General features: G+C 54.9%; 55 protein-coding genes and 1 pseudogene (1 of these 56 running past the window's edge). 28 read left to right on the top strand and 28 right to left on the bottom strand.

Features of this window, described 5'->3' with window-relative positions; all coding sequences use genetic code 11:
- Positions 1–126: 126 nt before the first annotated feature.
- Together QN377_RS08575 and QN377_RS08580 are read right to left on the bottom strand one after the other, a co-directional pair.
- Positions 127–504, bottom strand: coding sequence for a hypothetical protein (locus QN377_RS08575; protein ID WP_203327756.1), 378 nt, complete (start codon positions 502–504; stop codon positions 127–129).
- Positions 505–643: 139 nt separating this feature from the next.
- Entirely contained in the window at positions 644–1,087 is a 444-nt protein-coding gene (locus QN377_RS08580) for a hypothetical protein (RefSeq protein ID WP_203327757.1), read from the bottom strand.
- A 184-nt stretch (positions 1,088–1,271) separates the two neighbouring features.
- Between QN377_RS08580 and QN377_RS08585 the strand changes: the two genes are divergently transcribed.
- A complete protein-coding gene (locus tag QN377_RS08585; protein ID WP_203327758.1) occupies positions 1,272–1,556 on the top strand; it encodes a hypothetical protein in 285 nt (94 codons plus the stop codon).
- A 161-nt stretch (positions 1,557–1,717) separates the two neighbouring features.
- On the opposite strand, the gene QN377_RS08590 is transcribed toward QN377_RS08585, so the two are convergent.
- The 11 genes and pseudogenes from QN377_RS08590 to traJ all read right to left on the bottom strand — a co-directional run bounded on the left by QN377_RS08590 (position 1,718) and on the right by traJ (position 17,247).
- Positions 1,718–2,344, bottom strand: a complete 627-nt coding sequence (locus QN377_RS08590) for a hypothetical protein (RefSeq protein ID WP_203327759.1) — start codon at positions 2,342–2,344, stop codon at positions 1,718–1,720.
- 168 nt (positions 2,345–2,512) lie between these two features.
- Positions 2,513–3,775 (bottom strand): reverse transcriptase domain-containing protein, encoded by a 1,263-nt coding sequence (locus QN377_RS08595; RefSeq protein WP_203327760.1) that lies wholly within the window; start codon positions 3,773–3,775, stop codon positions 2,513–2,515.
- An 848-nt stretch (positions 3,776–4,623) separates the two neighbouring features.
- Positions 4,624–5,108, bottom strand: a pseudogene (locus tag QN377_RS08600) (tyrosine-type recombinase/integrase); the annotation flags it as partial.
- 504 nt (positions 5,109–5,612) lie between these two features.
- Positions 5,613–5,756, bottom strand: a complete 144-nt coding sequence (locus QN377_RS08605) for a hypothetical protein (protein ID WP_162939418.1) — start codon at positions 5,754–5,756, stop codon at positions 5,613–5,615.
- Between the two features lie 53 nt (positions 5,757–5,809).
- On the bottom strand, positions 5,810–9,562 hold the full coding sequence (locus QN377_RS08610) for a zincin-like metallopeptidase domain-containing protein (protein ID WP_203327740.1): 3,753 nt from the start codon (positions 9,560–9,562) through the stop codon (positions 5,810–5,812).
- 15 nt (positions 9,563–9,577) lie between these two features.
- The gene (locus QN377_RS08615; protein WP_162939414.1) at positions 9,578–9,736 is read right to left on the bottom strand and encodes a hypothetical protein; all 159 of its coding nucleotides are present in this window, start codon (positions 9,734–9,736) and stop codon (positions 9,578–9,580) included.
- 2 nt (positions 9,737–9,738) lie between these two features.
- Positions 9,739–11,826 carry a DNA topoisomerase 3 gene (locus QN377_RS08620; protein ID WP_120266796.1) on the bottom strand — a complete coding sequence of 696 codons (2,088 nt, stop codon included), beginning with the start codon at positions 11,824–11,826 and terminating at the stop codon, positions 9,739–9,741.
- Between the two features lie 4 nt (positions 11,827–11,830).
- Positions 11,831–12,382 (bottom strand): conjugative transfer signal peptidase TraF, encoded by a 552-nt coding sequence (gene traF / locus QN377_RS08625; RefSeq protein ID WP_238939193.1) that lies wholly within the window; start codon positions 12,380–12,382, stop codon positions 11,831–11,833.
- Positions 12,379–14,322: a type IV secretory system conjugative DNA transfer family protein gene (locus QN377_RS08630; RefSeq protein ID WP_120266795.1), complete on the bottom strand. Its 1,944-nt coding sequence runs from the start codon at positions 14,320–14,322 to the stop codon at positions 12,379–12,381. The genes traF and QN377_RS08630 overlap by 4 nt, the downstream gene beginning before the upstream one ends.
- On the bottom strand, positions 14,319–16,820 hold the full coding sequence (traI, locus tag QN377_RS08635) for a TraI/MobA(P) family conjugative relaxase (protein WP_322214172.1): 2,502 nt from the start codon (positions 16,818–16,820) through the stop codon (positions 14,319–14,321). The genes QN377_RS08630 and traI overlap by 4 nt, the downstream gene beginning before the upstream one ends.
- 49 nt (positions 16,821–16,869) lie before the next feature.
- Positions 16,870–17,247 carry a conjugal transfer transcriptional regulator TraJ gene (gene traJ / locus QN377_RS08640; protein WP_120266793.1) on the bottom strand — a complete coding sequence of 126 codons (378 nt, stop codon included), beginning with the start codon at positions 17,245–17,247 and terminating at the stop codon, positions 16,870–16,872.
- A 340-nt stretch (positions 17,248–17,587) separates the two neighbouring features.
- Between traJ and QN377_RS08645 the strand changes: the two genes are divergently transcribed.
- The 3 genes from QN377_RS08645 to QN377_RS08655 are packed head-to-tail and all read left to right on the top strand — an operon-like array spanning position 17,588 to position 19,163.
- Positions 17,588–17,998: a TraK family protein gene (locus tag QN377_RS08645; protein WP_120266792.1), complete on the top strand. Its 411-nt coding sequence runs from the start codon at positions 17,588–17,590 to the stop codon at positions 17,996–17,998.
- On the top strand, positions 17,998–18,726 hold the full coding sequence (locus QN377_RS08650) for a conjugal transfer protein TraL (RefSeq protein WP_120266791.1): 729 nt from the start codon (positions 17,998–18,000) through the stop codon (positions 18,724–18,726). The genes QN377_RS08645 and QN377_RS08650 overlap by 1 nt, the downstream gene beginning before the upstream one ends.
- Positions 18,726–19,163 (top strand): conjugal transfer protein TraM, encoded by a 438-nt coding sequence (locus tag QN377_RS08655; RefSeq protein WP_203327742.1) that lies wholly within the window; start codon positions 18,726–18,728, stop codon positions 19,161–19,163. Before QN377_RS08650 ends, QN377_RS08655 begins: the two co-directional genes overlap by 1 nt.
- Before the next feature lie 61 nt (positions 19,164–19,224).
- Here the strand turns inward: QN377_RS08655 and QN377_RS08660 are convergent, their stop codons facing one another.
- The 12 genes from QN377_RS08660 to QN377_RS08715 form a co-directional block, all read right to left on the bottom strand.
- A complete protein-coding gene (locus QN377_RS08660; RefSeq protein ID WP_203327743.1) occupies positions 19,225–19,863 on the bottom strand; it encodes an IncP plasmid survival protein KfrC family protein in 639 nt (212 codons plus the stop codon).
- 27 nt (positions 19,864–19,890) lie between these two features.
- A complete protein-coding gene (locus QN377_RS08665) occupies positions 19,891–20,244 on the bottom strand; it encodes a KfrB domain-containing protein (RefSeq protein WP_120266789.1) in 354 nt (117 codons plus the stop codon).
- 214 nt (positions 20,245–20,458) lie between these two features.
- Positions 20,459–21,289, bottom strand: coding sequence for a DUF3800 domain-containing protein (locus QN377_RS08670; RefSeq protein WP_120266788.1), 831 nt, complete (start codon positions 21,287–21,289; stop codon positions 20,459–20,461).
- A gap of 262 nt (positions 21,290–21,551) precedes the next feature.
- The gene (locus QN377_RS08675) at positions 21,552–22,592 is read right to left on the bottom strand and encodes a ParB/RepB/Spo0J family partition protein (protein WP_120266787.1); all 1,041 of its coding nucleotides are present in this window, start codon (positions 22,590–22,592) and stop codon (positions 21,552–21,554) included.
- On the bottom strand, positions 22,589–23,359 hold the full coding sequence (locus QN377_RS08680; RefSeq protein ID WP_238939195.1) for a ParA family protein: 771 nt from the start codon (positions 23,357–23,359) through the stop codon (positions 22,589–22,591). The genes QN377_RS08675 and QN377_RS08680 overlap by 4 nt, the downstream gene beginning before the upstream one ends.
- Before the next feature lie 2 nt (positions 23,360–23,361).
- Positions 23,362–23,664, bottom strand: coding sequence for a TrfB-related DNA-binding protein (locus QN377_RS08685; protein ID WP_120266786.1), 303 nt, complete (start codon positions 23,662–23,664; stop codon positions 23,362–23,364).
- Between the two features lie 181 nt (positions 23,665–23,845).
- The gene (locus tag QN377_RS08690; protein ID WP_322214177.1) at positions 23,846–24,103 is read right to left on the bottom strand and encodes an antirestriction protein ArdR; all 258 of its coding nucleotides are present in this window, start codon (positions 24,101–24,103) and stop codon (positions 23,846–23,848) included.
- Between the two features lie 53 nt (positions 24,104–24,156).
- Complete coding sequence (gene kleE, locus QN377_RS08695) at positions 24,157–24,492, bottom strand: KleE stable inheritance protein (protein WP_120266803.1); 336 nt, start codon at positions 24,490–24,492, stop codon at positions 24,157–24,159.
- A 111-nt stretch (positions 24,493–24,603) separates the two neighbouring features.
- On the bottom strand, positions 24,604–24,921 hold the full coding sequence (gene kleA, locus QN377_RS08700) for a stable inheritance protein KleA (RefSeq protein WP_323567619.1): 318 nt from the start codon (positions 24,919–24,921) through the stop codon (positions 24,604–24,606).
- A 419-nt stretch (positions 24,922–25,340) separates the two neighbouring features.
- Entirely contained in the window at positions 25,341–25,829 is a 489-nt protein-coding gene (locus QN377_RS08705) for a hypothetical protein (RefSeq protein ID WP_162939417.1), read from the bottom strand.
- 51 nt (positions 25,830–25,880) lie between these two features.
- Positions 25,881–26,315 carry an antirestriction protein gene (locus tag QN377_RS08710; protein WP_120266783.1) on the bottom strand — a complete coding sequence of 145 codons (435 nt, stop codon included), beginning with the start codon at positions 26,313–26,315 and terminating at the stop codon, positions 25,881–25,883.
- An 85-nt stretch (positions 26,316–26,400) separates the two neighbouring features.
- On the bottom strand, positions 26,401–26,742 hold the full coding sequence (locus tag QN377_RS08715; protein ID WP_120266782.1) for a hypothetical protein: 342 nt from the start codon (positions 26,740–26,742) through the stop codon (positions 26,401–26,403).
- A 558-nt stretch (positions 26,743–27,300) separates the two neighbouring features.
- On the opposite strand from QN377_RS08715, the gene QN377_RS08720 reads away from it, so the two are divergent.
- On the top strand, positions 27,301–27,699 hold the full coding sequence (locus QN377_RS08720; protein WP_238939196.1) for a hypothetical protein: 399 nt from the start codon (positions 27,301–27,303) through the stop codon (positions 27,697–27,699).
- A 1,468-nt stretch (positions 27,700–29,167) separates the two neighbouring features.
- On the opposite strand, the gene trfA is transcribed toward QN377_RS08720, so the two are convergent.
- A complete protein-coding gene (trfA, locus tag QN377_RS08725) occupies positions 29,168–30,352 on the bottom strand; it encodes a plasmid replication initiator TrfA (RefSeq protein ID WP_086799771.1) in 1,185 nt (394 codons plus the stop codon).
- A 253-nt stretch (positions 30,353–30,605) separates the two neighbouring features.
- On the opposite strand from trfA, the gene QN377_RS08730 reads away from it, so the two are divergent.
- From QN377_RS08730 to QN377_RS08805, 16 genes are all read left to right on the top strand, one after another.
- Positions 30,606–30,980 carry a transcriptional regulator gene (locus QN377_RS08730; protein WP_120266781.1) on the top strand — a complete coding sequence of 125 codons (375 nt, stop codon included), beginning with the start codon at positions 30,606–30,608 and terminating at the stop codon, positions 30,978–30,980.
- Between the two features lie 266 nt (positions 30,981–31,246).
- A complete protein-coding gene (gene trbB, locus QN377_RS08735) occupies positions 31,247–32,209 on the top strand; it encodes a P-type conjugative transfer ATPase TrbB (protein WP_120266780.1) in 963 nt (320 codons plus the stop codon).
- 11 nt (positions 32,210–32,220) lie between these two features.
- Entirely contained in the window at positions 32,221–32,655 is a 435-nt protein-coding gene (locus QN377_RS08740; protein ID WP_120266779.1) for a TrbC/VirB2 family protein, read from the top strand.
- A gap of 5 nt (positions 32,656–32,660) precedes the next feature.
- Entirely contained in the window at positions 32,661–32,972 is a 312-nt protein-coding gene (locus QN377_RS08745; protein WP_086799782.1) for a conjugal transfer protein TrbD, read from the top strand.
- Positions 32,969–35,521, top strand: coding sequence for a conjugal transfer protein TrbE (locus QN377_RS08750; RefSeq protein ID WP_120266778.1), 2,553 nt, complete (start codon positions 32,969–32,971; stop codon positions 35,519–35,521). Before QN377_RS08745 ends, QN377_RS08750 begins: the two co-directional genes overlap by 4 nt.
- Positions 35,518–36,249, top strand: coding sequence for a VirB8/TrbF family protein (locus QN377_RS08755; RefSeq protein ID WP_120266777.1), 732 nt, complete (start codon positions 35,518–35,520; stop codon positions 36,247–36,249). The genes QN377_RS08750 and QN377_RS08755 overlap by 4 nt, the downstream gene beginning before the upstream one ends.
- 20 nt (positions 36,250–36,269) lie before the next feature.
- A complete protein-coding gene (gene trbG / locus QN377_RS08760) occupies positions 36,270–37,166 on the top strand; it encodes a P-type conjugative transfer protein TrbG (RefSeq protein WP_086799791.1) in 897 nt (298 codons plus the stop codon).
- A complete protein-coding gene (locus QN377_RS08765; RefSeq protein ID WP_203327745.1) occupies positions 37,166–37,627 on the top strand; it encodes a conjugal transfer protein TrbH in 462 nt (153 codons plus the stop codon). Before trbG ends, QN377_RS08765 begins: the two co-directional genes overlap by 1 nt.
- A gap of 5 nt (positions 37,628–37,632) precedes the next feature.
- Positions 37,633–39,042, top strand: coding sequence for a TrbI/VirB10 family protein (locus QN377_RS08770; protein WP_203327746.1), 1,410 nt, complete (start codon positions 37,633–37,635; stop codon positions 39,040–39,042).
- Between the two features lie 15 nt (positions 39,043–39,057).
- Positions 39,058–39,840 carry a P-type conjugative transfer protein TrbJ gene (gene trbJ, locus QN377_RS08775; RefSeq protein ID WP_120266773.1) on the top strand — a complete coding sequence of 261 codons (783 nt, stop codon included), beginning with the start codon at positions 39,058–39,060 and terminating at the stop codon, positions 39,838–39,840.
- 13 nt (positions 39,841–39,853) lie between these two features.
- Positions 39,854–40,057: a hypothetical protein gene (locus tag QN377_RS08780; RefSeq protein WP_162939416.1), complete on the top strand. Its 204-nt coding sequence runs from the start codon at positions 39,854–39,856 to the stop codon at positions 40,055–40,057.
- Positions 40,054–41,574 (top strand): P-type conjugative transfer protein TrbL, encoded by a 1,521-nt coding sequence (trbL, locus tag QN377_RS08785; RefSeq protein WP_322214168.1) that lies wholly within the window; start codon positions 40,054–40,056, stop codon positions 41,572–41,574. Before QN377_RS08780 ends, trbL begins: the two co-directional genes overlap by 4 nt.
- Positions 41,575–41,584: 10 nt before the next feature.
- A complete protein-coding gene (locus tag QN377_RS08790; protein WP_120266772.1) occupies positions 41,585–41,884 on the top strand; it encodes a TrbM/KikA/MpfK family conjugal transfer protein in 300 nt (99 codons plus the stop codon).
- Positions 41,885–41,894: 10 nt separating this feature from the next.
- Entirely contained in the window at positions 41,895–42,551 is a 657-nt protein-coding gene (locus QN377_RS08795) for a transglycosylase SLT domain-containing protein (protein ID WP_120266771.1), read from the top strand.
- Between the two features lie 10 nt (positions 42,552–42,561).
- The gene (locus tag QN377_RS08800; RefSeq protein ID WP_203327748.1) at positions 42,562–43,293 is read left to right on the top strand and encodes a TraX family protein; all 732 of its coding nucleotides are present in this window, start codon (positions 42,562–42,564) and stop codon (positions 43,291–43,293) included.
- A gap of 28 nt (positions 43,294–43,321) precedes the next feature.
- Positions 43,322–43,921, top strand: coding sequence for a hypothetical protein (locus tag QN377_RS08805; protein ID WP_203327749.1), 600 nt, complete (start codon positions 43,322–43,324; stop codon positions 43,919–43,921).
- Here the strand turns inward: QN377_RS08805 and QN377_RS08810 are convergent.
- Entirely contained in the window at positions 43,866–44,417 is a 552-nt protein-coding gene (locus QN377_RS08810; protein ID WP_203327750.1) for a recombinase family protein, read from the bottom strand. The genes QN377_RS08805 and QN377_RS08810 overlap by 56 nt on opposite strands.
- A gap of 168 nt (positions 44,418–44,585) precedes the next feature.
- On the opposite strand from QN377_RS08810, the gene QN377_RS08815 reads away from it, so the two are divergent.
- The 5 genes from QN377_RS08815 to QN377_RS08835 all read left to right on the top strand — a co-directional run bounded on the left by QN377_RS08815 (position 44,586) and on the right by QN377_RS08835 (position 53,148).
- A complete protein-coding gene (locus QN377_RS08815; protein ID WP_203327751.1) occupies positions 44,586–46,316 on the top strand; it encodes a type I restriction-modification system subunit M in 1,731 nt (576 codons plus the stop codon).
- On the top strand, positions 46,306–47,625 hold the full coding sequence (locus tag QN377_RS08820; protein ID WP_203327752.1) for a restriction endonuclease subunit S: 1,320 nt from the start codon (positions 46,306–46,308) through the stop codon (positions 47,623–47,625). Before QN377_RS08815 ends, QN377_RS08820 begins: the two co-directional genes overlap by 11 nt.
- Positions 47,622–48,674: a PDDEXK nuclease domain-containing protein gene (locus tag QN377_RS08825; RefSeq protein ID WP_203327753.1), complete on the top strand. Its 1,053-nt coding sequence runs from the start codon at positions 47,622–47,624 to the stop codon at positions 48,672–48,674. The genes QN377_RS08820 and QN377_RS08825 overlap by 4 nt, the downstream gene beginning before the upstream one ends.
- The gene (locus tag QN377_RS08830) at positions 48,671–51,793 is read left to right on the top strand and encodes a type I restriction endonuclease subunit R (RefSeq protein WP_120266768.1); all 3,123 of its coding nucleotides are present in this window, start codon (positions 48,671–48,673) and stop codon (positions 51,791–51,793) included. The genes QN377_RS08825 and QN377_RS08830 overlap by 4 nt, the downstream gene beginning before the upstream one ends.
- 437 nt (positions 51,794–52,230) lie before the next feature.
- Complete coding sequence (locus tag QN377_RS08835; RefSeq protein WP_203327754.1) at positions 52,231–53,148, top strand: hypothetical protein; 918 nt, start codon at positions 52,231–52,233, stop codon at positions 53,146–53,148.
- Positions 53,149–53,216: 68 nt separating this feature from the next.
- Here the strand turns inward: QN377_RS08835 and QN377_RS08840 are convergent, their stop codons facing one another.
- The gene (locus QN377_RS08840) at positions 53,217–53,831 is read right to left on the bottom strand and encodes a recombinase family protein (RefSeq protein WP_200661098.1); all 615 of its coding nucleotides are present in this window, start codon (positions 53,829–53,831) and stop codon (positions 53,217–53,219) included.
- Between the two features lie 401 nt (positions 53,832–54,232).
- Between QN377_RS08840 and ccmI the strand changes: the two genes are divergently transcribed.
- Together ccmI and QN377_RS08850 are read left to right on the top strand one after the other, a co-directional pair.
- Positions 54,233–55,444: a c-type cytochrome biogenesis protein CcmI gene (gene ccmI, locus QN377_RS08845; protein ID WP_012080656.1), complete on the top strand. Its 1,212-nt coding sequence runs from the start codon at positions 54,233–54,235 to the stop codon at positions 55,442–55,444.
- A 238-nt stretch (positions 55,445–55,682) separates the two neighbouring features.
- A protein-coding gene (locus tag QN377_RS08850) for an AraC family transcriptional regulator (RefSeq protein ID WP_003464995.1) crosses the window boundary here: on the top strand, positions 55,683–56,360 show its 5' portion. 168 nt of this gene lie beyond the right edge of the window; only the first 678 of its 846 coding nucleotides appear in the window; it begins with the start codon at positions 55,683–55,685; its stop codon lies off the right edge, out of view.

Consider the following 56,360-nt stretch of genomic DNA (forward strand, 5'->3'; position numbering starts at 1 on the left):
CACTTGCCTAAAGGCGTTCATAGATATTCCTGCTCGATCCCGTGGGCAAAAGTGCCCCTCTTATACGGGCTAAGACCGCTCGGCGGCGGGCTTGTGGGTGCAGCGACTTTTCCGATCTATTTGAGGTTAGCGGCTCGGTGCGGCCATTTCGCGAAGGTCACTGATGATCTTCGGAACGACCACAGATAATTTACCGTGCTTCAGTGCCGCATTTCTGATCGTGGTGGCTACATCTTCGACGCGCCAATATTCCTCAACAATCGGCGCAGACGCTTCGGCCTTTCCATAGATGTAACTGTTGAGCAGAACCCCTGGCACATGAGTCAACACAAAGCCCATTGCAACGCGCCCGTGCCGATCAACGCAGGCGACCAGCAGGGCAGTCATTTCATCAAAGCGCCCATCTTTCGCCAGCTCGCGTAAAACTCCAAGAGCAGGCTCGCTGACGTGTTTTTGGTCCCAACCTTGAAAGAACTCAGTAACGATTTCTTCAAACGCCCGCATCGTGCTACCTCACTGAAAATGATTAATAGGGAGTGAATGCTGCCCTCTTACGCCCTAGGCCCCGCAATCGGCGGGGCTCTGGCGTTCCTAGGGACTTTCCGTTAACTGGTTGGGTCGATCGAATGGCTTTCAGCAAACTTCAACTGGCCGACGCTCCCTCATTCGCAAGCAGGGCGTGTATGTGGGCGAGGTTGATCGCCCGACAGAGATCAACAGCACGACCTTCTACACTGGTCACATCACCAGCTCGCACGCCCGGAAGCTTTTCACCGTCGATCCACTCCTCCTCGTCCACAATCGTCGTGTAGCGTGCCATGTAGCCCGCAATATCGCTGACGTCCACCTGGTGAGCCCCCGCATGGGCCAGCGCATCGGAGTAGTGAATGAGGTTCCAGCCAAACCGTTCTTCAAAGCCGGCCACGCGCACGGCTAATGGGTCAGCAATGGTCAACTGCGGGGCGTGATCGAGGATGAGCTTGCGCATCCACTCAGCAGTTTTCATCCCTGCATTGATGGCGGCAAACTGGATACGCTGCGTTTCAAGTGCATTGAAACGTAGTGTTGGCTTGTACTCTGTTGACATGTTCCCGTACCTAAGAGGATTGCCGGCAAATGCCGGCTTTGGATACGCGAACATTGCCGGCATTTGCCGGCAATGTCAATGCTACTTGATTCCTAAGCCAATCATTGAAAATCATCACGCCATCCTTTATGTCTATAGATCAGGTCTCAATTCGGAGACCTGATCATCAAAGAGCTAAAAAACAATGAAAAATCCGCTTGAAACCCAACAGACACGTGCGAGAAAAGAGTTCAAAGCTCTTGGTCGCGCCGAGAGCAACGGCATTACCGAAAATGACATTGTGCAGGAAATGGTAAAGGATATGAGTAATCCAAACTCCGCCCAATCACTCCTGCAAGCAGCAGCTGCAGTTATGTACATGCAGTCTGTGAAAGACGGCGAAACTCCAATCAAGGACGCGGTTGACCGTTGCTTGGCCGAAAAGCGCGAAGCACAACCGAGCGCTGACTTGGTCCCTGATCCATCGTAAATCCGCTTGTGCTGACCCTTGCTTTGGAAAAAATAAGGGTTTTGACGCGTACAGCGTTTTCCGTGAAGTATGGGTCACTCAGTACAGGGTAATCCGTGTTTCACGGAACGTTCGTTACCGACCGATGTGATGCTGCAATGACCGATTCATGTCAGCTTCGTTCATGCTTCATCCTTCGCTTTGATCGGATTGGCTGCTATCTCTGCAGGTGCAACCCCACCTTCCATATCGCCAACTGCCGTTTCTTGAGGCAGCTGCGGCCGCGAGAAAAATTGGAACCCCATGCCCTTTAGTTCCGCCAGGAAGCCTTGCCCGTTACCTTTCAGATCCTTTTCTGACCATACTTGATAGATCAGCAGCCAGTGCCTGTCCTTTTCACGCGGATCAGCTTGCTCAAGCTCGTTTGCTCGAGCGGTGACAGCTTTTATCACTTTTTTTCGAGCATTCCGCTTTGCGTATTCGAGAAGGAGCACATTGGCTACACAATCATCCAGTGTCACGATCTCGATGAGTTGGTCGTCTTCCAGCCCCAAAGCGAAGTCATACTTAAGCGCGAGGAAAATGGCGTGCGCTATGGCGTCCGGGTATAGCTTCCGCAGGCCAAGGTGGATCAGAGATGTTGAAAAGATAACGATCTGGGCCTTCAGATCGGCATGCCAGTACGGAGTAAAAACATACTCGTCCAATATTGGAGCAAGGTACGGATAGGCCAGCGCAAGGTTAATGGTCTCTTGTGCGTACATCCGTTTAGCTCGCAGGCTGAGCATGCGGGGCTGTGGCTCGGCCATGTCATTTGATTGGCTCTGCACGTGCGACTTTGCCAACACTTTAATCGCACGCGTAGTTCAGCGGGGTCGATTTTCCTAGACCTGACGCTGCAAATCACGCTGCAAAGCCGCAAGCTCATGCCAAGGATGTTGTCACCGGTGAGATTTACGGCCCTGCATTAGGCAATTTCAAATGCCCTGCGCTGGCTCAGGGCGCTCCGAGTGGACCGCTGCAAGCAGCCTTACCCCCAACATCCTACGCTGAGCCGTGCCATTTGTTTTTTGAAAGAGATTCGCTTTCTCTATTTCATACTGCGCCAATGTACTTGTGATGTAGTCATCCAGGCTCTTTATCCACTGGCCATTGCTGCAGAAGGAAAAGGCCTTTCCCCAACCCAGGATTACTCGGTCGAGATTCTGTAGCGCGCCAGAGTAGGACCCCTTTGGGGATATATCTCCAGCTTCGACACTGAATTTCATCATGCGTATCGATGCGTCTAAATCAGATTTGATCCGTTTCTTGAATCGCTCCCTCGTAGCTGTAGATGGCTGGACCAATCCTGCCGAAACGAAGCAGCCCAAGAAATCGAATCCTTTAGCTGTAAGGCCCCTTGAAGCTTTGTCGCTTGTTGCTAAGGGCCGGTATGCTTCAAGTGAGAGCTTTTTGAGCTCAGTCTGTGCTTTGCTAAAAGCACGGTCCACACAGCCCATGTCCTTCCCGAGGATCAGGAAGTCATCGATGTACCGAAGGCAAGTGACCTCACCATCGTTGATGGTTTTGTCGAAGTCGTGGAGGTACAAATTGGCTATGAGTGGCGACAGGGGAGATCCCTGGGCTACACCCTCCACCCCAATGGGGAAAATCTCATCGAGACCCTGTCGCCGAAGCACGTCAATGTTCGCAAGCTCTGTGGTGATAGCTGCTTGAAATAAAGCAACTGTGTCTGGGCATTTGATGTGAGGGGCCACGAGTCTCATCACACGGGACTTGTCAATTCTAGTGAAGAACTCGGCGATATCTGACCTGATATGGTAGGCGGCTCCTTTGGCAATGGCTGCTTTGGCGTCGGCTATCGCCATCGAGACCCGTTTGTTTTTTATGCCCCCATAGCTCGTAGGGGTAGCCAGCGCTTCTTTCACGAACTTAATACGGGATAAGGCGTCGAGTAGAGCCCGCTGGACGATCCGGTTGGGTATAGGTGAAAGCACAATCGGGCGAGAATTTCCGTTGGCTTTGGTTTTTGCCACGCCGGTCTGCTTTTGGAAGGTAAAGGTCTTCTTGGATAGCGCGCGCTGGATGTCGGAAAGCGACTTGGGGAGTTGGCTCTCGAAATCCTTGGCTTCGTTTCGGATAGTTTCGGATGATGAAGAAAAGGCGCTTTCTTTGACCTTCCTCCAGGCCGAATACAACGAATCCCCGCTGTAGATCCTACGGTAAAGCGACGAGGCCACAAAAACTCCTTGTTTGTTGGGAGACACCAGTGAACTCTCACCCAACTGCTACAGGGGACCTTCAACCTTCGGGAGACCGCGAAGCCTTAACGGCGATCTTGGTCGCGACCCGGACAGCAACCTCCGAAGAGAGATGGCTGGCGTCTGTCAAACTTGGTTCAGTGCTGTGAGGCGGCTGCACCAGCAAGCAGGCGAGGCTGATCGCAGTCACGAAACTCCGTGATGCGGCGAGCGCCAAGCTGGCACGTTTTTGCATAAACGCATGATTACCCCCAAAGATTCCGTCAAAATACGATAAATCGTAGCTTTTTGGGCCTCGCGGTTAAGCTCGCGCCATGCGCCAGGTTGGCACGTTTTTGCACGACCGCATATTGTCCTCCGAAGGCCCCGCCAAGGTGCAAATCGTACCTTTTTGGGTTTCGCGGTCAAGCGCGCGCCGTGCGGCTGAACATCGAACACCGCGCTGAAAATAAAGCTGCTAACCGTCTGGTGACCCCAACGTACAGACAGAGTTACGGTTATTGACGCAGCAGTCGAGCGGTGCCCTTTACCTTCGGGAGACCGCGAAGCCTTAACGGCGATCTTGGTCGCGACCCGGACAGCAACCTCCGAAGAGAGATGGCTGGCGTCTGTCAAACTTGGTTCAGTGCTGTGAGGCGGCTGCACCAGCAAGCAGGCGAGGCATCCCGATGTTAATCAGCCATGCGGCCAAAAGCCATCTATTTGGCGGCTCGTTTATTGGAAAGCGATAGGATGAGGATTGGGTCCACAAGACTATTCGCTTAAAAAATATCGCGAAAGTGAATGCCCCCAATCAGGCGCCAGACTCTAACGCTAGCGATAGTCGTCTACAGCGCAAGCTCAAATGCCCTACGGATAACAAGCTGGTCAACGCTCAGATACGGCTTGCTGTGATCGAACTGGAATGGCCAAGAATGGTTTGTACGGTCTCAACGTCGCCTGTCGCGGCCAACACCTTTGCCGCGAGTGAGCGCCTGCCGCTGTGCGATGACCCCTGCTTAATACCGGCCTGCCGGTAGAGCCGGCTGATCGCCTGCTGGAGTGAATCACAGGCCCGGTACACCTCCGACCCACTGTCCAACTCGCGGTGCTTGAATGCCAGCTCAAAGGCTTGGTCCTTGTGTGTGGTAACCAGCTTTGAACCTGGGCGCAGGCCCCGGTATTCGTCAGCGCCGGAAAAGCCCCAGCGTCGTCGCAAGCGAACCGCGATCCAGCCATCCAGGGCCGCAAGGCATCGAGCATGTGTCAGGTACACATTGCGCGGACCACCCTTTGTGATGTCTGCTCGTAGATACACCTCCACCCTCAAAGCCCTTAAGAGGTAGCGAAGCGTCTTCGGCTCTTCGCTCGCCACTCCCCCTTGAGCACGTGCTGTCGGAATGCCCGTGACTGGAAAGCCGACGACTGCTCTTGGCCGAGGCTGTGTAAAAAGGTTTTCCGCGCGATTGGAGCCCAGTGTTGGACTGAAAATCGCGTTTCTACGCAAAATCCAGATCGGCTGAGCAGCCGATCATTTTCAGATTTCGCATAGACGCGCAAACTTCAATTTTGACGAAGCGTTTTTACACACTCTGGGCCGATTGCTGCCTGTCATCACCATCGGCATCGTGCGGTTCTCAGGCACACGGCAGGCCTACGTTGGTTTTTGGGTCTATTGCTCCAAAGCCGCGAATAGGGAGCACCGGAACAGGGGACACACTTAAGCCCAGTGGTTTAGCGTACGATTTTTTCCGAATTCTGCGGCCTCCCCTACATCAAATTTTGTTCACCTTCCTGTTCTGAAGTTTTGCGCCTTCCTCCTGCGACAGCTCCCCCTTCACCTTGCCAACACCGCGCGCATAAGACACTTCGTAGCACTGCCCTGCGGCTGCTGCTGGAAGCGCTCCAGGTTGATCGTGGCTGGTTCACCGTTATGGGTGAACGTCAACGGCTCGGGGCCGCCACTTTCTCCGTGCTTCATATGTATCTCCTTTTCGTCTTGTGACACTTGTGTTCCGTCGCTCACGACGCCTCCTAGCGGCTAATGACGCGACGGGTTTGCTGCTTTTCCTCGATGCCTTGGACGCGCTCCTGGATGGGCTGCTGTACCTTGACCTGGTGCTGCTCGATGACCTTGGCAACGGCGTTGTTCACTTGGCGTTCCAACCCCTCGCGCTCGAGTGAGCTTTTTGTTGCAAGGTCGTTGAAGTCAGTAAGCCGTTTCATTTTGTCCAGGGCTGCAAGCTGCGCATCACTGAGCATTTCTGCCTTCAACTCCGCAGCTCGCTCAGATTGCGCAGGATCGCCGGCCGAAGGGCCATCTTGGCTAATCAACGTCTTGAGTTCTCCAGCGGCTTGCGTGTGCTTGCGATAAGCCTGGGGGGTGATTGCAGGCAGCGTGTCGGGGTAAACAACCTCTCCAGGTGCGAAGGTAGGGAATATGGCTTTCCCTCCTACTGCCTTGGCCGCTTCTACCGCTTTCGTTCGACCAGCATTAGTACCGTGGGTCATGACCTGGTGCCGATCGTCGTCGCCGGCGATGACGATCGGCTTATCTGGGAATTTCGCGTGCAATGCTTTCGCCACGGCCGGCAGGTTGCCGGAGTCGAAAGCGGCCACGGTTGCATGGCCGAGGCTGGAAGCCAGTGTGCTTGCTGTTGCATAGCCTTCGGCAATGACGATAACCGGTGCCGCTGCAAGCGCATCGAGGCCACCCAACGGGTGAAAACACCCCTCCTTCCGACCATCCTTGGCAAAGCGCTTGGTGCCGTCCTTCTGGATGTATTGGGCTGTCCACTGCTTGCCGTTTTCGTCTATTGCCGGAATCACTGTTTCTTTGCCGGCTTTGTCGGTTAGGACGCCAGACAAGGGCTGGATTCCTTTTGCACTCATGTACGGGGTCAGCTCGACCACGGGCACCAGGCTTTCCATGCTGCGAGTTACTTTCGCTGCCACGGCTTCATGCGTTTTGAGTATTGAGGCTTCCCGGGCTTGTAGCTTGTTCGCAGCCTCGGCATGCAAGGCGGCCTTCTGCTCATCAGTGAGCGTGTAGCCTTTGCTTTTCCATTTGATTTCAATTTGCGTTTTGTTATTGATGATCGAGCCGGCTGGATGTCCATCGGTATGACCCACATAGAAACCATCTGTGGCCCCCGCCTTGCCGCCTTCAACTGGTACCCGATGTTTCTTACCGTCCATGATTGGATGATCGCCACTCACGATCAGGCCAACCGAACGCAGAGCGTCGGCAAATTCCTCGCGAAGATCCAGGGCCGGCCTGACGAATTCGGGCTTCCAACGAGCCAAGGCGGCAGTATCTCCATTAGGGCCTACATACCAGGACTTCGCAGCATTATCCCAAGCCGCTCCAGCTGCCTTTGCAGCAGCTCTTTCACCGTAGGGAACTGCCAGGTACTCACGAGTGGCTTTAGGCTTGGATGCAGTCTGCGGGGTTTCTGAGCGCTCTTGTGTGAACTCCGCTTTAGCCGATAAAGCCAGGCGGTCGATAGCATTTTCCTCAACCTGGGCATGGCTATTGATCGCTGCCAGTCGGTCGGCCTGATCTTGTGCTTCTTCCTGGGTTTCGTAATCAGCCAACCAAACGGCCTTGCCTTCCTGGTCGCGGGCATACAGGCCGTAAAACTCCGGCGATTCATCGCCTTCAACCATGTGAACGCCTTCCTTGTCAGGATCTGTAGCAATTCCCACGACCTGAGTTTCACCCGACCAATCACCCGGCAACTCGTAACCCAACGCTTGCCCACTGGTGACGCCAAGCAGGCGCCCAAAGCTTGCCTTTAATTCAGGTTCCGGCTCGCTGAGTACATTGCGCAGTGCGGTCGCAACCATCTGCTCGTTAGGGTTTAGCGGCATTGGCTCAGGCGCAACATTGACGCTTTCCTGCACCTGGTCACGCTTCGCTACATCAACACGGCGGCGCTGTTCATCGGCAATAATTTCTTGCGCACGCTGGATTTGTTCGGCAACGGTGTCCACGTCATTAAACATCGCCTCCATCGCTTCTTCGCGCCGCGCCCAAAAAGCATTGTCGTTGGCCAGCGGGTGCATGGCGGCCAGCACCTGGTCAAAGACTTGCAACTGATCGTCAGTCATTCGCCGTGCTACTTGGTCAAGGTCTGCGCGCTCGATGGCACGCAACGCCCAATCCTCAGCTTGAATGTTAGGGCGCTCTGGTTGTGTTGGGATCTGCATGCTTGCCCCCTGCTCGTCCGGCTCATCCTGGAGCCTGTGAGGTTGTTGCGTTTGGCCCTGCTCCTGGATCTGCTGCTGCTCCAGGCCGAGAACAAAGGTCTGGATTTTTTCTGCGTCAGAGGCCGCGCGGAAAATCTCCAGCGGATCGTTCTGCAGAGCCTTAATCCAGGACTGAACATAGGATACGTGCTGGCCTGGGTCATGCCCTATGCCCAGCTCGTCACCAAGGATCATGCTTGCGATTTCAGCGCGCAATTCTTCTTTGGCGTACCCTTCCGACCCGAACGGATGTGACAAGTCCCGATCAAGGCGCGAGCCGTGGCCCGTCCAGTGGCCCAGCTCATGAAGCGCCGTTGCGTAGTAGTTATCGGCGCTGGGGAATTGGGCCTTGTCTGGCAACTGAATGTTGTCAGTAGATGGCCTGTAATACGCCCTATCGCCACCGTGCCGAATATCAGCCCCGGAGGCTTGCAGGATCGTCTCTGCACGCTCCAGGGCATTCCATGTCTGGACTGGTTTTTGATAAAGAGGTAAGCCGTCGATCTGTTCTGCGTTGAAGACGTTCGCCATGAACATTTTCGGCCGCTCCAGGCGCACGCGAACCTTGACCGGATCGCCCTTACCGTCCAGCACTGGCTTGTTGTTCTCGTCGCGCTTGGTTTGTTCTTCTTCAAACTTCCAATACTGGATGGATGTGCTTTTTTCGCCCTTGCGTACTTGGGCGCCGGCTGCTTTGGCTTGGTTGAACGTCAACCAGCGCTGATCGTCGCGGCCCTGAGAAAGCAAATGAATGGCGTTGATACCCTTGTACCGTTTGCCGGTAGTAGGGTTGAAGGGCATCATGCCGCCTCCGTCTCCGGCCTTCCAGGGCATCTGCCAAGGGGCCGTGCCTTGCTTTAGCTGCTCGATCAGCTTTTCGGCCACGACTTCGTGGAAAGGTTTTTTAGCGTCCATGGTCTGTTCCCGCTTGAACTGGGCATGATCTGATTCGGGGAAATTTTGTTGCGACCGGCTGCGGTCGCGCATCCCTTCGGCAACCATCGTGGTGACGTTGATTAGGTCGCGGATCTGCATCGGGCGCGAGCGCTCGATGCAGGTTTCGCGAAAAGATCGGGTGCCCTCGATGACATTGCCGCGTGTCTGCGGCTCGATGGCTTCACACGCAAAGGCAAACACTTCCTCGGCTTTAAGCGAGTCGTCAGCCTCTGGATAGAGCTGAGCTACTTCGGCCCAAAGTTCGGACATGCCAGGTTCATTGCGGGACTCGATAATCCCGTCTAGGACTGCTCGCTTTTCGGCGGGGTTGAAGGTGTTGATCCCAAAGTGTCCAAGGACTTCGTGCCTAAGAGTTTCTTTAAACTCGTCTTCGTTACGAAAATTGGAAGTGGCGAAGTCTGCTTGTCGGCTTCCGGGACGAAATGAACCGAGGATTCCTCCAACGGCTTCTCCTGCGGCTTGCGGTCCATAAAGTTCCTCCTGGGTTGCTCTGAGCTTGTAGCTAATTGTGGACGCTACCGGGTAGGTAGCGCAGAACTCAATTACTAACGCCTTGGCATCATCGACGGATAACGTCATTGAATGTCGCCTCCGTTATTGGTCGCCGCTGCTGTCCGCGGCGTCCTCGACGCTCAAGGCGTCTTCCGTGAAACTGCCGGCCTGGTCGGCTTCGTCGGGGTCAAACTCGACCTCAAAACCAGGCACCATTGCGTCGGTCAGCTTTTCGTTAAGTGCTTCATTTTGGTCACTCATGGTCATGCTCCTTTCGCAACGGAGGGCTTGGCGATGTTTGCCTTGGCCAGATTCGGTTTGCCTTTGAAATCGGGATAGCTAGCGGTGCAAGTTGGGTACCCGCTGCACGCCCAAAAATGAGTGTTGGGCTTCTTGCCATCGCGGCGAATCAAACCCTTCTGGCATTGGCTGCATTTGTAAATGGTGGAGACTTTCGGCGCCTGCTTGGCTCCGGCGATCTTTACTGCGCCCTGGTTGGCTTTAGCTACCTGGTCGCGGATAAGCGTTTCTTGCTTATCCATGAATGCCTGCATATCACCGCCGCCCTGCTCGATGGCGAGCAACATGCGCTCATACATCGCGGTCAGCACTGGGCTTTTCACAACTTCTGGCAAAGCGTCGATCATGCTGCGGCCCAGCTCGGTACTGACCAGGGCCTTGCCCTTGTCGGCCAGGAAGTTGCGGCGTTTCAATTCTTCGATGATTGAAGCGCGAGTAGCTGAGGTGCCAATGCCGTCACCGTCGCGGAGCATTTTTTTATGCTCTTTGTCGTCCACGTACTTGTGGATGTTCTCCATCGCCTGGGTCAAAGAGCCTTCGGTGAATCGGGCCGGTGGCTTGGTCTTGGAGTCGCGGCGCATAGCTTTGAGGCAAGCGGTCTGATCGCCAGTTTTCATACTCGGCAGGCTTTGCGACCCGGCGTCTTCGCCATCGCCTTCGCCTTCCTCGGAGTCGTTAGAAGCGTCAACGCCGAAAGCGTCTTTCCAGCCGTTTTTTGTTACCACGTTACCGTGAGCAAAAAACTGTTCGCCGGAAACGTCCAGCTCGACAGCGGTATTTAGATACTCATGGACGGGGTAAAACTGAGCCAAGTAGTAACGAACGATGAGGTTATGAATGGCTCGTTCTTCACTGCTGAGCTTAGCCGCATCACCTGCCTGAACGGTTGGAATGATGCCGTGGTGCGCAGTGATTTTTGCGTCGTTCCAGGTCTTGGATTTGATTTTTGGGTTGGCCCCGTCAATCAGACTTTCCAGCTCTGGCACTACACCTTTGAGCGCTGCCAGGATGGCCGGCGCATCAGCAAATTGCGACTCGGGCAAATAGGCGCAATCAGTACGCGGGTAGGACGTGAGCTTGTGAGTTTCATACAACGACTGGCAGGTGGCCAAAACTGTAGCGGCGCTGTAGCCAAAGTGTTTGGACGCCAGAACGGTAACGTCTGTAAGCGACAGTGATTTTGGCTGTGCTTTCGTCTTCGGCTCTTGCTTGTAGCTTGTGATTTTGCCGGTCTGTCCGGACAACGATTTGACCAGGGCATCTGCTACGGCGGTATTGGTCAAGCGACCTTCTTCGTCCAAACCTTCCTGATCTTCGCGCGGCCTCCAGTCGGCCAGAAACTGACCGCCTTCGTGCTTGAAGGCTGCACGGATTCCGTGAAACGGAATCGCCTTGAAGCCTTCAATCAGACGGTCACGCATAACAACCAAATTCAAGGTCGGTGTTTGTACTCGACCGACTGTCAGCAGTGCCCGCGAGCCGCCTCGGATCGCGCGCAGCGTGAATGCACGACTAAGGTTCATCCCAATCAGCCAGTCAGCGCGTCCGCGCGCTTCCGCTGCATCTGCGAAGCCCGCATATGCCTTGTTGTCTTTGAGGGAGTCCAGGCCCCGGCGCACGGACACTGAATCAAGCGCACTGCACCAATAACGCATCACTGGTTTGTTGTTGCCGAACAGCAGTCTTACCGGCTGATCGACAAGCAGTTGCCCTTCCCTGTCCGGGTCGCCGGCATGAACAACTTGATCGGCTTTTGCGTAGAGCTTGGCAACAATGTCCAATTGCTCCTGGGCGTCGTCGCGCGGGTTGTATTGCCATTCTTCCGGGATAATTGGCAGGTCTTCGATACGCCAGATTTTTTTCCCATTCTCCGCGCGCGGTGCGTCTGCGGCAGTGTAAGTATCGGGGTCGGCCTGCTCCAGCATGTGCCCGAAAAACCAGGTCACTATGTCAGAACCGCACTCGATGTAGCCCCTGCCCTTTCCGGTCTGGCCCAACTCGGCGGCGATTGCTTTTGCTACGGATGGTTTCTCTGCGATGAATAGACGCATAGGGTCATTCTCCTTTCCAGGTCAGTACAGGCCGAATCACCGACGTGACCTGGCTGCGAGTAATCGGGCCGAAATAACGGCCATCGAAGGATGTAGGGCTGCTATCTGACATAAGCAAAAGCTCTGAGGCGCCAAGCGTGTAACGCGCCGAGGAAAGCTGTGGCAGTGGACGGCCTACACCGTCTTCGGCTACAGGTTTGCTGTAGGGAAGGACTTCACCGTTGACCGTCACGCCCTGCGGTGTCACCGCGATGGTGTCGCCTTTAGCAGCTAAAATTTTCTTCATCAGGTGGCCGAAGTTTCCAGGGCAAAAACCGGCGTCGATATATCCCCGCTCTTTGGCGTCCACAAAGACTTTCCGCTCTGGCGGGCAGAACATCACATAAGCGCCTTTAGTGATTGGCGCGTCAGTAATCCAGTACAAGCCAAGCTCTAGGCTCTTACTCGTATTGAATCGACCACCTGCTGCGTAAATGCCGCCTGCGACTCCCCCCACGCCAATACTTGCAGCGAGGGTGATACCTGCGACAATCCGAAGGCCCTTGCGCATAGTCATATGGCAATGGCCTCCTTAGCCGTTGGTTCGTTTTGCAGGCGCAGCCTGTCGGTGTCCTTTGGTTCCTCGACGGCCGCGCGTGCGGTAAATGTCGGGTCTTGGAAGTACAAAGGCTGTTCGCCATAAATGGCCGGGAAGCCTGCGACGTAAACGACCATATCCCCCGCCTGGGTAATCTGGCCTTCCGAGTCTTTTTTAGGCCCAGGCATGCGCAAGCATTCATCATCGGTCAGCAAGGGCCGCTGGACTTCTTGCATCGTCCTGGATACTTGCCCCATGAACACACCAGCGCGCTTGCCGCTGGTAGTGATTTGCTCCTTCACGACCGTAGTAACGCCGGTCAGCTTGGAAAGGTGCTGTGCGGTTTCGATCCGGTTGGGTGGATAGGCATTCTGTACGTGGCAGTTTGAGGTAATCGTTTCGTCAGGGCCGTAGCCTGTTTCGCGGCTCTTGAGCTGGTTAATATCCTGGCAAATCAGATAGAACTTGATCCCGTAACCAGCAACGAAAGCCAGCGACTCTTGCAGGATTTCCAGCTTCCCGAGGCTTGGGAATTCGTCAATCATGCCAAGCAGGCGATGTTTGTAATTCTTCTTGGAACGAACGTAGGAAAGGGCCTGCTGTTTGAATCCCAGTCGATCTAGGAAGCGAGGCCAGGCCGGCATTTCTGCCTTGACGCGCTCAAATTCCATTTTGTCTGCAAGCAAGCGAACAATCATGTTGACCAAGACGCGCACCAGTGGCCGCAACCGAGCCTTGTCGTTTGGTTGGGTAACAATGTACAGGCTTACCGGGCTGTCATGGTTCATCAAGTCTTTGATGCGCCACTGCGACTTGCTGACGTTACGCGCTACAACTGGATCACGATAAAGGGCCAGATACGATTTCGCGGTAGACAGAACCGAGCCGGCTTCTTCTTCCGGCCTATCCATCATGTCGCGTCCAGCCGATCCAATGACCGGATGATTCTCGCCATTGACGTGACTGTACTGCGTCATTTCCATCCATAGTTCGCCAACGTCCCTGTTGGGATCGGCAAGCATGGTATCGACGTAGGGAAGCGTAGCCGGGGTGCCTTCGTGCTTTGCCTTGTACAGAACGTGCAGAATCATGCCGACCAGGAGGACTTGCGATGTTTTCTGCCAGTGAGATTCAAGGCCCTTGCCGTCTGGATCGACAATGAGGGTTGCCAAGTTTTGAACGTCGCCAACCTCGTACTCGGTTTCAAGGCGAATTTCATCAAGCGGGTTCCAGTATGCGCAACCAGTCAGGCTCGCCGGCTCAAATCGAATAACCTTGTTGCCGGCATGTTCCTTTCGCCAGCCGGCCGTCATGGCCCATAGTTCGCCTTTAAGGTCAGTGACAACGCAACTGTGGGGCCATGAAAGGAGTGTCGGAACAACCAGGCCGACACCTTTACCCGAACGAGTCGGGGCATAGCATAGGACGTGTTCAGGGCCGTTGTGACGCAGATACTGGAGCTTGCCGGACTTGTCACGCCAGGCTCCAACATAGACGCCACCATCGCGGCCATCGTTGCCCAATAAACTAGCGTCCTCAATGTCCTTTTTGTCAGCCCAGCGAGCCGAACCGTGTAGGTGTTCGTTAGCTTTGGATGAGTTTGAGGCGATTACCTTTGCGGCTGCGGTGACGATCAACCCCCCGGCCGCGACCAGCGTGCCGACACTGCCGGCTGCGGTCAGCGCATCGGGATAAATGCCGTTCCACTTGTGCCACCAATCAAAAATCGCCCAAGGCGCATACAGGTGGTTGTAGTTCGCACCAAGAATCGCTTGGTACTCAAATTTCCATGCAAAAAATTGGGTAGCGGCCGCCGATCCGGCGACAAAACTTGCAAGGCCAAGGGCGGGTACAACCTTACTTTTCCCTGGCTTCTTGCCTCTGGTTTGCGGCCCAACCGCATTATTGGCTTTACTCATCTGCTCCTTCCTTTCTTCGTAACTGCGCCCTTGTCATTCAAGGTGACTGCATCACCCAACGAATAACGCTTGATACGGCGGGCGGTGGCCGCATCGACTGGCAACACAATGATTTCTTCGTCGCGCTTCAAAAGAGCCAGGGTTTCCCCTTCTATTTGCCGGGTTCCGGCAAACAAAGCGGCGCCTTTATCGTCCTGAGTATAACGCCTGTGATTCGGTATATCGAATCCTTTAGCCCGTTTTGAGGTGCGTTCCGCAATGTATTTATCCGCTGCTGACTTCGGCTGAGCCGGCATGGTTATCTCAGGCGCAGGCTTTGGCATCGGTGGCCGTGGCATTCCTGGAACGCTGATAGGGCCATCTACGGGCAGCTCGCGAATCTTGGACATAGGCTGCAACCGTCCTCGCAACATGGCCGGTGGCAAGCCACCGACCGGGATAACGCCAGGCTTGTTGGTTGCACCAGGGCCACGCGGGTTTTTCCCTACCCTTCTTCCTGCCCCAGAAACACCCCGTCGCATGCCTCCAGCATGTTCGGCTCCTTCGTGCTGCACGCTATGAGGAACATCACGCGGCAATAGCACTTCACTTCTTTCGGGGAGGCGAACCACACCGAGTTGGGACAGCTCTCGCAGACCGTTCCCGGACAAGGCCGGCGGCTTGGGTCCAACCCCTCCAAGACCGGACTTATTTGTTTGTCCTGGTCCTCGTCGAACTCCGGTTCTGGCGGTTCTTCCGCCACGCTTTGTTCTAGATCCGCCATCACTGCTGCTAGCTGATCTTCTTCGCTCATCGGCACTTCGGTTTGGTCTACTTGATCGGTCATTGCCGCTCTCCTTACTTGTTAAACGCACCAGCTCTTGGCACCGCGCTTCCAGCGCAGCGTCATTGAAGGTGATGTTGAGGTTTGAAGTCGCCGCGACACGGGCAATCTTCTCTTTGAATTCATCACTGCCGTTGACGGCGATGTTCTGGCCGTAACGGTGAACAGCCATGCGCAATACGGCCTCCAACCCAGCGCGATTAGAGCCGCGCGCCACCTGGAGCGCTTCGCCATCGTCTCGAATGGCAGAGCCAGCAAAGCGGTGAATTACCGTGCCGTCTTTGGTAACGCTGTCCACCTTTAAAGGCATAGGACTTGAGCGCCGTGCAGGGCCACTACCGGCAACGGTGTCGCCGGCGCGGGGCTTGGCAGGTTTGCGCGCGCGAAGTGCCTTCAGCGCCTGCTGATCCCCTTCCGTGGCCTTTGCCTGGAGCCAATCAGCCCATGCTCTTTTTGAAAACTCTCCGTGGATAGATTGCCGCTCGGCCAGGTACTGGGTATTGGCTTTCTGGATCTCGGCATGAAGGGCTTTGCTGACCAGGGCGTATAAGAGCTTTTTGTTGACGCCGGGGCCGCTGAGCATTTTTATCGCTGCGCGCTTGAGTCGCCCGGTGCCCTTGGCGGCCTCCACAGCCTTGTCCTTGCGATTCTTTGCGGCACCCCACGCCGTGGCGCGAGCATGAACCTTGATACCCTGCTCGGCCTTATAGCGGGCATACAGCTCGGTTGTCGCCGTACTGCCAGCACTATGAATCGGCCGCCCTTCGTAACGCTTGCCAGGCTCGCCCTCGATTGCCCCCAGTTGCGACAGAGTGCTAAGCCGACCTTTACGCATGGGAGGTGGCTTACCACCTACCGCCACAACAGGGGGAGCTTTACGGTTATGCAAACCCGGGCCGCGCTTTGCGGACGCCTTCTTTTTGGTGTCCCCTTCAAATGCCCCTAGACGCTTTTCAAGGCTCGGCTTTGACAGATTTCGGGAAACGGAACTGGCCTTTACCCCTACTCCGCTGCCATCCGTGATTACCAGACCGTTGCCGCGCTCTTGCAACTCCAGACCGTTCTTGCGCATAACTTCATGCAAGTCATTCCAGGTATGGGCCTGAGTCAGTTGGTCTGCGCATTCACGCTTGATCCAGCCCAACAAACTTTCGATACCGGCGTGCTGCTCCATATCGTCAGCGCCGTTTTCACTGCCGCGCTTTCGGCCTTTCTGGTTGGTTAGCTGCAATCCGTGTTCACGCTCAAGAACAGCGCACATATCGCTACGAACTTTGTAGTCCCGATATGGCTCATGGATTGTGTACCGCTCGGGGTGGATTTTATTGATCGCGATATGGATATGGAGATTGTCAGTGTCGTGATGCACGGCACTGACCCGCTGATGTTCTCCGAAGCCAATAGCCGCACACATGCGGTCTTCAATATCGCGAAGAACTTCGGCCGATGGCTGTTCGCCAGGAGCGAAGGAAATCAGCAGGTGATAGGTCTTGTCGCCTTCGGCGCGTTGGTTGCATTGCTGAACAGCCAGCGCCTCAGCTACAGCCCATTCCAGCGTTTCGTTCTGAAAGTTAGTGAGGCGAATCTCACCAACACGCTCTTGCTTCTCCTGGGAATTGGAGATGTATTTCACCAAGTTCCCGAAGCTGCTAAGGCGCGCTTCGTTCATTGGCATTTTCCGGGAAATCACGAAAACACTCGCGCGATTTTAGCGGCTAAAAAATTCATATCCGGCGCACCGTCTCAAGCATGGCTGCTTGGGTGTCTTCCAGACGTTTCAATAACGCGCGAACCGTGCCCTGCGTCCAGGCGTTACCGACAACGGCCAATTTCTTGTCGTCAGTCAGCCACAACTTGAGCAAGCCACCGAGTCGGCCAAGGTCGGCATTCACTTTTGCCAGCTCGGCTACAAGCTGGCTATCAAGCGTGCTTTTGATTTCGTAGCCCGCTCCGACGCGCAGCAGGTAGGTCGAAACCGTCAGTCCGACCGCTTGCGCATTCGCTGTTATTTGATCCCTCTCGCTCGGCAGGCAATACACCTTCAAAGGTGGGCTGCCTTTCCGCGTCACGGTCTTTTGATCTGATGGTTGTTGCTTTGGCATTTGCTTCACGCTTCTCGCTTCTCGCTTCTGTCGGCGGTAGCCGGCGCCTCGCAGAGCAAGACACCCCGTTGAGCACGAAGTGCGAATAAGGGGAAGTGAAGGAGGAGCCGCCCGTTTACGGGTGGGCCTACTTCACCTGTCTTGCCCGGCTTATCGCCGTTGATACTCCAAAACAATACCATGCACGGCGCCGTTCTCGTACCGTTTTTTTCGGTATAAACGATGTTTTCAGCTCGCAATCGAGCGCAAAGCACGGTAAAACAACGGTGTGTGACAGAAAGGAACGGCAGAATTATGGAAAAACAACGGTAAAAGAACGCTAGAGGAACGCGAAAAGACTATGGCTAAGAATCTGTCAGAGCGGATCGCTGACCGGATGCGCAATAAGAAAGCCACGGTAGGAGCGCAGAACCGGGGGGCTTTTCTCGCGCTGAAAGGCGAGATTATTCAGGCCCTTGATGACCGATGGCCGATCAAGACGATATGGGAAACGCTACATGAGGAAGGAAAGGTGACGTTCAGTTACCAGGCTTTCCGTAACTATGTGAACAGCTTGATCCTGGAATCCAAGCAAGGCGCGGCACCGAAAGCTCTAGCCGAGGAAGCACGCCCTGGAAGCCAGGCCAGCAACGAGAAAGAGACTGTGCCGGCCACTCCGCGCACTCCTGCAGCGAAAGCAAATCCAGTCAAACCACCGGCACCGACTGGCTTTAACTTCGATGCAAAACCTAACAAAGAGGACTATCTGTAATGGCAAAAATCCACATGATGCTCCAGGGCAAAGGCGGTGTAGGCAAGTCGTTTGGCTGCTCGGCCTTGGCGCAGTTTTACTCGTTCAGTAACCGCGAAGTGACGTGCATTGACACCGACCCTGTGAATGCGACGTTTGCCGGTTATGAGGCGCTTAACGTGCAGCGCCTTGAAATCATGAACGATCAGAAGCAAATTAACCCTCGGAACTTCGATAATCTGATCGAGACAATCGCCACGACTGACCGTGACATCATCATTGATAACGGCTCGTCTTCCTTCGTACCACTGACCCACTACCTCATCAGTAACCAGGTGCCAGCGCTGATAAAGGATATGGGGCACGACCTCATCATTCACACGGTCGTTACTGGCGGGCAGGCTCTATTTGATACGGTTTCCGGCCTTGGCCAACTTGCGAGCCAGTTCCCTCAAGAAGCTGAGTTTGTTGTTTGGCTCAATCCGTTTTGGGGGGCAATTGAGCATGAAGGTAAGCCCTTTGAGCAAATGAAGGCTTATAAGGACAACAAGGCGCGCATCACCTCTATTGTCCACGTCCCAAACCTTGACCCTGACACGTTCGGTCAAGACCTCAGCAGAACGCTCCAGGATCGCGTCACCTTTGACCAGGCACTGGCAAACCCTGAACTCACGGTTATGAACCGCCAACGCCTGAAATTGATCCGCACCCAGCTATTCGGCCAACTGGAGACTGCGGGGGTACTCTGATGGCCGACGACCTGGAAAGCCTCCGGCAAGAAATCTTTCGCGTCCACGGCATTTTTGTAGGCAAGGATGATCCGATCATGATCCTGTTCACCCTGAACAACCGGCTTTTAGCCGAGGGTGCCAAGGCTCAAGAGGAGCAGCTTGAACAGTTCAAAAGCGAGCTGGAGGGGATTGCCTACCAGTGGGGGAATGACGCAAAGGAGAAGGCTGAGCGCATCCTGAACGCCTCCCTGACGGCCAGCAAGGAAGCGATGGCAAGTCTCATGAAGGCAAGCGCGAGTGAGGCGGCAAAGACCATGCAAGCCGAATTCGACAAGGCATTGCGCAGGGCTGAGGCTCCCGCGCAAACTGCGCGAAACCTGGTTGTTCTCAACGTCGCAGCGTCCGTGATAACTCTGGCCGCTGCGCTCCTGGTTGTCTGGTCTTCGCTGCACTAGCTGGCCAGTGGCCAGATACAAAAACGCCGGCCCCTGGGCCGGCGTTTTTTTTGACTTCCCGTCAACTGACCGAGCGATTCAAATTGAGTGATTGAGTCTGGCCCCGCCCTACCGTTGCAGACTGCTCACGCTCGACCTTGATCCGCTTTTCTTGATCCTTCTTGCGCATGAGGGCTTCATGGGCGCGCTGCGCTGCGCGCATTTCATCCCAACCCTCAGCCAACTCCGGTTCAGCATGGCGCAGCTTTCGGGCCGCCAGTTCCTCTACGCGGGGGCCGTGAAGCCCCATGCCGTCTTTGATCTCTCTCACGCCTTCAAGGCGCCCGTGAAGGCGCTGTAAAAGCGCTTGCTGCTGCTGGATCTGACACTGCCAATTCGCCCTGGTGCTGGGCATCGACAGGATGCCTGGCTGCTTGGCCTCAATCTGATGGAGCTTTGCTTCCTGCTGCTCAATGACTCCTTCCAAACGAACCTCGATGCGCTCCACCTGGTCGTGCTTGGCCTCCACCTGGGCCTCCAGGGCGGCCGCGTATTGAGACTCCAAAGGAGATGCCTCTAACAGCGCCTGTTGCTCGCCATGGGCGTCTTCTGCTTGCTGTTGCAGGGCGTCAGCCTCTGAAACTATTGTTCCTGCCAGTTTGGCTGGAACGTCCGACAGGGGCTTTACGGACTTATGCGTCTTGTCGTTAACAGCATTCATAAGGACACTCCATTTTAGCGGCTAAAATTAGCGCCTCACCCCCCTGCTCTGCGTTTGCGTCGGGGTATCAACCTGGGCGCGACCGGACTCCGCGCTATAGGTGATGGTTTTTGCGCTACCAATTTCAGGTACTTTATCGAAATCTGAGCGCTTATGCTGCACAAAATCGCGTCCGCTTTGTTGGTAAATACTTTCCTTGTCGGCGTGTAGGATCACGCCACTGTGCGCAGCCGTTTTGTCGGCCTGCTGGGACAAGTAAATGTTGTAGATGGACGGCTTCAACGCTCCAGCTTTCTCCACATTCACGGTTTCCCACTTACCAGGCGCTTTCTCATCCTGAACGAGCTTCTGTCCGTTCATCACAAGTAGACGCTGCTTCATTTATCGCTCCGTTAATCGCTGCTGCGATAACTAAAAAAATGTGTCGGGGCCAGCGGCCCCGAATCCTCCGATTTTTATATCGTTGGAATCATTCTAGCCACTCTTTATTCGATAAATAGATTTATTTACAGGATATTAATGCCGCAAGTCATTATTGCGCATAGGTTTTTTTGACTTTTGACGGCGGAAATTTGGCAGGTGCGTCTTTCGTTCCCTATTCTCCCGCCAATGCACCTTCAGCATCAGGCATGGCTTCTTCCGCTGGGATCTCAGCAGCTTTCTGATGTTCCAGGCCGCTGCACGGCATGGCAACCTCAGCAATACGAGCAGAGAAATATTTGTCGAAGGGTTCCCAGTCCTGATATTCATCAGGAGACACCGCCATCGCTGTTAATCGACCGATCAAGCCGCAGATCCAGTCGGCACATTGGAGTGTCTGGAAGAGATAGCTTTCGCCTTGCAGCGGTGGCTCGATCATTGTCCGGCATTTTTCCGAGGCATCTTCGAACATGGCCAGGGTGCAGGCCTCTACGTTCTTCTCGCGCCATTCGTTCCCGGCCTTTTGTTCATCGAGTACCAGAATGAAGGTCGAATCTTGCTGAGCGCAAAAGCGGTCGATCTTGCGCACCGATTGCAGCAACTGACGTTTGAAAGTCGCTGTCGAATCATGGGCGATAGGATCTGTTGTCTTGTGTTCACCGGTATAGAACAGGTGCCCGCCTATGCTTTTGATGTGATTCAGGAGGCGGAAGGTTGACCGTCTAAGGACTTGGTACTTCGTGACGTTCCGGAGGGAATAGAGCTGCGAACCCTTCTTTTCCCACTGATAGGCAGGCAGGTTTTTGGGGTTGTCATTCACCAAATCCCAAGCCAGTAATTGGCATTTCAGCTTGTAGAAATAGATCGCGAATTCACGCACTTGATCGGCAGGGAGCAGGAGGCCACCGAGGCCAAAGACAGGGCTTGTCTTGTATTGCGGGTGATTGCGAGAGACGTATTGGCCGACGTGCCCGAATTCGTCCAGGTACGCGACGTAGTGCGTCATAGTGACCAGATTCCTTGCCTCAGAAACACGAAAGCCCGCTTGCTTGCGCATCGCGGGCCTCGGAAGGTAGGCACGAAGGTCTGACCCCTCATGCGTTGAGATAATTATTATTCGGCTATGACGGCCCCGTCAATCAAATTGACAAGAAAATTGGCAAGAATATTAACTTCAATGGGTATTTTATTAACTCGTATGGCAAGTTTCACAGCCCCGCAAGGTGCTGTGAGCGCAGCGCCTGGAGCCAGGCGCGCGCCTTAAATGTTTAGCCTTCGACCAGGGCAACCATTTTTGCAGTAGTAAGATCAGCCTCGAATTCCTCGCCGCTGATCTCGTTCTTAAACCAGGCCAGGCCGGTTTCAGTTGGGCGCTTGGTCTGGATCAGCCGGCAAAGGTCGCCGTTGATTTCGACCTGGACAATAGCCTTCTTGATCTTGGTATGGTCTGCTTCTTTCGGCGTCTTCTTCCCGCCATCGCCGGCCCCATCCTCTCCGCCTTCTCCACCTTCATCGTCGTCATGCTCGGCGTCCGTCTTGCCGTTGAATGCGTCGATGGTATGAGGGTCGCGCTCGGTTCCCTCATCCAGAAACTCCCGCAACAGCTTGACGGAACCGCGTGTGATTTCCTGGTTCTCGTCTGCCAGCCAGTCGGCTACCTCTTGAGGCTTGTCCTTGTGGGCAGTTAGCAGCTCGTTCACCAGGGTAATGTCAGCGATACGGCCGCTATCGAACGCCTGAGCGATTACAGGGGGCAAATTGAGTAAGGCTGCGTGTTGCGTGATGTATGCCGGCGACTTGCCCCAGCGTTTGGCAATCTCGCCTTTTTTCATGCCTGACGCCAAACGCTGGTCAATGAGCTTGGCTATTTCTCGCGCCGTGTGACCCTCGCGCTGGATGTTCGCCACCACCTGGTCATCAGGCACAAAGTCGTTGTCCACGATTGCACGGATGGTCGTCCTATGTGCCCATTTGGAGCCACGATAGCGCCGCGCTCCATCGTTGATGATGTAGTGTCCTGGCTTGTCCGGGTTCTCCCGTACCGAAATTGGTTGCTTCACACCGCGAGCTTTAATGGTCGCTCCGATTTCAGCAATCATTTCAGGGCGAAAGCCTGGATTGTCTTCCAGCCGCGGTTGATGGGGATCTTCGTCAATCAGAGTAAGGTCCAGCTCCTTCAGAGCGCTTTCCTCAGCGGCCGCCTGAGTCTTCAGGAGGCCCGAAAGTTTCATACCACCCAATCCCATTCCGCCAGGCTTCTTCGGCGTCACAGCGGCTTCCTGGGGCTTCTTGTCGGTATTGGCGCTCATTGGATAACCTCCATCTTTTCAAACACGTACTGAGTCATTGCACAAATCTCTTTTGTCGCATCACGCGCAGCGGTTTTCTTGATTTCCCACACAGGAATTTGATTACCCAATGCCTCAGCGATGCTGTCACGTTGGCGGATGTCAAAAGGCATTACCAAGTCGGCATAGGCCTCGCGCAAGATCGCCATGTTTTCAACGTGACGCGGAATCTTGACGTTGTAGCGGTTCGGCAGCATTCCGAGGAATTGCAGGGCCGGGTTTGCTTCGCGCAGGTTCTGAATGACGGCCACCATTTTTTCCATGCCCTGCAGGCTGTATGGCTCCAGCTCCACCGGAGACATAACAAAATCAGCGCTCAACAGTGCCGATGCCATTACGTTGCTGAGGAATGGCGGCGTGTCGATCAGGCAAACATCGAAATACTGCGAAAGCGCCTCAACATGGGTGCGCAACAGCGTTGCAGCATCTTCCAGGTCAAGCTTTTCAATGTTGGCCAAGCGATCATCATTGTGAATCAGGGTGATACCCGAATTATCGCGGTCGGCAAAAAATGACAACACAAGGTCTGGCGAATCATCAAACATCTGGCTAGCGAACAGGCCGCACGCATGGGCCTCTAGGGTGTAGCTCGCGTTGCCCTGTGGATCGAGGTCGATCACAGCCACGCGCAGGCCACGGCGCGCACCATCGAACGCTAGGTGGCAGGTCGTCATGGTCTTCCCTTGCCCCCCCTTCTGAATCGCATTTGCCAGTGTCTTCATCTTCATTTTTAAGATTCCGTTTTTTTGTGTGCCTGTTCCCACTTCTTCACAATGAACGCCTGGTGCGCTGGAAGAATCGCCGTTACCCGCTCGTACCCGCTCGGGACCGCACTCTGCTCCTGGAACGCTGACCACACTCGCCGTACTGCCTGCGAGATTGCCCCCGCCGTCAATTTCAACTCCTGCGCGTAGTGCGCTTGAGGTTTGCCCAATACCAAAACCCCGTGCGCTATCTCCAGCGTCTGAGGCGATACATTCAGGTCTTTGGTTGTTTCCGCAAACTGGGCCTCGGTCATGGTTTTTTTGGTCATGGATCATACCCATAATTAGCTCCGCACCTGGCAAGTTGATCAAAGCGGTGTCCGCCGCTGCATGCCGATAAGTTTAGCTAAACTATAGTGTACGGTCAAGAATTTTAGCCGCTAAAAACCATTTATTTAGCTAAATAAAAAGGCCCCATAGGGCCTTTATCGTCATTTCTAAGATTTCTCGCTAACCGTCGGCTTGGTCAACCACAACCCAACACTTGGCGCCGTTTTGGTCGTCACCACCTTCGGCAATAAACACGTGACCACCTTCGTCTACGGCGTAAACTCCAGGACGTTCATGAACCGCATCCCGTAGGCAGTTTTTCCATCCATACACTTCACCTTGCCAGACCAGCACAACACCATCACGGTGATCCTGGTTGCCTGCACGCCATTTGGCGACGGTTGCGTGTAGCGCGCGATAAGCTGATTCATTGTCGATTCCCTATCTGTTTGTAGGTAGATCCTGCCGACCCTTCGCGTGGTGAAATTGAGTTACTTAACGCCTTTGGGCTTGAACACCGACACAAAGAAGGTGAGTGCTACCAGGGCTGCGAAGTGCAGGGTAAATGTCCATCCTGCGTGGCTGCCTGGAGTGTCCCAGTGCCAAAGCATCAACACCCCTTGAAATACTACGTCGAGAGCCAGCAGCCAGCGTAGAACCGGCCAAACGAGCGCGACAACAACCCACAAAACCTTAACGGCCCCCGAGAAAGCCTTTTTAGTCGCACCAGGCCCGCTAGGCGCTTTTAGGGGTGCCGACTCAGGAACAGCATTAAGGGCCTCTTGGGCGCCTTCGCTACCTGGAAACTTGTATACGTTGTTAGCCATAACTTGACCCCTCCCATGCGATTGCATGAACATGCTACCTGCAAGCACCTGGCTTGGGCTTGATGTGTCCGCATCGGGTCAAGTGCCCCGGAGCAATCCGGGGCGCTTCAATCACCGTGGCGGATAAGCCAGGCTTTTTGCCTTCTCTACAGCTTCCGCTGAAAACTTCCCTTTGGCGTCACCTTCCAAGCTGCAAGCCGACAGGTTAGCTCGCTCTCTTAGCTGTTCCGCTTGGCGGGTCAGCAGTTGAGCCTTGTGCGTTGCTTCTGCCGCCTGGCGAGTCAACTCCTGAATGGTGTCTCGGCGCTGTTGCAGGTCTGTGGTTACAACCCCTGGCAGTAAATCAATCCAAGGCATAATACGCTGCTGATTCATCGGGTTCCGACTCCGGTCATTGACCTGGGCAAATTGCCCGGCCTTGAATTGCATTATAGGGCTTAAAGTCCTATTTTTCCATATTTATTTAGCTAAAGATCGGATTTTAGCCGCTAAAATTCTTATTTCTGGTGTCCAACCCATATGCGCTCTATGCCCGCCATATCGGCCAAAATAGCCCACGCGGCATAGGGAATATGTGCATCGCCGCCAGTCCAGCGGCGGATTTGTCTGCCACCATGAATGCCTAACAGTTTTGCAGCGTCGGCCCCACTAAGACCTCTTGGCGGATCAATTCGCAAAAGTATTTCCCGAACCTCTTCCGGGGTAGGCTGCTCCCAACCAGCCGCTGGCCGGAAACACTCCGGCCTAATGTCAAACCTGACAGTATCTGTCATTCGCTGTCTCTCTTTTCTATTCTGGTGTCCATCCGGGCTTTTGCCCTGGCCTGGTTGAGTCTTGTCTTTGCCGATTCAGCCCATTTCCGAACCTGGAACGCCTGGTGTGCAGGCAACACGGCATCGACCAACACAAAACCTGGGGGGAATGCTCACGTCTAATTTAGACAGTTCCCTATCCAGTATCTCAAGAATGCTTAGGTCATAGGAAATATGAGCCTCATGCAATTCCATCGTGTGCATACAGGCATTAAGTGGACTGCCGGAATAGCAAACCATCAGGTCATAATCCCCCACTTCATCCAGCCCCCGGCGCTTGAGGTCGTCGTGCTTCGCGATGGATCGAGCAAGCGTTACGCGGTATGTCTGTATTCGTGTTTCTAACTTCAACTTTCGCTTAATTGGCTCGCTCGTCAGACTGTCTAAATCAGCGCTAGAGTCGGGCACTGTACCCGCTGGTCGCGGCCCTACATCCTTTCCCCACGAGTACTGCGCCAGTAACTGCGCTATCGCCTCCTTGTCGGCTTCGTTGCGTACCTGGCTGGCCTTTTCGTTGAATGTCATTGGTCTGTCCCAGTAGAAAAAGCAAGCCCGGTGGTTAACCGGGCTTTTTGATCAGTCAATGGCGGTCAAAATGGCCTGCGCTTCCGCGTGCTCCAGCGCGAATTCTCGCAACTTGTGGTAAAGGTCAATGAACCGATCTGACTCGTTTTCAGGGATGCGTGCCGCCAAAAGACGGCCCAATACGAAAAGCATCAGCGTGACCCCCGCAGCCTCTGCACTCATGCGCTCGGAGCAATAATTATCTGCGATCACCACATGCTGCTCTTTGTCAGTGTCCAGCGCTGCAAAAAAGCCGCCGTTACTGAGGGTGTAAAAATTCCAGTACCCGCGCTGGTAGTTCTGCACGAAACGATCGGCATGGACGTACAGCAGGTTTTCACCGGCCATGAAGTATTTGCCGAAGTAGGTAGGGAAGAAGTCGAGGCGGTCAGCATCTGCAACGATGGTGGAGGTAACGGGGGTGCTTTCTTGATCTTGAATAATCATCGGTTTGTTCCGGTATTGACCTGAGCTACATGCCCGGCCTTCAGGAACAAGTATAGGGCTTAAAGCCCTATTCCGTCAAACTGTTTTAGTGGATTCTGTCGTTCTGCGAGTAATTTTCGCAGGGACTTACTACCCTCAAAATAGGCCGCTGCGAAGGCTTAGCATCCTTCGCCTGGAGCTGCGCCAGACGCTCTACAGACGCCGCCAGCCGATCTTTAAGGGCCTGGACTGCGCTAGTCCACTGATCCAAATCGTAAGCGGTGGCACGCTTGCAGGAGAGCAAGGCACTCTCATCCAATACGCGATTGGCGACTTCTTGCCAGCCCTGAACCTCACGCACTCCAACGCAAGCATGGTAGTGACTGTTTGCCAGGCGAAAAAGGCGATCAGTTTCAGTGCGCAGAACAGCAACTTTGACAGTATTCATCGGATGAACTCCGGTAAATGACCTGGGCAAACTGCCCGGCCTCTATGCATCAATATAGGGCTTTAAGCCCTATCTAGCAAGTAACTTTCGTGACTGATTGCTAACACTTGGGGGGCTTTCCGGCACTTCCCTTTGGTGTCCAACCTGCCTTGCACTCTCGAATGAGAACGAAAATACTGTCCATTTTTTGAATGGCTAAGGATCATATGGCTGTCGATTGGAAGACCGTAGGCTTACCGATATGACTGCAAGCTGGGACGCTTGAAAGACCAGGCCCTGGCACGGCTGTTGGTACAACGAAAGGCCAAATCCGCGCCCGACGCCTGGCGTTAGGAATTGCGGCATGTTCGGTCAATCAAGTAATTGAGCCTTTCCGTCACTTGTTAGGGGTCGAATCAGATCGCGTTATTGCCGCTCGATGCGGCGCGTCCATTTCCAGCGTGACAACCTATCGCGAATCTCTAGGCATCCCGGCGAAGCCTCGGCCAGTCCCGCTTACACGACAGCAACGTATCCCCTTAGATCATCCTGTGAGGCCCTACAAGGCGCTTCTCGACCTTGTCAGTGAAGGACATTGCGAATCTTGCAAGCGTGTCTCTCGCCACAGCCAAGGCATCGCGGGAGGCATTCGACTTCAAGCCTGCAGCACCATTGCCAGAAACTCCTGAACGGGCCTCGATACAGAATTATCAAGGCCCGTGGCTTGGGTACGAGTCATTATTTGGCAGCATCTCTGCGGCAAAAATCAGTAGGGCAGTGGGGGTGCCTATCTCAATCGTTGAACAACGACAGGCGTTCTTGGGTGTCACGCCATATCAGCGCCTATCGCGCGTAGATCGCTACGAGCATCTAGTAGGTGTCGTTCCCAACAATGTGTTGGCAAAACTTGCAGGCGTGTCACCAGCTCGCATTGCGGACATTCGCAAGCGCAAATACTCAAAACGCGAACCGTCTTAACACTTGAGGGGCCAATACACTTGGCCAGCCCTCCATCAGTTACCAACAACCTCAACAGCCTGACACTTGGGGGGCCGATTCGAACCGCTCTGTCAGTATCAGGTCAACAGCTCGGCACGGATCTGCATTAATTCCTACTGACACTTGGGGGGCTTTTTGATTAGGACGCACACACGGCCAGCACCTGGTCAACTCCAGCAAGCCCCGGCGGGCAGGATCTGCATCAACAATCGCTTAACACTTGGGGGGCTTTTTGACCTGGACGCACGCACGGCCAGCACCTGGTCGACTCCAGCAAGCCCCGGCCAGCAGAATCTGCATCAACAATCACTTAACACTTGGGGGGCTTTTTAACCTGGATGCACGCACGGCCAGCACCTGGTCAAACTCAAGCAAGCCCCGGCCGTCAGGATCTGCATCAACAATCGCTTAACACTTGGGGGGCCTTTTAACCTGGACGCACGCACGTTCACACTTGATGGACAGTGAGGCTTCTTTGATTAAATAAGGATTAGAAAAGGATTAGGACATATTTTCCATTCTGCGCTATCCCTTACTGCGCAAGGCCTACAGCCAATTTAACCCTGTGGATAGTGTGCACCGTATCCCATACTTTCGTGCATCGTATCCCACGTCGAAAAATACGTTTATCCAGCAAGCCCCGGCCAGCAGGATCTGCATTGACGTTCTGCCAACACTTGAGGGGCTTTTAATTCTAAAAGGCAGCTCGATGCTAGATCCGACCACCGACCAAGAACCCACCTCCCTTCTGGTGTACCCATCATGGGCCTCTAACGCGCAGGAAGCGTTTTAGTCTTGTGGTTTCTTGGAAGCGACGATGCAAAGGGGGCTTTTTCCCTTTGCGTAGCGAAGCGATCAAGGCGGCGCGAAGCGACGTTGACTGCCTCCGGGGTGAAGGACGCTTGCGGCCGAGGGGCGTAGCCCCTGGGGGGATGGGAGAGCCGCTTGCGGCTCGGGAGGGATCGAGAAGGGGGGTTTCCCCCCTTCGGCGCGGTTGGTTAAAAACAGGGTTTATAAATAAGGGTTTAAAGAAGGGGTTTAAGAGAAAGGGTTAGATGCACCACAAAAATGCTCGCAAACCATTGATTTTACAGGGGTTAACGCCAGAATGGCGGCCCCTCAAGTGTCGGTAGCCAGGCCCCTCAAGTGTCGGTACTTCTGCCCCTGATGTGTTAGGTCGGTCGCCCCTGATGTGTTAGCAAGCAGCCCCTCAAGTGTTAGTACAAAATGGCGGTTATCCACGCGGTTATCCACAAAAACGGTGGATAACACCCAGTTGGTTGCCGCGATTTCGATCAAAAAGGCTTGACCTGATGCCCAGCTCACGGTTTTAGCGATTCTGAGGCCGAAAAAAGGGGGGCTTAGCCCCCCAAGTGTTAAGTTCTGCCTTTTCCTGGCCCCTCAAGTGTTAGGAGTTGCCCGAATTGTCCCGCATTTGTCCCCATCACTAGCGAACGCAGTGGATGAAATCCTTCTCGACCCATGTTTTCTCAACCAGACCTATTTCCTCCAGCTCTTTGCATGCCTCCCTCGACTGCTCGGCCCATTTCTTCTTGCGGGTAGACTCTGATCCGCAGATGAGGCGGAACGTCTCCAGCTTGAGTGGGTAGGGGGTTGCGTGTGTCACGAAATAATCGAACATCCGGCGTGCGGTTGGGGAAAGGGTTCGGTACTTCGACCACATAACTTTCGAGTAATGATCGTTGGCAAACAGCACAACCAGATACGGGTCAAGCTGGGCCTTGCATACCGCTCTCTTTTGACCGTCTTTCTCTATGTCAAAGTCGCCTAGTAGTGAAAGGTTTTTAAGGGTGCTGTGCCGTGGGGATTTGATCGAAAAGCACGTTGCTTTGAGCCGCTTTAGACAGCTTAGCGCCCGGTTGTAATAGAACTTGTTGATGTGCCAACCAAGGTCGGTGCAGAGCTGGTAAAGCGTGAATTCCACATTCCGGCCCAGCGGTGAATGCTTCGCGTACTCTAGGATCTGCTGCCAAACCAATTCATCATCGTCTGCACGCAGCTCAATCCCGGTGTACGTGATTTCAATCTCTTGGTTGTAGTGGTAGATCAACTTGTCTTCGCATGCCGCTCTCTTTTGCCCCTTGTTCCTGGTAGTGAAGACAGCCGATCGGCCCCAGTCATTCGGGATAGCGCGTAGGTCGTCGTCCCACGGGGCTACTTGAAATAGCGACATTTCCATTTGTTGCATTTCAGTGATGGCCGCTACCATCTTTTCGTTGTTCTTCCGCTCTTGTACTGCATCCGCAATATCGTCAATTGGTGTCCGGGGTGATTTCTTGGATGTGCCTTTTGTGGGCAGGCCGGCAAGCTCTGGTTGCTTGCGTGTACTAAGGGCTGCGTCCAGGTGGTCGGCTACGGTGCGTTTCTTGGGGCGAGCGGCTACCGCGGCCGGCGCATCGCTTGCGCCTGGTGACGGTGTAGGGGCATCGAAATCAATCATGCTGGATTCGGTCACTGCTGTAGCAATAGCAGGAACCGATTGGACGCCAGGCAGGGAAGTCGCTGCAACATAAACAGACTTTGCAGCCTGCAACGCTGCCTCTTCGGGCGACAGCCCGGTTTTCACCAGCTCCGCAATGTGCTTTCGAGCGGCGTTTGTTAGGTCGGCCATTGTCACTCCTTTACATATAAACAGCCGGCTAAATCCGGCTATGTCACCCCGTGCCGTGCAAATCTTACTCGCCTGTGCCAGCGGGATCACGCGCAATAGAAAAATAGCGTTTACCGAAACTACGCACAAAATGTAAGATGGCCGTTATACGGGGAGACGATTTGCTAACCAAAGGATACTTTAGCTAAAGAATCTTCAACGGTCAAGAATTTTAGCGGCTAAAATTAGCCCTGCATCGAGGCACCGACCGACTGTGCATAATGCCATTTTTTTTACTAACGTCCTGCGTTTGCTGGGTGAGCGGGGCATGACCAAGCATGAGCTAGCCAAGCTCACGGGCGTCTCTATTTCTGTTCTATCTGAGATTACAAACGGGAAGGGCAACCCCACCCTAAAGACCCTTGCGGCCATTGCTGAAGCCCTGCAAACGCCATTGCCCATGCTTTTGGAGTCCACCGACTTAGATAGCAAGGTTCTGGACGATGCCGCAGGGACTCATGTGCCATCAAGCCTACCACCCGGCTACTGTCGTTATTGCGCGACTCTGACCAATCATCAGGCGTTCCAGGTGCGTAAGTGGCACGAGTACAATGTTGCAAAGATCCGGGAAAAATCTAACGCGCCATAACATCAAAAATTTTAGCGGCTAAAACCAAGGCTCCTAACAAGGGGTCTTTTTTTTCAGCCCTGATTGGTGTTTGGCACAACCGGTCGCCTGCCTGGCGCAAGCGGTCGGTGTTTTATGAATAGCGCGGGATGCGTGCAGCGATAAAGTCACGGAAGACAAAGTGAAGTTTTTTATCATTGATAAAAACGATGCTGCGTTATTGCCCTTAACTATGTTTCGGTATATCGTTTGCCACATTCGCACCTGTGACGAATTTGGAGCAAACGATGAGTGAACAAAACACCGACCAGGAAACGGTCAAAAAGCGCGTTACCGAGCGCCTACGTCGCGACCTGGGGCCTTTGGTTGAGGGTGCGCTAAACGACCCAAAAACTACCGATATCCTGCTTAATGCGGATGGGCAGCTCTGGCTGAAACGATTGGGTGAGCCAACCCGTGTCATCGGGACGATGGAGGCATGGCGCGCAACGTCAGTCATAAAGACGCTCGCCGGTCTGCTCGGTAAAACCGTTGGGGCAAAAGAGCCAATCCTTGACGGCGAATTGCCTTTCGGCAATGAACGATTTGCCGGCCAGCTCCCGCCAGTGGTTTCGTCTCCGTGCTTTGCGATCCGTAAACCCGCCATCACGGTCTTCCCGCTCGACAGCTATGTCGAACAGGGGATCATGACTCAAACGCAATGTGACGCCATCAAGAAGGCTGTACGCGACCACAAGAACATTCTTGTGGTCGGTGGAACCGGCTCGGGCAAGACAACTCTCATCAACGCCGTTATTCAAGAAATGGTCGATAACGACCCGAATGAACGTGTGTTCATCATTGAAGACACGGGCGAAATCCAGTGTTCCGCCATTAACTGCGTTCAGTACCACACCACGCTTGAAGTCAGCATGACTGACTTGCTCAAAACGACCCTCCGGATGCTGCCTGATCGCATCATCGTCGGTGAAGTCCGTGGTTCAGAGGCACTCGACCTCTTGGACTCCTGGAACACCGGCCATGACGGCGGCGCGGGCACGCTCCACGCAAACAGCGCTGAATCTGCCTTGCAACGCCTCAAGTCCCTCGTCACCCGCAACAAGCACGCTCCATCCGATATTGAACCGCTGATTGCTGAGGCGGTTCACGTAATCGTGCAAATCAACCGGAAGTCAGAAGTCCGCCGAGTAGAAGCGATTCTCGAAATCGTCGGATATGAAAACGGCAACTACATCACCAACACCCTCTAGGAGTAACACCCATGCAAAACAAAACTTCCCGCGTTAACAACAAGGCACTTTTCGCCGCAGGTGCAGCGCTGATTATGCTTCTGAGCGCTCATCCCGCATTCGCGTCCAGCACCGCTGGGGGCGGTCTTCCTTTTGATGACTGGTTTACAACCATCCGCTCGTCCATCACGGGGCCATTCGCCTTTACCGCGGCGATTGTCGGCCTAGTTGGTGCCGGTGCCACGTTGATTTTCGGCGGAGATATGAACGGTTTCCTGCGCACCTTGATCTTCATCGTCCTAGTGTTGTGCTTCATCGTCGCAGCACAAAACACCTTGTCGGCAATCACCGGCCAAGGCGCTGAAATCACCGCTGCGCAGGATATGGCTGCGAAGTCTGCCGGCTGGATCACCAGCAAGGTCGAGGCTGTTCACTCGGCTACTGCTCGCTTGGTAGTAGGAGCGTAAACCCCATGGCACTACGCAAGATCCCTATTCGTCGGGCCGGCAATCGCCATAACCTTTTCATGGGTGGGGATCGTGAAATGGTTATGTTCAGCGGTTTGCTGGCCGCCATCTTGGTCTTTGCTGCGCAAGACTGGCTGGCCTTTTTCCTGGGCGTTGGCATGTGGTTCGCCTCGCTTTGGATGCTGCGCAAGATGGGCAAATCTGACCCTCTTATGCGCTTTGTCTATCTGCGCAACCGCCGATACAAGCCCTTTTACCCGCCGCGTGCCACTCCCTTCCGCGAAAACGGCACCTCTCAAGGGAAGCAATACAAATGATTGAATCACTGCTCATCTCAATTGCGGTCGTGGGCGTCCTGTTGGTGCTGTTTTTGCTCTCGCAGGTACGCAAGGTCAATGAAGACCTTCGACTCAAAAAACATCAGTCCACCGAAGCTGGCCTTGCCGATCTTCTCAATTACGCTGCTGTCGTCGATGACGGCGTGATTGTTGGCAAGAACGGTTCTTTCATGGCTGCGTGGCTGTACAAAGGATCTGACAACGCCAGTGCAACCGATGTAGAGCGGGAAATGAACTCGTTCCGCATCAACCAGGCGCTGGCCAACATGGGCAGTGGCTGGATGGTTCACGTCGATGCAGTCCGTAGGCCAGCTCCGAACTACAGCCATCCAAACCAATCGAATTTCCCTGACCCGGTATCGGCAGCAATTGACGAAGAACGTCGCCGTACCTTTGAAGGGCTGGGTAATTTGTACGAAGGTTTTTTTATCATCACCGTAACGTGGTTCCCGCCAATGCTTGCCGAGCGCAAGTTTGTCGAGCTGATGTTCCATGACGATTCAGACAAGCCAAACAACAAAGCACGCACGCATCACTTGATCGACTTCTTCAAAAAAGAGGTCAAAAACATCGAATCGCGCATGTCCTCCGCTGTGTCCATGGAGCGCCTGCGTGGTCAAAAAATGATGAATGAGGACGGGTCAACCGTCACCCATGATGAGTTCCTGCAATGGCTCCAGTTCTGCGTTACCGGCATAAATCATGCCGTGATGCTGCCAACCAATCCGATCTACATCGACAATCTGATTGGGGGCAAAGAGCTGTATACCGGCGTAACGCCAAAGCTGGGCCGCAAATTCATCCAGGTAGTCGCCATTGAGGGGTTCCCTCTGGAGTCCTCGCCCGGAATCCTGACGCGCCTTGCTGAGCTGCCTGTTGAATATCGCTGGTCGAACCGTTTCATCTTCATGGATCACCATGAGGCTGTGTCGCACCTGGAGAAGTTTCGCAAGAAATGGAAGCAGAAGATCCGGGGGTTCTTTGACCAGGTATTCAACACCAACGGCGGCACTGTCGATGAGGATGCCGTTTCTATGGTGGCCGATGCTGCATCGGCTATTGCTGAAACCAATAGCGGCATGGTTGCGCAAGGCTTCTATACCAGTGTCGTAGTACTGATGGACGAAAGTCGGTCAGTGGTGGAAACGGCCGCGCTCCAGCTTGAAAAGGCTATCAACGCGATGGCGTTCACCGCTCGCGTCGAAACCATCAACACCATGGATGCCTTCATGGGTTCACTGCCAGGCCACGGCGTAGAGAACGTGCGCCGGCCTCTCATCAATACGATGAACCTGGCCGACTTGATCCCGACAAGCACCATCTGGACCGGCGAGAACTTCGCACCTAACCCACTGATGCCGCCTAACTCGCCGCCGCTGATGCACGGGCTTACCAGTGGTAACTCGCCTTTCCGAGTCAACATTGATGTGCGCGACTTGGGGCACACCATCATGTTTGGCCCGACTCGGGCGGGTAAGTCTACGCACCTGGCAATCCTCGCCATGTCATGGCGCCGATACTCCAATGCCAGGCTGTTTACATTCGACAAGGGTATGTCGATGTATCCGAGCTGCAAGGCTGCTGGGGGGGCTCACTACGTTGTGGCAGGGGCCGGCGAAAAGCTCGCTTTCGCTCCCTTGTCCAACCTGGTGACTCGCTCGCGCCGTGCATGGGCAATGGGCTGGATTGACGACCTGCTGGCATTGAACGGCCTCAAGACCACGCCAGAACAGCGCAACCTAATTGCCGAAACCATTATTGAAATGGGCACGGTCGAGGAAAAAGAAGGGCGTCCGGGAACGCTGTCTGAATTCACCGCGAAAGTTCAGGACATTGACATTCGGGCGGCACTCAAGGACTACACCATTGACGGCCTTATGGGTCACTTGCTCGATGCGGAAGAGGATCAGCTCTCTATTTCCGACTTCATCACTTTTGAAATCGAACACCTGATGGACTTGGGGGATCGCTACGCGCTGCCAGTCTTGCTTTACCTGTTCATGCGAATTCAAGAAGCGCTGGATGGTCGGCCAACCCTGATTATTCTCGATGAGGCTTGGCTAATGCTGGGTCACGATGTGTTCCGCGAGAAAATCCGCGAGTGGCTTAAAACCCTGGCAAAGAAAAACTGCCGCGTACTGATGGCAACTCAGAACCTTTCTGACGCCTCTCAATCGGGGATTCTGGACGTCATTGTTGAATCCACGGCCACCAAAATCTACCTGCCGAATATGTATGCGCGTGATGAAGCAGCGACCGCGCTTTACCTCCGCATGGGCCTCAACCTGCGCCAGATTGAAATCATCGCTACTGCCCAGCAAAAGCGCGATTACTACCTGGTATCTGAGAAAGGCCGCCGCCTATACAGCCTTGCACTAGGCCCGCTGGCTCTCTCCTTCGTCGGTGCGACCGGCCCAGACGACATAGCAATCATAAAGAAGCTAGAGGAACAGCACGGCGATTCGTGGGTGCATGTGTGGCTCCGCGACCGTGGCTTGAGCCTTGATAACTACAGGAGTGCAGCATGAGCATTTTCAATCGCCGCAAAGACGCGGAAACAGAAGTAGCCGGCGCAACTTTAGCCGCTAAAGAGAAAGTCAATAATCCGTATCTCAATGCTCGCCGTTCGTGGAATGGGCATGTGATGGGAGTTATGTCTTCTCTCCAGGTATGGCAGACCGTGGGGATCGTTTCCCTGCTAATTGTCATGGGGGCAGTAGGCGGCATTGCTCACATTGGCGCGCAATCAAAGATCATTCCTATGGTGTTCCAACAAGATGCCTCGGCCAACACGGTTTCCGTGACTTTGCTGGATCGGGTGCCTGATGCAGTTCTGACCGACTACCAAGCAGCGGTGACAAACTTCATCAGCAACACACGGTTGGTAACTCCAGATGTAAGCCTCCAGCGAAAAGCCGTGCTGGCCTCTTATGCGTACCTTGCCCCGCAAGATCCGGCAACGATGAAAGCCAATGAATTCCTCAATGGCTCCCCTGAGCGGAACCCGTTCAAGCGCGCGGAAAACGAAACCGTGTCGGTTGAGATTCGATCTGCTCTGCCACAAACCAAAGACACCTGGCAGGTGGATTGGACTGAGACAGTTCGCAGCCGAGACGGCTCGCTCAAAGGCACACCGTACAACATGCGAGCGCTCATCAACGTCTATCAAAACAAAGATATGTCAGTAGACAGAAACACTTTTGTGAACGGGCACTTCATCTTCATTCGCGACTTTAACTGGTCGAAACAACTTTAATCCTGGGGCGGACACTCCATATGAAAAAGACACTGATTTCCTCGTTAATTGCCGGCGTTCTTTTGCCAGGTTTTGTACAAGCAGCCGACAGCCAAGCGGATATGGCAAACAAGTATTTTGCCCCGGACACTGTGAAGCTGACCCCGCAGGAGCAAAAAGCTATCGGGATCGGCAAAAAATGGCAGACCGGCCAAGCGACTAGCAACGCGACACCAGGCGGCGACGGCGCCATTACCTTCCTGTATGGCAGTGGGCAAACCCAAGTGGTCTGCGCTGTGCTCCAGGTCTGCGATATCTCCCTGCAGCCTGGTGAGCAGTTCAACACGCTGAACGGTGGCGACCCTCGTTTCACCGTAGAGCCTGGCATCAGCGGCTCCGGTGCAGACCAAACCGTTCACTTGATATTGAAGCCGCTGGACGTGGGCCTGGATACCGCGCTGGTCGTGATGACCGACCGCCGCACTTACCATTTCCGTCTGCGTTCAACTCGCAATGAAAGCATGCCTTACGCGCGCTTCATGTATCCCGAAGATGCTGCTGCCAAGTGGGCGTCGATCCGGAATGCCGAGGCTAAAGACCGTCACGACAACACGATTCCGCAAACCCGGGAATACCTGGGCAACTTGGACTTTAACTATTCCATCGACGGCAAGGCGCGCTGGAAGCCAGTGCGTGTGTACAACGACGGCACGAAAACCATCATTGAAATGCCGGATGGCATGCGTCAAAGCGAGTCTCCAACCTTGCTGGTAGTACGTCGCGACGGCGGCATTTTCCGCGATGCTGAAACGCAAATGGTCAACTACCGCGTCCAGGGCAATCGCTATGTGGTGGACACGATTTTCGACAAGGCAATTCTGGTTGCCGGCGTCGGATCGAGCCAGGACAAAATCACCATTGAGCGGGAGGCCAAGTGATGCGCAAAGTTCTCATGATCTCGGCACTTATCGCCGGCTTGAGTGGGTGCGCAACAAATTCCCCATACGGGAATTATTCAGCAGCCCCGGCCGCGCATGACAAAAACATGGCGAGCGACACCGTTGCGCACCTGGTCACTATGTATCCGCCTGCGCGGACTCGCTTGAACATCATGCAGCCCACCGAAGATGCCTACGGAACGGCCTTGGTAGCGCTTCTGCGCGGTCGTGGCTACTCCGTGAACGAGTACGCGCCAGAAGCTGCCAAAAAGGCGCAACCGGCTACTCAGGCGGCTTTCTCTCCCGGTGTAGACCTCCGCTATGTAGTTGACTCGCTCGCACCTGCCGCAGACCTGTACCGGGTCACGGTCGTGGTGGGCAATCAGCCGATCAGCCGAGCCTACATTCCACAAAAAAACGGGACTGTCGCAGCGGCGGGTTCCTGGGCGCGCAAGGAGTAATTGCCATGGCTGACACCGACCAAATGTCGCCGGATTCGTCGCCAGGCGCTTCCAGCAAAAAGACCGGCGTGCGCCGGGTGAACAACGTGCCTTTGATGATTGGCATTGCGGTTCTCGCGCTCTTTATGGGCCTTATCGCAATGGTGGCCGTCAAGCGTTCCAATCAAGCCAATGTGGATCATGCAGCGACCGCGCAAGGGAAGGGCGGGGATAGCTCTCTGATGGCTGCCGATATCGTTGGGGGCCGTGCTGACGGCTTGATCCCAGAGGCCAAAGCTGAGCCGCCACTTTTGCCCCCGGCCGATCCGCAAGCACCTACAACGCCTAATGGCGTGCCTGTGGCTCGCGTAGAAAACCCGAATGCGCCACCGCAACCGCCTCGAGGGAATGGCGGCCCACGCTCGCCAGAAGATCAGGAAGACGAACAGTTGCGTCAACGGAAAATGCAGCTTTTCCAAACCGCAGTTGGAGCTAAAACGGCAATCACCCTGCCGGATCTGAGCCGTGTCGGCACTGGAACAACTGACGATACTCCGCAAACCCCTGACGAAATGGTTGATCGCATTGCGCAGGTTCGCCGGAAAATCGACCAGCAGCGCTCGACCGATCCGAATGCGGCCTATCAAGCCCAACTTCGCCAGGTACAAGGAAACATAGGCGGCGGTAGCGGCGGTGGTTACGGCGGCGGCCGTTCGGGCGGTTCGTCGGGCATGATGCTGGCCTCGTCGTCCAGCGACACCGGTAAGGACTACGGCACTTTTGACGGCAACGGCAAAAAAGATCGTTGGGCGTTGAACTCCAAAATGGAAGCTCCAACTACACCGTTCGAGATTCGGGCCGGCGCTGTCATTCCTGGAATCATGCTGAGCGGCATCAACTCTGATTTGCCAGGTCAAATCATGGCGCAGGTTTCGCAGGACGTGTATGACACGGCCACCGGCAAATACCTGCTTATTCCTCAAGGGACTCGCATGGTTGGCACCTACTCCAGCGATGTTGGTTATGGACAAGAAGGCGTACTGATTGCCTGGCAGCGCCTGGTATTTCCTGATGGCAAGGCTTTGGACATTGGAGCAATGCCAGGCGCAGACATGGCCGGCTACTCTGGCTTCCGTGACAAGGTTAATCATCACCTGTTGCGGCTCTACGGATCGGCGTTGTTCATGGCCGGCATCACCGCAGGCGCTTCCATTGCAACTCAGGACAACAACAACTCTGTTGGCTACCAACAACCTTCGGTTAGCAGCGAATTGAGTTCTGCGCTTGGGCAGCAACTGGGCCAAGTGTCCGCGCAAATCATCTCTAAAAACTTGAACATTTCCCCGACAATCGAAATTCGTCCGGGCTATCGCTTTAACATTGTTGCTGTCAAAGACGTGACATTCACCAAGGCTTATCAATCGTTTGACTACTAACGCAAGGAGCAAGTTATGTTTTCTAAGAATTCCATTTTAGCGGCTAAAGTTTTCGCACTTTCCGCAGCAGTTAGTTTTGTAGTTTGCCAACCGGCTTCGGCAGGCATTCCAGTAGCAGACGGATTGAATCTGAGCCAAACGACTGTCACCGCAGCGAATCAAGTTGCGCAAGTTGCAAAACAAATTGAGCAATACAAAACTCAATTACAACAATACGAAAACATGCTGCAAAACACGGCCGCACCAGGGGCTTACATCTGGAGCGAAGTAAACAGCGTAATTAACAAGGTTGTGTCTGCCCAGCAAACCCTTGACTATTACAAAAACCAATCCGGGTCGATTGATCGGTACTTGTCGAAGTATGAAAACGTCAGCTATTACCGGAATTCGCCATGCTTTCAGATTGGCGGATGCTCTGACAGCGAGCGGGAAGCTCTGGAAACGCGCCGCGCAGATAACTCCGACGCTGTAAAACGGGCAAACGCGGACGTAATCAAAAGTGTCGATCAGCAACAACAGACGTTGACCACTGATGCCCAAAAACTGCAACAGCTCCAATCTCAAGCCACGACCGCAACCGGCCAGATGCAGGCACTTCAAGCGGCTAACCAGTTGGCCGCAGCGCAGGGTAACCAGCTTCTGCAAATCCGCGGCATGTTGCTGGCACAGAACCAGGCCGCAGCAACCTTGGCTCAACAACAAGCCGACCGCCAGGCTCAAGAAGATGCTTCATCTACGAAGCTGCGAGAAAAATCCAACATCACCAGGTCTGAGCCGTCAACCTGGTCGTTTCAGTAACTAAGGGGTATTTATGCAAATCAAACGCCTTGTAACTGCGTCCCTATTAGTTCTCGTTGCAGCCGTTAGCGGCTGCAAGGAGGAAAAGGACGAAGTAGCCAGTCCAAATTGCTCCAACCCGGCAACTGCCAGTGATGCGTCCAAGTGCCCGCGCCAGGACGGCAATATTACTCGCAGCCAGCCGAAAACCTGGTCAATGGATAGCGAGAAAAAATGATGAAAATGACCAAGCCAGGAAAAGCCACTTGTGCGGCGGCACTAGCCGTACTTGGCTTGTTTCTCATCCCCGAAGTAGCGCTTGCGGCTGCTGACACCGGAATCATGGACTCGGTGATGGGAAAATATCAACAAGCCGCAAGCGCCTGGGGTGCCAGGATGGTGTCCTATGGTTCCTGGATTTTTTGGGGGCTAGCTCTGATAAGTATGGTTTGGACTTACGGCATGATGATCTTGCGTAAAGCGGACATTGGTGAGTTCTTTGCTGAAACCATTCGTTTCTTTGGCACACTTGGTTTCTTCTACTGGATTCTATTGAATGGCCCTGCAATATCTGACGCCGTTATCAAGAGCATGTGGATGATGGGCTCAGCCGCAGTAGGGGGAGCGTCGAGCTTCACGCCATCTGGAATCACCGATATTGGCTTTGACATCTTTTTCAAAGCTCTTGATGAATCATCGTCGTTCTCTCCGGTAGACAGCGCCGCTGCAATTATAATTTCGGGCTGTGTCCTGGTCGTGCTGGCACTTGTGGCCGTAAACATGCTTTTGCTGTTTGTTTCAGCGTGGATTCTTATGTACGGCGGAGTTGTCTTTCTTGGCTTCGGCGGTTCCCGCTGGACTTCCGATATAGCTATCACCTATTACAAAACAGTCCTGGGGATTGGTGCCCAGCTCATGGGGATGGTGCTTCTTGTTGGTATCGGTAAGACCTTTATTGACCAGGCATACGCCGGGATGAGCGAAGGCATCAACCTAAAAGAGCTGGGCGTGCTGGGTATCACCGCAGTGGTATTGCTGTATCTAACTAACAAAATCCCTCCAATGCTGGCCGGGATCGTTGGTGGTGCGTCTACTGGTGGGGTCGGTGGCTTTGGTGCCGGTGCAGCTATGGGCGCAGCCGTCGCCGCCGCTGGTATCGCCGCAGGTGTTGCCAGCGCAGGTGCGTCTATGGCCTTGGGCGGTGCCGCTAACCTCGCAGGTGCAGGCTCTGCACTCAAGGCCGCTTTCCAATCCGCCCAAGAGAACATGGGTGGTGGCGGTGGTGGCAGCGGCGAAGGTGGCGGCGCTGGTGACACTGGCAACATCGGCGGATCTGAGGGCGGCGGTGGCAGCGGTAGCGGTGGCGGTGGCGGCTCTAGCTTTGGTCAGGCTATGGGCACCGCTGGGCGCTTCGCGGCTGATATGGCTGGCAGCTTGGCAAGTGGCGCGAAAGAGGGCCTATCTGCAAAAGCATCCTCGATGGCAGCCGCAGCTAATGAGCGAGTCAGCAACACCGTGGGCGGCAAGCTCGCATCTGAAATCAATGGTACTGCCGGCCAGGCTCGCGCAGACCAACAAACCATGGCGCAGGCTGCTGCAATCAATCAGCAACAATCCCTCCAGGAAGCCCGCGACGTAGTTGCTCAACACTCCAATCCAGCGCCAGACGTAGCCCCTCAATTCGACGGCGACAGCGTGGGTAGTGGCGGCAACAACAATGATGAAATTAACGCATTCGTTAACGGTAAAGCATAAGGACATAAACATGAGAAAAGTTATTAGTGCCACGTTAATTACTATCGCTTTAGCAGCCCAAGCCGCACCGGCTTTCGCTAAAGACCCATGCGAAACCGTTCTTTGCATGGCTGGAATGCTGCAAGGGCAGGGCACCGTTGACGGCTGCGACGGCCCGGTTAACGACTTCTTCAGCATTGTCAAAAAGAAGCATGGCAAGTTCAAACCTGATGCAACTCAGGATGCGCGTAGGCAGTTTGTTAACCAGTGCGAAAGTGACAATGGCTGGGGTGACAAGATTGCCGATAAATACGGCAAGGTTCGGATGTGAGGTAAGACATATGCCATTTCTTGATCTGCCACCACAAATGCAAGAGCGCGTCGTTTGCTCCGTTACGGCCGCCATCAAGTACGAGGTGCCCGCGAACCTGGTTCTCGCCGTGGCAGAAAAAGAAGGCGGCAAACCAGGCCAGCGGGTGAGAAATTCCAACGGCACTGATGACGTAGGAGCTATGCAGTTCAATACCGCCTACCTGCGCGATCTGGAGCGTCAATACGGCATTACGGCTGATGACGTTGCGCAGACGGGTTGCTACTCCTATGACCTGGCCGCGTGGCGGCTGCGTGGTCATATCCGCAATGACTCCGGCGATTTGTGGACGCGCGCAGCTAACTACCATTCACGCACGCCCCAATACAATGCGCCGTATCGGGCCGATCTGATGAAAAGGGCTGAAAAGTGGGGAACCTGGTTGTCTGAACGCTTCGTTACCTACGATCCGAATGCAGCCGGCGCACCGGCCATCGTCGCCGGCACGGCGACGGTCGAAGGGACGCCAAAGGAAAAGGCTGTAACCATTACTCAAGCCGCGATCACGGCAATGGCGGAACCTGTCCAGGCGGCACCGAAAAAAGTCACTGTGACCCACCACCGAACCTACAACCAGGCAGCCGAACGCGCATTGGCAGATATGTACGCACCTGGAATGGTGAAATAGGGTAGGGGCCATGAATCAGATAGCAGCTCGCATCGCCTCCTGGCCTCGGCCGGAAATTGCCAATGGCACCATCGAGGCGCTGAAATGGCTCGCCCTGGTGTTGATGATTGGCGATCACATCAACAAATACCTCTTGAACGACACCGTAGCCTGGCTGTACGACGCTGGCCGCCTGACAATGCCGTTGTTCGTGTTTGTTCTGGCGTACAACCTGGCTCGTCCTGGAGCGCTTGAGAGCGGCGCCTATCGTCGCACCATGATTCGCCTGGCTGTTTTCGGCGCCTTGGCTTCACCGGCATTCCTGGCACTCGGGGGCCTGGTCAACGGTTGGTGGCCGCTGAATATCCTCTTTACCCTGTTCGTCCTGACCGCCACGCTTCGCCTGCTCGAAATGGGTCGGCCTCAAGGCTACATGGCTGCTGGGTTGGCCTTTGCCCTGGGCGGTAGCCTGGTTGAATTCTGGTGGCCAGCTCTGGCCTTTGGCGTAGCGATCTGGATCTACACAAAACAGCCATCAGTGCCGGCACTGATTCTGGCATTTGTGTCGTGCGCTGCACTTGGATACATCAACGGCAACCAATGGGCGCTGGCCTCGATCTTGATCCTGTTGGTTGCGCCATTCGTGGCCCTGCCGTGCTCTCGGCTACGTTGGTTCTTCTACGCTTTTTATCCCGCTCACTTGACCCTGATCTGGCTCGCGCGAATCCCAATGCGCCAGGCTGGGTATTTGTTCTTTACATAATTTTTAGCCGCTAAATGGAGTTATAGAAATGGCACTATCAGACGTAGAAATCGGCACGCTCTCCATATATCTGAGAGAGACTATCATGGGGTTTTTCTTTGAAAAAAAACAGGCCGGCGAGCCTGGTTATGACTTCGAAATGAACGACTCAACGCTTGCAACCATGTTGCTTACATCGCCTCCAGAATCGTTGGATGACAAAAGCCCGGACGGCTATGCAGCGTTACCCGTAGAGGACAAGAACAGCGTTATCGAGCGCGCTTTGCAAGCCCTGACGCCTGGTACCGGGCTGACGTTCGACGAGCCTGAAAATAAAAACGGTCTGTGGGTTCGCGTGTCGCTGGCACATGAGGGCCGGACACCTCTAAGCCAGGTCGAGGACTACCGCTGGATTAGGCTTAGCTCGATTGACCAGGTGATTCCGAAGGTCGCATTAGGGTCGGGGCAGGATAGTCGCGGGTGGGGATGGAACCTGCTGGTGAAGACAAACGGCGGGGATACCTACTACGCAAGCGATAGGACGTACCGGGGGGAACTGATCCAGTACCCGCAAAACGTACTGATTTCAGCGATCAACTCTGCGGTAAAGACTGAGATTCAGCCCGATGCACTGCCCAAACGCGCTTAACCTGCGCCTCGCTGCAGCCGGCCAGCCTTGCTGTTTCTGCAATGGTTTGGCCGGCTTTTCTCAAGGCCACAATACGGCCGTGTAGCGCCTTGTTAGCGCGGCGCCCTTTGTACTTCCCCTCTTGCTGCGCCAGACGAATACCCTGCCGCTGCCGCTCCCTTCGATTCTCCCAGTCGTCACGCGCGAGCTGTAGCGTGACCTTCAATAGCAGCTCCTGCATCTGCTCCAGGATGACTTTAGCAACGCCTGTGGTGCTATCGCTCAGGTCGCTAAGATCCACCACACCTGGCACGGCCAGGCGTGCGCCCTTGTTGCGGATGGCTGCAACCAATTGCTCGGCTTCGGCCAGCGGCCCCCGGCTGAGCCTGTCCATTTGTTCCGCGATCACTACGTCACCAGGTTGAAGATCCTCGATCATCCGTAGCAGCTCCGGCCGGTCGTAGCGAACGCCAGATTCAGTATCGCGGTAGAAGCCGGTATAGGTGATAAAGGACATTATCACCTATAGAAACCAGAGATGGCCAACGGCTACCCCGGCGCCGAGGAAGTCAGACGAAAAGCCATCGACCCGTTATCATGCAGCCCATCTTCGCCCGGCGCTTCGGCGGCCGGATGTTCATTTTTTTACCGCGCAATTCATCGGCGTGGGATGTAGGAGCAGTGCATGACGGATCAAAAGGGTGCCGAACAGGCCACCAGCAGCCTCGCTGAACAGGCACTCAACCAGGCCCGTGCCCGTTATGCGCCAAACGAGACCGCCCCCAGCGCAGAACCTGAGCCACAGAAGAAGCCGGGGCGCAAAGCCGCTGCCAGCTCCACCAGCAGCACCCTGCAAGACTTGGAAAAGACCCTGTGGGCCACCGCCGATAAGATGCGGGCCAACATGGATCCAGCCGAGTACAAGCACATTGTGCTCGGCCTGATCTTCCTCAAGTACATCTCCGACAGCTTTGCTGGCCGCCGCGCCGAGCTGGGACGCAAATTTGCCGACGCCGGCGACGATTATTACCTAGGCAGTGACGACGCCGAGTTGCTGGCCAGCGAGCTCGAAGAACGCGACTACTACAAAGAAGTGAATGTGTTCTGGGTACCGGAAGCCGCGCGTTGGGAATCCATCCGTGCTAACGCCAAGCAAGTCGATATCGGCAAGCGTATTGATGACGCCCTGGCCGATATCGAAGCAGAAAACCCGCAGTTAAAAAACATCCTCGACAAGCGCTATGCCCGCGCCCAGTTGCCGGATGGCAAGCTCGGCGAGCTGGTCGATATGATTTCCATCATTGGTTTTAGCAGCGACGCCAATAAAGCCCGTGACCTGCTAGGCCAAGTCTACGAGTACTTCCTTGGCCAATTCGCCAGCGCCGAAGGTAAGCGCGGCGGGCAGTTCTACACCCCGGCCAGCATCGTCAAAACCCTGGTGGCGGTGCTTAACCCGCACCATGGCAAGGTCTACGACCCCTGCTGCGGTTCGGGTGGTATGTTTGTCCAGTCGGAAAAATTCATCGAAGCCCATGGCGGCAAACTCGGCGACGTCTCGATCTACGGTCAGGAATCCAACCCGACCACTTGGCGCCTGGCGGCGATGAACCTGGCCATCCGCGGCATCGACTTCAACCTCGGCCGGGAGCCGGCCGACACCTTTATCCGCAACCAACACTCGGATCTGCGTGCCGACTTTGTCCTGGCCAACCCGCCGTTCAATATCAGTGATTGGTGGCACGGTAGCCTCGAAGGCGACCCACGCTGGGTCTACGGCACGCCGCCGCAAGGCAATGCCAACTACGCCTGGCTGCAGCACATGCTGTTTCACCTCAAATCCAGCGGCCGGGCCGGCATCGTCCTGGCCAATGGCTCGATGAGTTCCAGTCAGAACAGTGAAGGTGAAATCCGGCGCGCCATGGTCGAAGCCGATGTGGTCGAGGTGATGGTCGCGTTACCCGGCCAGTTGTTCTTCAACACTCAGATCCCGGCCTGCCTGTGGTTTCTCGCCAAACAGAAAGCCGCCCGCCCAGGCGAAGTGCTGTTTATCGACGCCCGTAAACTGGGTACGAATGTCAGTCGGGTGCAGATCGAACTGCTGGACAGCGACATCGAGCGCATTGCGCAGACGGTGGCCAATTGGCGCGGGGTGCCGCTGGATGTTGGCGGTGAGATTGCTGAGTATGTCGATGTGGCCGGTTTCTGCCGCAGCGTACCCCTCGCCGAAATCGCCGAGCACGGTCATGTGCTGACCCCGGGCCGCTATGTCGGCGCCGAAGCGGTCGAGGATGACGACGAAGCCTTTGCCGACAAGATGCAGAACCTCACTGCCTTGTTGGGCGAGCAGATGGCCAAGGGCGCGGAACTCGATCAGTTGATCCGGCAGAAGCTGGGAGGGCTGGGGTATGAGTTTTGACCTTCCGGTTCTTCCAAAAGGTTGGGATTATGTGCCATTAGATCAGTTGGCGCATAAGAACTCCGTAACCTATGGAGTTGTACAGCCTGGTACGGCCTTGAGTGAGGGTGTCTCTATAGTTCGAGTGAACAATTTCAAGGATGGTCGCATTGAGCTTGCTGACCTAATGCAGATAGCTCCTGCAATAGAAGCGAAATACAGTAGAACACGATTGCAAGGTGGCGAAGTGCTTTTGACTCTGGTTGGCAGCGTCGGCCAAGTTGCAGTGGCCTCCAAAGCATTAAGTGGCTTCAATGTCGCAAGAGCTGTTGCTGTGATCCATCCCGTGCAAGATATCGAGCCTGAATGGATAGCACTATGCCTTAGGTCTCCACTGTCACAACATCTTCTCGGAAGTCGAGCTAATACCACTGTTCAGACGACGATTAACCTGAAGGATCTTCGAGCACTCCCAATTCCTCTCCCTTCAGGGCCCGAGCGCCAAAGGATCGCTGTTGTTATGGGGGCGCTCGATGACCGCATTGCTCTGCTACGTGAAACCAACGGCACCCTGGAAGCCATCGCCCAGGCGCTGTTCAAATCCTGGTTCGTCGATTTCGACCCGGTGCGGGCCAAGGCGGAAGGGCTTGAGCCGGGAGGTATGGACGCGGCCACCGCTGCGCTGTTTCCCGACAGTTTCGAAGAGTCGGGGCTGGGATTGGTGCCGAGGGGGTGGCGGGTTGGCGTGCTCGGTAACGTTGCAGAGACTGCACGCAAGCAGATTCAACCCAACTCAATGACGGTTGATACCTTGTACGTCGGCTTGGAGCACATTCCTCGGCAATCGCTTGGACTCGACAGCTGGGGAACTGCTGACAGATTGGAGAGTGCGAAATCTTGCTTTGAAAAAGGCGATATCCTGTTCGGTAAGTTGCGCCCTTACTTTCACAAAGTTGTGATAGCCCCGTTCGCTGGGGTCTGTTCAACGGATATTCTCGTCTGCAAATCCAAACTGATGAGTTACTACGGATTTGTGGCGATGCACCTATTTAGCGCCGAATTAGTTACATATGCAGACAGGTTATCCAATGGCGCAAAAATGCCGCGTGTGAACTGGAAGGACTTGTCTGATTACGCACTTACGATACCTCCCGTTGAGTTGGTAGCCGCGTTTTCAGATGCGGTGCAGCCTATGTTTGACCAGATAACGGCCAACGTACACCAAGCCCAAACCCTCACCCAACTCCGCGATACCCTACTGCCCCGGCTGATCTCCGGCCAGTTGCGTCTGCCGGAGGCCGAGGTGATGGTCGAGGAAATTTGTGCATGAGCAAGGGAACGATTCCCGCACTGCCAGAGGGCTACGCCGACTGGCTGACTCAGCTGAAAGGCGACATTACTCAAGCCCGGCAGCGGGCGGCGCTGGCCGTCAATGCCGAGTTGGTGCAGCTGTATCACCGCCTCGGTAGCGAGATTCAACAGCGCCAGGAGGCCCATGGCTGGGGTGCCAAGGTCATCGAGCGCCTGGCCCGCGACCTCAAGGATGCTTTTCCGGAGATGAAGGGCTGGTCAGCCAGCAACCTCAAGTACATGCGCTTCTTCGCTCAGCATTGCCCGGATCGCCAATTTGGTCAGCAGCCTGCTGACCAATTGCCCTGGTTCCATGTGGTGACCCTGCTGACCAAGCTGGATAGTCCTGTCGAGCGCGAGTGGTATGCGCAACAAACCGTGCTGCAGGGCTGGTCACGCAGCACGTTGGAACTGAACATCAAGAGCCGTCTGCAGCAACGCCAAGGCTCAGCAGTCACCAACTTTGTCAGCCGCCTGCCCGCCGCGGATTCGGCCTTGGCCCAGGAAACCCTAAAAGATCCGTACCTGTTCGATTTTCTTGGCCTGGGCCATGACGCTCAGGAACGCGAAATCGAAGAAGGGCTGATCCGTCATATCACCCGTTTCTTACTGGAGTTAGGAGCCGGTTTTGCCTTCCTCGGCCGGCAGTTTCGCCTTGAAGTCGGTGGTGATGAATTCTTTATCGACCTGCTGTTCTATCACACTCGGCTCAAGTGCTATGTGGTCGTGGAGCTCAAGGCGACAGCCTTCAAACCCGAACACGCCGGCCAGTTGAATTTCTACCTGGCGGCGGTGGATGCACAGATCAAAGCCGAAGACGACAAACCCACCATCGGTCTGCTCCTGTGCAAACAGCAAAACCGCCTGGTGGCCGAGTACGCGTTGTCGGGTATCGACAAACCCATCGGCGTCGCCGAATACCAATTGCTGCGCGATTTACCCGACACCTTGGGCCGAAATCTGCCGAGCATTGCCGAGATCGAGGCGGAGCTGGCCGGTGAACTGAACACAGGAAGTGAAGTGGAATGACCGAAGACCAATTGGAACAGGAAACCCTCGGCTGGCTGGCAGAGGTGGGCTACACCCACCTGTACGGCCCGACTATCGCCTATGACGGCGAGAGCCCGGAGCGCGACAACTACCGTCAGGTGGTCTTGGTCGAGCGCCTGCGCAGCGCCATGGCCAAACTCAATCCCAAGGTGCCGCTGGCCGCACGCGAAGATGCGCTCAAGCAGGTGCTCGAACTGGGCCTGCCGGTACAGCTGTCGGCCAACCGCTTGTTCCATCGCCTGTTGGTCAGCGGCGTACCGGTGCAGTACCAAAAAGACGGTGAAACCCGAGGCGACTTCGTGCGCCTGATCGACTGGGTTGAGGTGAAAGCCAACGACTGGCTGGCCATCAATCAGTTCAGCATCCAGGGGCCGAAACACACCCGGCGTCCGGACATCATCCTGTTCGTCAATGGCCTGCCGCTGGTACTGCTGGAACTGAAGAACCCGGCCGATGTGAACGCCGACCTGGGCAAAGCCTTCGACCAGATCCAGACCTACAAGGAACAGATCCCGGACCTGTTCCAGTACAACGAAATTCTGGTGATCGCCGACGGCAGCGAGGCGCGCATGGGCTCCTTGTCGGCCGATGCCGAACGCTTCATGAACTGGCGCACTATCGACGGTAAAGATCTTGACCCGCTGGGTCAATTCAACGAGCTGGAGACCCTGGTACGCGGTGCCCTGGCACCGAAGATGCTGCTCGATTACCTGCGCTACTTCGTGCTGTTTGAGGATGACGGCCGGCTGGTAAAGAAGATTGCCGGCTATCACCAATTCCACGCCGTGCGCGCCGCTATCCAACAAGTAGTCAGCGCCTCGCGTCCCGGCGGCAGCCATAAAGGCGGGGTGGTCTGGCACACCCAAGGCTCGGGCAAGAGCATCACCATGACCTGCTTCGCTGCCCGGGTGATGCAGGAAGCCGCGATGGAGAACCCAACCATCGTGGTGATCACCGACCGCAACGACCTGGATGGCCAGTTGTTCGGGGTGTTCTCGCTGTCCCAGGATTTGTTGCGTGAACAACCTGTCCAGGTGGAGTCACGCGGTGACTTGCGCAGCAAACTGGCCAACCGGCCAAGTGGCGGCATTGTCTTCGCCACCATCCAGAAGTTCATGCCGGGGGTGGATGAAGACACCTTCCCGGTGCTGTCCGACCGCGCGAACATCGTGGTCATCGCCGACGAAGCGCACCGCACCCAGTATGGTTTTGGCGCCGAGCTGAAAACCTCGGAGGGGGCACAGTCCGGCGAGAGCCAAACCCGTTACCAGGTGGGCTATGCCCAGCACCTGCGTGATGCACTGCCGAACGCCACTTTCGTGGCCTTTACCGGCACCCCGGTGTCCAGCGAAGACCGTGACACCCGTTCGGTGTTTGGTGAATACATTCACGTCTACGACATGCAGCAGGCCACTGAAGATGGCGCCACCGTCGCTATCTACTATGAATCGCGTCTGGCCAAATTGTCCTTGAAAGACAGCGAGCTGCCCGCGATCGACGATCAGGTCGATGAGCTGGCCGAAGATGAAGAAGACGACCAGCAATCACGCCTGAAAAGCCGTTGGGCCGCCCTGGAAAAGGTGGTCGGGGCCGAGCCTCGGATTCAAAGCGTGGCGGTCGACCTGGTCACCCACTTTGAGGAGCGTAATCAGGGGCTGGTGAGCATGGGGCAGATGCCCGGCAAGGCCATGGTGGTGGGCATGAGTCGCGAGATCTGTGTGCACCTGTACAACGAGATCGTCGCTCTGCGTCCAGAATGGCACGACGAAGATCCGGAGAAAGGCGCGATCAAAGTCATCATGACCGGCAGCGCATCGGACAAGGCCTTGCTGCGACCGCACATCTATTCAGGACAGCTCAAAAAGCGCCTGGAAAAACGCTTCAAGGATCCGCTCGATCCGCTCAAGCTGGTGATCGTCCGTGACATGTGGCTGACCGGCTTCGATGCGCCCTGCGTGCACACCCTGTACGTGGACAAGCCCATGAAGGGCCACAACCTGATGCAGGCCATTGCCCGGGTTAACCGCGTGTTCAAGGACAAGCAGGGCGGCCTGGTGGTCGACTACATCGGTATCGCCAATGAGCTGAAAGCTGCGCTCAAGGAATACACCGGCAGCAAAGGCAAAGGCCGACCGACCGTGGATGCCCATGAAGCCTATTCAGTGCTGGAGGAGAAACTCGACGTCCTGCGCAGCCTACTGCATGGTTTCGACTGCAGCGATTTTCTCACCGGCGGGCACAAGCTGCTCGCCGGGGCCGCCAACCATGTGTTGGGCCTGGAGGACGGCAAGAAGCGCTATGCCGATACTGCATTGGCCATGAGCAAAGCCTTCACCCTGTGCTGCACCTTGGATGAAGCCAAAGCCGTCCGTGAGGAAGTGGCATTCTTCCAGGCGATCAAGGTGATCTTGATCAAACGTGAAGTCAGCGCCAAAAAGAAAACCGACGAAGAGCGCGAGTTGGCCATCCGCCAGATTATCGGCAATGCCGTGGTCTCCGGTGAGGTGGTAGACATTTTCGAGGCAGTCGGCCTGGACAAGCCCAATATCGGCTTGCTCGACGACGCGTTTCTCGCCGAGGTGCGCAATCTTCCCGAGAAGAACCTGGCGGTAGAGCTGTTGGAGCGTCTGCTCGAAGGCGAAATCAAAAGCCGTTACAGCACTAACCTGACCCAGGAGAAGAAGTTCTCCGAACTGCTGGCCAATGTGATTAAACGCTACCAAAACCGCTCCATCGAAACCGCCCAGGTCATTGAGGAACTGATCGAAATGGCCAAGAAGTTCGCCGCCGCGAGCCAGCGTGGCGATGCGCTTGGGCTCAACGATGACGAACTGGCGTTTTACGATGCCTTGGCCAACAACGAGGCCTCGGTGCGCGAACTGGGCGACGAGATCCTGGCCAAAATTGCCCACGAACTGACCGCTAGCCTACGGGCTAATGTCAGCGTCGATTGGAGCAGCCGTGAAAGCGTGAGGGCCAAACTGCGCATTCTGGTACGGCGGATTCTGCGCAAGTACAAGTACCCGCCGGATCAAGCCGAGGAAGCGGCGCAGTTAGTGCTCAACCAGGCGGAAATGCTCTGTGAGGCGTGGCTATAGGCGTGAGCTCATCGAGCCTGTCCGTAGGGGACAGCGAGACAGAAGCATGCGACACCTTTTCTCTGGCAATGAATCTGCCTTAAAAGGTGTCGTATGACTTAGGAATTAAGCGACAAGTCAGGGCGTGGAGCGACAGCAGCTCTCGACCGAGGCTGTGTGAAAACGCATACACCGTTTTGAAGTCTGCGTTGCTACGTAAAATCTGCCAGCGTTTGGGTAGGTCAGCAGACCTGAAATTTGCGTAGGAACGCGATTTTCGTTCCGATTCCGACTGTCAAACTTGCTCTAAAACGTTTTCACACAGCCTGGACCCATAGCTGCCGTTGGCCAAAGGCAGAAATCGGCCAAAAGCAGACGATCTCTGCAAAGATAGACATTAAAATGGGTGACTACGTAATCAGGGTCGATTCAGCTGGCTTGAGGAGCATTTACGAAATATGGATTTTGAGGATGGCGAATCTGACGGGGTTGAGCCTATTGAACAGGGTCTGGACAACCGATTGAGTGTGGTGGTGACAAGCGGAGATCTCGGCCGCACAGAAGTACGGCGCAGGCTGGTTGAAAACCGAATGCGCGTCTTATTTGATCAGGTGGAAGTGGAGGATACGTTCAGTTTCTTCAAAAAAATATCCGGGAATGGCCATCGATCCTACTGGAAACAAGTGATCCCGCCGGTAATCGGCAAGTTCGATCTGAAGCCTAGTGCTTTTCTCACGAAAGCCAGAGCCATGAGGCCCGAAAAGCCGGACGCAACCGTGTCTGCTTTTACAAACTGGGTGTATAGCCTATACGGCCGACCTGGTGAGGATGACGATGCTTTGAAACGGGGGCTTGAAGCCGAAAAAGTAATTTTCGAGTTCTGTCAGAACAGTCATGTGGGCCCTAAGGAAGCATGGACAATCGCTTCGCCCTTGATGTTAAGCAGACGCCCGGACGGCTGGAAGCTAGTGCATCAGGGCATCCATCTGAACGACAAACATGTTCCCTATTTTGAGCTGGAGGAACTGACAGTTAGAGGAGAGCCCTTGAGAGCATCTCCGGACTTGCTTTTTCGCAACTCTCAGACCGGCCATGTGCTTATCGTTGAGATTAAGCTATCCAGGCAGTCTATCCCATCGAATCTATGGCCAAACATCTGGGCTCAGTTGTGGTGTTACTCCCAAATCCCCATAGTTATGCAGGCACCGTCAGTGACCGTCACCGGTGAGGTATGGGCTGAGGGCTCGCTCAAGCCATATCGCCGCTCGCCTTCGATACCTGCGATCTACCTGCGCGCGATGGCTCGCCGCGACCCGCGCGATGCGGCATACGATCGGTTTTTTCGCGAGCTGTTTGAAATCTACCGTGGTGGTTAGTTTCTAGTGCAGGGCTTACTCGATTGACCGCTTGTGGCCGTAGTGAGCCATTCGCCTCCAGGTCAAGATCAGCCCCGTGAAAGCAACTTCAGGCCATCTGGACGCAACTCGCCCTTTGGCGAGACGTGCCGGTACAACGTCTGTCGAGTGACGCCGAGTTCCTCACACAGACCGCCAACCACGGTTTCCGGCTGCCCCATCGCCGCCATGGCCAATCGCAGTTTCGCTGCGGTCATCTTGAACGGCCGCCCGCCGTTCCTGCCGCGTGCTCGTGCCGATGCCAATCCTGCCATCGTGCGCTCGGAAATCAACTCCCGCTCGAACTCGGCCAGCGCAGCAAAAATACCGAACACAAGCTTGCCCGCGGCAGTCGTCGTGTCGACCGCAGCACCGTGACCGGTCAGGACTTTCAATCCCACGCTACGCGCAGTCAGGTCATGCACGGTGTTGATCAGATGGCGGAGATCGCGGCCGAGCCGATCGAGCTTCCACACGAGCAGCGTATCGCCTTCACGGAGCGCCTTCAGGCAAGCAGCCAACCCCGGTCGATCATCGCGTCGGCCTGAAGCCAGATCCTCGTAGAGATGTGAAGGACTCACCCCGGCGCCGATCAGTGCATCGCGCTGCAGATCGGTGGATTGGGATCCGTCCGCTTTCGACACCCGCATATAGCCGATCAACATCTCTTCACCTGTCACATATACGTTCGATTATGTGACAGTTTGAGTCGGAAAGCTCTGGCCGTCAAAAATTGTCACTTAACCCGTTATTTAATTTAAGACATGCAAAGGATTCATCAAGCTCATAATGTGACAAAAATTCCGGGGAATCCGCTCGTTGGCAAACATGGTATTAAGTCTGCGTCGAAACCTGTGATCCCTACCCACAAGATCCTCTGACTTGCAGTTAATGCTGGTTGGCGACGATGGAATGCAGGTCGGTGTGGATCAATGCAGGTTCATTCGCAGCTAACGCTGGTTTGCCGGGCCGGACAGTCGCAGTTAATCCTGGTCGAAAACGGCGCTGATTGCAGGTCGGAACGTTTTCGTTTGCAGGTCGTTACACCTATTGGGTAAAGAATCTAATGATTGATTTCTGGCTATGGGTCGGCCTGCTGTTGCTGGTTGCCCTCAGTTTCGTGCTAATCCCTGTGTTGTTTGTACGTCGTGCCCAAAGCGAAGAAGATCGCACCGCTTTTTACGTGGCGCTGTATCAGGAACGCCTGGCGGAGCTACAGCTTCAGCAAGGGGACGGAGTGATGTCTCCTGCGCAAAAAAACAGTGCCCGCTCTGAGGCGGACCGCGAATTGCTGGCGGACACCGAAGGAGCTGGCCTCGAACGTTTTTCGACTACAGGCAAGCCGCTACCAGTATTCGTGGCTTTCTTGATACCGGCGCTGGGGCTCGCGCTGTACCTGCATTTTGGCGCCAGCGACAAAGTCGAGCTGGTTCGTGAGTTCGCCCAGCCTCCCGGTTCACTCGCGCAAATGAACGACCGTCTGGAACGCGCGGTTAACGCCCAACCGGAGTCAGCTGAGAACGCTTATAACCTGGCCCAAAACTACATGGCTCAAGGGAGGCCCGACGATGCCGCTAGAATGTTCGAACGAACGGTGTCACTGGCCGGTCGCCGACCGGAGTTATTAGGCGAGTGGGCTAAAGCATTGTATTTCTCTAACAACAAAATGTGGTCTCCGCCAATCAAGGCGCTGACAGATGAAGCTTTAAATGGAAATCCGGGTGAGCTCCAGAGCTTGAGTCTCATAGGTCTGGCTGCGTTTGAAGAGCATCGTTACCAAGATGCTTTAAAATATTGGCATCACGCATTAGCAGAGATGGGTTCCGACCATCCGTCACACGCTGCTTTAGTACAGGCCATTGGAAAGGCAAGAAACGGTCTTTCAGCGGATGAAAAAAACAACAATTTGACGATTAACCATGTTGCTGGCTTGCCACCAACACCGCTCAAGGTACGGGTGGACATTTCCCCGGAAATTTTCGAAAAGGTCGCTTTGGATGACAGTGTGTTCGTTTTCGTACAGACGCTATCGGGCTCCAAGGTACCTCTCGCTACCATACGACTTAAGGTCTCAAGTCTGCCGGCCGAGGTGGAGTTTTCAGGCGCTGATGCAATAGTTACCAGCAACACCTTATCGCAGACAGCCGCGATTCAAGTGACTGCTAGGGTCTCTAGGGGAGGGAAGAGTAGGTCGGGGGAATGGTTGGGCCGAAGCTCGACGACATTAAATTCGAAGAGCGCTAGGCTGAAGCTTACGATCAACCTTCCGGATATCTGATCGACTGCACCGCAAAGTGCTGTTGCCAGGTACTGTAAAATAGAAGAGTGAGCACTTGATTTGCTGGTGCTTTCAAACAACGGTGTTGTTTTTTTAACAGCCGAACTGGAAAGGGAGGCTGAGCTGCTCAGTGATCACTTTATCCGTTGGCTGATTTACGCCGGCATGTTCGCTACAGGCACTGAACGACAACGCAGATGGTATGGTCTGTGCGTTCTGACTCGTCAAGGATCGGCCAATGGATCGTTTGTCTAATTTGCTCTCGCGGTTCGGCGTGCGGGCCAATCTGTTCTATGACGGCGACCTATGCGGCTCTGCATCTTACGATGGCGCCGAGCGGCGAGGTTATATCCATCTGCTTCAGGCCGGCAGCGTGACGTTGCTTGGTCCCGATCGCAAGGATTTGCAGCTCACTCGCCCTAGCTTGATTTTTATGCCACGCCCCGCCAAGCATCAATTGTTTGCGGGTGAGTCCGATGGCGCAAAGTTGTTGTGTGCTTCCATGGAGTTTGAGGGCGGAATTGATAATCCTTTGTCGGCTTCATTACCGGACTGTTTGGTGCTCGCACTCGATGATCTGCCCATGCTGGCAGACACGTTGGAGTGGATGTTTGCCGAGGCGGCAAATGTGCATTGTGGAAGGGAAGCCGCGCTTGAGCGCTTATTTGAGCTCCTAATCATTCTGTTGCTCCGTTACCTGCTCGATCATCACCAGTTGCGCACCGGAATGATGGCTGGACTGGCCGACATGCGGCTTGCCCGATCGCTTTTACAGATGCACAACTCCCCGGAACATGCCTGGTCAATAGCAGAGCTGGCCAGTGAGTCAAATATGTCACGCGCTGCGTATGCCGTGCATTTCAAGAGTGTCATCGGACAGACGCCTGCTGATTATTTGTTGAGTTGGCGAGTTAGC

Source organism: Pseudomonas sp. CCC4.1 (genome assembly GCF_035019225.1).
Taxonomy (GTDB): Bacteria; Pseudomonadota; Gammaproteobacteria; order Pseudomonadales; family Pseudomonadaceae; genus Aquipseudomonas; species Aquipseudomonas bubulae.

What these genes read in the sequence shown, in the direction of transcription:
- trbG (WP_086799791.1), top strand. Translation starts at nt 36,270, where the DNA reads ATGAAAAAGACACTGATTTCCTCGTTAATTGCCGGCGTTCTTTTGCCA.
- QN377_RS08740 (WP_120266779.1), top strand. Translation starts at nt 32,221, where the DNA reads ATGCAAAACAAAACTTCCCGCGTTAACAACAAGGCACTTTTCGCCGCA.
- QN377_RS08745 (WP_086799782.1), top strand. Translation starts at nt 32,661, where the DNA reads ATGGCACTACGCAAGATCCCTATTCGTCGGGCCGGCAATCGCCATAAC.
- QN377_RS08685 (WP_120266786.1), bottom strand. Translation starts at nt 23,664, where the DNA reads ATGACCAAAAAAACCATGACCGAGGCCCAGTTTGCGGAAACAACCAAA.
- QN377_RS08675 (WP_120266787.1), bottom strand. Translation starts at nt 22,592, where the DNA reads ATGAGCGCCAATACCGACAAGAAGCCCCAGGAAGCCGCTGTGACGCCG.
- traI (WP_322214172.1), bottom strand. Translation starts at nt 16,820, where the DNA reads ATGCCAATGAACGAAGCGCGCCTTAGCAGCTTCGGGAACTTGGTGAAA.
- traF (WP_238939193.1), bottom strand. Translation starts at nt 12,382, where the DNA reads ATGACTATGCGCAAGGGCCTTCGGATTGTCGCAGGTATCACCCTCGCT.
- QN377_RS08715 (WP_120266782.1), bottom strand. Translation starts at nt 26,742, where the DNA reads ATGAATACTGTCAAAGTTGCTGTTCTGCGCACTGAAACTGATCGCCTT.
- QN377_RS08815 (WP_203327751.1), top strand. Translation starts at nt 44,586, where the DNA reads ATGACGGATCAAAAGGGTGCCGAACAGGCCACCAGCAGCCTCGCTGAA.
- QN377_RS08585 (WP_203327758.1), top strand. Translation starts at nt 1,272, where the DNA reads ATGAAAAATCCGCTTGAAACCCAACAGACACGTGCGAGAAAAGAGTTC.
- QN377_RS08710 (WP_120266783.1), bottom strand. Translation starts at nt 26,315, where the DNA reads ATGATTATTCAAGATCAAGAAAGCACCCCCGTTACCTCCACCATCGTT.
- QN377_RS08680 (WP_238939195.1), bottom strand. Translation starts at nt 23,359, where the DNA reads ATGAAGATGAAGACACTGGCAAATGCGATTCAGAAGGGGGGGCAAGGG.
- QN377_RS08840 (WP_200661098.1), bottom strand. Translation starts at nt 53,831, where the DNA reads ATGTTGATCGGCTATATGCGGGTGTCGAAAGCGGACGGATCCCAATCC.
- ccmI (WP_012080656.1), top strand. Translation starts at nt 54,233, where the DNA reads ATGATTGATTTCTGGCTATGGGTCGGCCTGCTGTTGCTGGTTGCCCTC.
- QN377_RS08620 (WP_120266796.1), bottom strand. Translation starts at nt 11,826, where the DNA reads ATGCGTCTATTCATCGCAGAGAAACCATCCGTAGCAAAAGCAATCGCC.
- QN377_RS08590 (WP_203327759.1), bottom strand. Translation starts at nt 2,344, where the DNA reads ATGGCCGAGCCACAGCCCCGCATGCTCAGCCTGCGAGCTAAACGGATG.
- trbJ (WP_120266773.1), top strand. Translation starts at nt 39,058, where the DNA reads ATGTTTTCTAAGAATTCCATTTTAGCGGCTAAAGTTTTCGCACTTTCC.
- QN377_RS08670 (WP_120266788.1), bottom strand. Translation starts at nt 21,289, where the DNA reads ATGACGCACTACGTCGCGTACCTGGACGAATTCGGGCACGTCGGCCAA.
- QN377_RS08660 (WP_203327743.1), bottom strand. Translation starts at nt 19,863, where the DNA reads ATGAATGCTGTTAACGACAAGACGCATAAGTCCGTAAAGCCCCTGTCG.
- QN377_RS08705 (WP_162939417.1), bottom strand. Translation starts at nt 25,829, where the DNA reads ATGACATTCAACGAAAAGGCCAGCCAGGTACGCAACGAAGCCGACAAG.
- QN377_RS08830 (WP_120266768.1), top strand. Translation starts at nt 48,671, where the DNA reads ATGACCGAAGACCAATTGGAACAGGAAACCCTCGGCTGGCTGGCAGAG.
- QN377_RS08615 (WP_162939414.1), bottom strand. Translation starts at nt 9,736, where the DNA reads ATGAGTGACCAAAATGAAGCACTTAACGAAAAGCTGACCGACGCAATG.
- kleE (WP_120266803.1), bottom strand. Translation starts at nt 24,492, where the DNA reads ATGGCTAACAACGTATACAAGTTTCCAGGTAGCGAAGGCGCCCAAGAG.
- QN377_RS08755 (WP_120266777.1), top strand. Translation starts at nt 35,518, where the DNA reads ATGAGCATTTTCAATCGCCGCAAAGACGCGGAAACAGAAGTAGCCGGC.
- QN377_RS08650 (WP_120266791.1), top strand. Translation starts at nt 17,998, where the DNA reads ATGGCAAAAATCCACATGATGCTCCAGGGCAAAGGCGGTGTAGGCAAG.
- QN377_RS08665 (WP_120266789.1), bottom strand. Translation starts at nt 20,244, where the DNA reads ATGAAGCAGCGTCTACTTGTGATGAACGGACAGAAGCTCGTTCAGGAT.
- QN377_RS08770 (WP_203327746.1), top strand. Translation starts at nt 37,633, where the DNA reads ATGGCTGACACCGACCAAATGTCGCCGGATTCGTCGCCAGGCGCTTCC.
- trbB (WP_120266780.1), top strand. Translation starts at nt 31,247, where the DNA reads ATGAGTGAACAAAACACCGACCAGGAAACGGTCAAAAAGCGCGTTACC.
- QN377_RS08835 (WP_203327754.1), top strand. Translation starts at nt 52,231, where the DNA reads ATGGATTTTGAGGATGGCGAATCTGACGGGGTTGAGCCTATTGAACAG.
- QN377_RS08810 (WP_203327750.1), bottom strand. Translation starts at nt 44,417, where the DNA reads ATGTCCTTTATCACCTATACCGGCTTCTACCGCGATACTGAATCTGGC.
- QN377_RS08765 (WP_203327745.1), top strand. Translation starts at nt 37,166, where the DNA reads ATGCGCAAAGTTCTCATGATCTCGGCACTTATCGCCGGCTTGAGTGGG.
- QN377_RS08750 (WP_120266778.1), top strand. Translation starts at nt 32,969, where the DNA reads ATGATTGAATCACTGCTCATCTCAATTGCGGTCGTGGGCGTCCTGTTG.
- QN377_RS08805 (WP_203327749.1), top strand. Translation starts at nt 43,322, where the DNA reads ATGGCACTATCAGACGTAGAAATCGGCACGCTCTCCATATATCTGAGA.
- trfA (WP_086799771.1), bottom strand. Translation starts at nt 30,352, where the DNA reads ATGGCCGACCTAACAAACGCCGCTCGAAAGCACATTGCGGAGCTGGTG.
- kleA (WP_323567619.1), bottom strand. Translation starts at nt 24,921, where the DNA reads ATGCAATTCAAGGCCGGGCAATTTGCCCAGGTCAATGACCGGAGTCGG.
- QN377_RS08800 (WP_203327748.1), top strand. Translation starts at nt 42,562, where the DNA reads ATGAATCAGATAGCAGCTCGCATCGCCTCCTGGCCTCGGCCGGAAATT.
- traJ (WP_120266793.1), bottom strand. Translation starts at nt 17,247, where the DNA reads ATGCCAAAGCAACAACCATCAGATCAAAAGACCGTGACGCGGAAAGGC.
- QN377_RS08580 (WP_203327757.1), bottom strand. Translation starts at nt 1,087, where the DNA reads ATGTCAACAGAGTACAAGCCAACACTACGTTTCAATGCACTTGAAACG.
- QN377_RS08825 (WP_203327753.1), top strand. Translation starts at nt 47,622, where the DNA reads ATGAGCAAGGGAACGATTCCCGCACTGCCAGAGGGCTACGCCGACTGG.
- QN377_RS08655 (WP_203327742.1), top strand. Translation starts at nt 18,726, where the DNA reads ATGGCCGACGACCTGGAAAGCCTCCGGCAAGAAATCTTTCGCGTCCAC.
- QN377_RS08605 (WP_162939418.1), bottom strand. Translation starts at nt 5,756, where the DNA reads ATGAAGCACGGAGAAAGTGGCGGCCCCGAGCCGTTGACGTTCACCCAT.
- QN377_RS08780 (WP_162939416.1), top strand. Translation starts at nt 39,854, where the DNA reads ATGCAAATCAAACGCCTTGTAACTGCGTCCCTATTAGTTCTCGTTGCA.
- QN377_RS08820 (WP_203327752.1), top strand. Translation starts at nt 46,306, where the DNA reads ATGAGTTTTGACCTTCCGGTTCTTCCAAAAGGTTGGGATTATGTGCCA.
- QN377_RS08575 (WP_203327756.1), bottom strand. Translation starts at nt 504, where the DNA reads ATGCGGGCGTTTGAAGAAATCGTTACTGAGTTCTTTCAAGGTTGGGAC.
- QN377_RS08645 (WP_120266792.1), top strand. Translation starts at nt 17,588, where the DNA reads ATGGCTAAGAATCTGTCAGAGCGGATCGCTGACCGGATGCGCAATAAG.
- QN377_RS08630 (WP_120266795.1), bottom strand. Translation starts at nt 14,322, where the DNA reads ATGAGTAAAGCCAATAATGCGGTTGGGCCGCAAACCAGAGGCAAGAAG.
- trbL (WP_322214168.1), top strand. Translation starts at nt 40,054, where the DNA reads ATGATGAAAATGACCAAGCCAGGAAAAGCCACTTGTGCGGCGGCACTA.
- QN377_RS08790 (WP_120266772.1), top strand. Translation starts at nt 41,585, where the DNA reads ATGAGAAAAGTTATTAGTGCCACGTTAATTACTATCGCTTTAGCAGCC.
- QN377_RS08610 (WP_203327740.1), bottom strand. Translation starts at nt 9,562, where the DNA reads ATGACGTTATCCGTCGATGATGCCAAGGCGTTAGTAATTGAGTTCTGC.
- QN377_RS08795 (WP_120266771.1), top strand. Translation starts at nt 41,895, where the DNA reads ATGCCATTTCTTGATCTGCCACCACAAATGCAAGAGCGCGTCGTTTGC.